This is a genomic window from Shinella sedimenti, assembly GCF_022601905.1.
Taxonomy (GTDB): Bacteria; Pseudomonadota; Alphaproteobacteria; order Rhizobiales; family Rhizobiaceae; genus Shinella; species Shinella sedimenti.
The window spans coordinates 448,001-503,656 of sequence record NZ_JAKVIN010000003.1 but is presented as its reverse complement, the minus strand read 5'-3'; the positions used below and the strand labels follow the sequence as shown (position 1 = coordinate 503,656).

The following is a 55,656-nucleotide window of genomic DNA, read 5'->3' as shown; positions in this document are numbered from 1 at the left end:
CTGCAGGGCTTGCGGGCGTCTCGAGCTTGCCTTCCGCGTCGAAGGTCATGGTCTGGGGCGTCGCGTCATCGACGCTGGCCACGATGGCGGGCGGCGTCGCACCGCTCATCATGTCGTAGATGTCACCCGTCTCGGGATCGGTGTAGGTGACCGTGACTTCCCATTCGCTGGTCGGGGGCGGGCCGGCGGTCGTGCTGACTTTCGTGTAGTTGAAGTCGAGCTTGCGCGTGTTGCCCAGGCTGTCATAGGCGACGAGCGACGTCGCCTTCTTGTAGCCGTCAGCCTCGTTCGACGGCAGATTGACATGCAGGTAGCCCTTTTCGGACGCCTTCACGTTCAATTCGCCGGATGCGAGGTTGATCTTTTCGAGACCTGCAAAGCCGTTGATGACAACGGTCGGGTCTTCCGTCGACGAGTAGGGATAGCCCATCAGCGTGAAGCCGGCCGAGTTCTTCAGCGTGCCGTCGCTCATCGGGGTAAAGGCGCCGGCGCGGGTCAGATATTCGACACCATCAGAACCCTGGACGATGAAGAAGCCCCGGCCGTTGATGGCCAGGTCCGTTGCCGAGGTAGTGTAGGTGAAGGTGCCCTGCGATGAAATGGAGTAACGGACATCGGTGGTCACACCACCGGAATTATAGGCGCCGCCGGTCGTGGGAAGAATCAGCGAAGAGAACTGCGTCGCGGCCTTCTTGTAGCCCGTCGTGTTCGCGTTCGCGATGTTGTCGGCAACCGTGCTCAGGCGGTTTGCCTGAGCGTTCATGCCGGAAACACCCGTTCTCATCGTGCCGTAAAGACTCATGTCAAATCCCCGTTCGTCTCGTCTTAGCGACCCTATGGGACGGGCCTTGCGTGAAGCTGGCTGCCGGGGTCCGCCTTCCCCGCCCGCCGGCGGTGATTTTTAGCTCTGCCAATCGATGCAGTAGCCAAGGAAGCGCTTGGAATCGATCGGGTCGAAACCGAGCTTCTTACGCAGTTTCTTACGCAGCTTGCTGATGTGGCTTTCGACGACGTTCTCTTCGACGTCCTCATCGAAGATGCCGTAGATCGCATTGAATATCTGGGACTTCGAGAGTCTGCGGCCGCGGTTGGCGACCAGATATTCGAGGATGCGGCGCTCACGGCGCGGCAGGACGAAGACGTCGCCGGAAATTTCCGGGTCGCGGCCATCCGAGAAGACGCGGATCGGGCCGATGTCGGTATGGTTGGCAAGTGCCTTGAGGCGACGCCGGATGGCCGCCGCACGGGCCAGGATTTCACGGGGGTGAACCGGCTTGCGCACGACATCGTCGACACCGCTGTCGAAGAAGGCGAGCGTCGTTTCCAGGGACGGCGTGTCGCTGACAGCGATCACCGGAGCCTGTGAGCGATCACGGATCGCCCGCGGCAACTCCATGGAGAGTTGGCACTGGCCGATCAGGAACGCTTCAACCGCGTCGATATCGGAATCGGCAGCGGTGTTCACCCACTCGCCGAATTCACGGGGATCGAACCCCGTCGAGGGCACGCCCTCGCGACCAAAAAGAGAAGTATAGCCGTCTTTAACGAGCTCGCGCTCATCAACCACTACGATCATTCGTCCGCCTCCGAATCAGTGTGGTGCTTCGTTAAGGCAGTGGTACGAATCGGGCGAATCAGCAGCAACTAGAGGAAGTGAGTGGGTGGAATTAACAGTTGATTAACCAATGCGTGCCGATTTGATCTAGATATAGTGGCTATGGGTACTGATCACCACAATTTTCTCGTGGAAAAGTTAACAAAGGTTAACGCGCACCCTTGGCCTGCCCAAAACATGGCACATTCCCGCCACATTGCGGCACACCTCATATCTGAGCAAAAATTCAACCTTTAGTCGAATTACTGGCAGAACTGTTTCGCGTTCTGCGTCCAGCTTCCGTAGCCGGTTGCAACCAGATTCGCGATCACTCGGCAGACATAACGCTTTTGCGCCGGGTCGTTGTTGGGACCGGCGTGATAGCGTGCCACGGCCATCGTCCAGGTCTCGTGACGAGCATGCAGCCTGGCGAGGAATGCGGCGGCATATTCGACATTCTTGCGCGGGTCGAACATCTCTGCCGGTGAGGTAAAGTGCTCACCGTGGAAATGATGGTTTATCTGCATGCAGCCAAGATCAATCAGCTTTGCACCGCGCCCCCGAGCCGCCTGAAAAACCTCGAGCGCCTCCTCACGGCTGCGGCCAAAATAGGCCTTGCCTTCGATGTTGAGCGCGAAAGGCTGAAGCGACCCCTTCCTGCCGGTTTCCGTCAACCCTACCGAGTAGAGGATACCGGCCGGAATGTCGTATTTGGCGGCTGCCGCAAGGATCTCCCGCTCGCAGCTTCCAACCGCAGCCTTCGCCTCAGAGATAGACGCCGCCAGACCGATAAGACTGGCTGCCAGAAAGGCCAGACGCGTTGTCCGTCGTATTGTCCTCACGGGAGCCTCCCTGCCCTGCAAACGTGCCTGAACCTTCCCCACCGCCCTGGCGGCCGTCTTCACGCGCCTGCGGCTGGTTGGAGAATTGCTGCTGCTGATCCGCACCGCCCTGCGCATTGGCGCTGCGGTCGACAGGCGAAAGCTGAACGCTCACCTGATCCACTGCAAAGCCCTGCGCGCGCAGCGCGCGCACAATGGCGTCTTGATCGTCGCTGAGCTGGCGATAGGCCTCGCCCGTCTCCACCTGCAGCGAAACGACCAGCGCGTCGCCATGCAGGCGTAGCGTCGCCGTCACGAGGCCAAGCTCGATCGGGTTCATCTGGATCTTCAGCGTATTGACCACCTTGCCCGTGGCGGCCTGTTCGTGACCGATACCGCTCGTCGCACTCAGAGAGGTCACCCATTCGGAATCCTGCGTGATCGCCGTCGTCACGGCAGCCGCATTGCTGGTCTGCGCCAGGCCGATATAGCGGCGCGCCTCGACAACGGTGACACCCTCGCCGCGCGGTCCCGTGGGATTGGCGTCGCGCAGCGTTGCGCGGTCACCCGAACCGGAAAGGCTCAAATCGAGGTCGCGTCCCTTGCCATCGGCGCGCGCGATCCGGAAAAGCTTGTCCGTCTCGGACTGCGGCAGCTCGCCACCATCTGTGTCGGCGAGTTCCGAAGCGTCGCCCTTTACGGTCGAGTCGGCAGCTACACCTGCCTTGCCTCCCGATTTCGCTGCTGGCTCGGCTCGTCCCTCATGTGCGGCGGCGGAAATGGATTTCCCGGCACCGGCCAAAACAGCCTGCGGCATGGTATTTTGCGCGCCGAGCATTTCGAGAAGGTTGCCGACATCGGTCTTGTCTGCGCCTTCTGCCTTGGCACCGGGATGGTCTTCGCCCTCGGCCGGCACGGTGTTTTCATCGCTTTCGCCAGTTCGGGCCTTGCGACCGGACGCGCCGGCCCCAAGAAGTGCCGCAACCTTCTCCTCGAAGGAAACGCCTGCTTCCGCCTCATCCTGCGGCTTGCCCAGTGCACTGGCGAGCGCCGTCATGTCGCGGCGGCCCACCTTCACGCGCGGATCGGCAGCCTCGTCCTCGCCCTGCTCGCCCTTGCCGGAGATCGATATCCGCCCGCCCTTCTGACCGCCCTGACCCTCGCGCCCATGGAGGCTGGCGATGGCATGCGAGAAGCCGTTCTCTTCCGAGCCGCCGGCGCCGTTTCCGTCGCCTGCCTTGCCCTTGCCGGGAACAGGCCCCGACGCGATGCCCAAAACACCGCCACCGATCGTGCTCATGTGCCTTCTCCCTCCAATAGCTTGTCGATCTCGTCCAGCTTCGACCGGCCACCCGACACGAAGCTGTCGAAGGCGGGGTCGACGCCCGCCTGCTCTTTCTCGACTTTCGCGTCTTTCTCCGGCTCTGCCACCGCCGCCGCGTCCGTCGACGTCTCGGTGGGCCGAGCGGCCGTTTCCGCCGCGTTCAGGCTGTCATAGGAAGCGCCCTCGCCCTCCGGCACCGTCGTGACGACAGGCTCGGTTTTCTGGGCCGAGGCGACCGGCTCGCGCAGGACCTCTTCCGCGACAGCTCGCGCGGCCTCTTTCAGGGCGCGGTCCTTCACGGAAAGCTTTTCGTCCGGAATGGAGACGATCGTCTCCATCGCCGAGGCGACATCGCCCGACGGCACCGACGCCAGACCCGAATAGAGATCCGCCAGAGCCTTCGGCACGCTTTCGCCATCTCCCGACAGGATCTGGGCGCGCTCTGCCGCCAGCGACGCGAGCTTGTTCTGGCCCGAGATGGCGGCAAGCCGCGCCATGCGCAGATAGACTTCCCGCTGGCGCGGCACGTCCATGAACGACAGGACCTCGAGAATATCCTTCTCGTTGAGCTTTTCGAAATTATCGACCGCCAGTGTCACGAAGAGATCGGCGAACTGGCTGGCATAGGGCGAGCGCAGATATCGACGGGCATAGCGATTGGCATAGCCCATGCTCCGGTCGATCCAGCCGGCCTGGCTGGCGATGTAGATGGAGCGGCGCAGCGCCGCCTCCTCCACAATGGTGCCGGGCGCAACGAGGCGCGCCCAGTCAAAATAACTCAGGGCCAGCGCGGGGTCCTTGCGCAGCACGGAATTGGCGGAAACGAGTGCCAGATAGGGGCCGACCCGCGAACGCTTGTACTCAGGGAAGATTTCGGCCAGCGACTTCACGCTCTGACTGCCGGTCCCGCTGAGATAGTCGCGCAACGCATCGGTGAGGCGGGAATCGAAATGGCCTTCGACGTCCTTCTTGATCAGGAATTCCAGCGTCTCGGGATTGCCGCCGCTCATGGCATAGACCAGCGCGGCATCCACATTGCGGGGATCGTCGAAAATCGCAGGCTCAGCGGTGCGCAGCCGCGCGTCGATGGTCGTCAGCAGGAAGCGCTGCATCTCCATGGCCGAGTGGTCACCGAGCACCACCGTATCCTGCACGAACTGCAACGACCGGATCATCTTGTAGGGCGCCAGATCGTCAGGGCTCTCGGCGCGCGCGAGCGCAGCGGCTGAAAACGCAGCCGCCAGAACCGTTCCCAACAGAAGGAAGCGCCCGAATGGCTTCATCGTCTCAGCCACCCTCGGCCTGAATGAGGATTTCGATACGGCGGTTGGCGGCAGCCATCGGGTCTTCAGCGACCTGCAACCGGCGATCGGCAAAGCCGGTGACCTGGCTGACGCGCTTTTCCTCCAGCCCGCCGCGCACCAGCATGTAATAGGCGCTCTGCGCACGATCCATCGACAGCCGCCAGTTGTCGTTCTTGCCGCCGGCAAAGGGACGCGCGTCGGTATGACCGCGGATGGCGATTGCGCCCGGCCGTCCTTCGAGGATCTTGCCGATCTTTTCCATGGCCAGCACCATCTCCTGCCGCGGCACGGCGGAACCGATATTGAACATCGGTGTATCGAGCTGGTCGGTCAGGCTGACGAGAAGGCCGCCTTCGGTGGGTGTGACGGTCAGGCCTTCAGCAAGCTTGCCGATCGCCCCGATCTCCTTGGCAATCTGCTGTTTCAGCTCGCTCGCCTGCTTTTCCTCCGTCGCTTTGACCTCGTCCGCCTTCGTGGCCTCTTCGGCCTTTGCCTGCGTTTCGGCATCCGCCTGTTTCAGCGCATCCTGCACGGTGCGGTCGGTATCGACGGCAGCCATCTGGGTGGCGGACTGGTCCTTGTTTGCGCTTGCTTCACTGCCGGCATCGGTCGCCTGCGAGATTTCCACCTGCTGCGTCCAGAAATCGGGATCGAACGGGTCGCGGTACGCCTCGCCGCCGTTCGCGCCGGTGGCCGGGCCGGAATTTGCGGCGCCGCCGTCGCCCTTGGCGCTCACATTCGCCTGCTGGCCGACTTCCTGCGCGATTTCGGACAGGACGGAATAGGGATTGTTGAAGAAGTCGGCCTCGGAATACTGCGTTTCCTCGCCAGCCGTCGTCTTCTTATCCTTGCCGCTTTCGGCGCCGTTGCCGCTTTCCTGCTTCTGGCCCTCTTCCTTGGACTTGTCCTGCGTGGCTTCGCCTTCGGCGGTGTTGGCGGGTTTCTTGACCGATTTCTCGGCCGGCTTGTCGTCGGTGAGCTTTATGGGATTGAAGTAGGAGGCGACAGAGGCCTTCGTTTCCTCGTTAGCCGCATTGACGAGCCACATGACGAGAAAGAATGCCATCATGGCCGTCATGAAGTCGGCATAAGCAATCTTCCAGGCGGCGGAATGGTGATCGCCGTCATGGTCGCCATGGCGTTTGACGATGATGATCTCGTTCTTGCCGTGGTGATGATTTTCGCCGTCGCTCATCCAAGCACCTTGCTGACGGTCTCGGCCCAGGCGGCCATCCGCGTTACCAGAACGGCGTCACCGAGTTCCACCGTCAAATCCACATCCTGCACTTCGACGTGCCGGAAGACCGGTGTCGGCTCGTTGAAATGCGATTTCAGCTGGTCAAAGAGGTCTGCCGGCCCCTTCACCGTGATCGTCACGCCCTCGCCGTCCTGCAGGCCTTCCGCAATGACGCGAGCGAGATCGGAAACCGCGCCCTGCGTCAGGACCTGGCTCATGACCGGTGCCAGCACTTGGGCGGCCTGGGCGGCAACGCCATCGGCAACCTCGGCGGTGAAGGCGGAGAAACGTTCGGCCAGCGCCTCCGCATATTCCTGTTCGTATCGCACCTTCAGCGATTCGAGTGCTGCCTGATGAGCGCTTTTCAAGGCGGCCAGTTCGGCCTCATGCCGGGCCAGGAGTTCCGCCTCGGCAGCCGATTTCCCCTGTTCGAACGCCTCAGCCCGCTCGGCCTCAACGTCCACGGCGGGCAAGGCAGGCGCGATGGCAAAGGATTCCGTCTCTGCGGTTCCATCCCGCTGCGCGAAGCTCGACGGCTTGAAAAGCGGCGCCGGCGGGCGGGCGGGTGCGCTGAAGTCCTTGAGATAGCGGGCGAGATGCACACTCATGCCGGCCCCCGCGAAACCGCATTGTGCCCGATGAACGCGCAAAAGGCCCGGCGGGGAAACCGCGGACCGCTTGAACGCTCGCTCTCGAAAACACTTGTACCTGACAACACCGGTGACCTGTCTCCTGGACATAGCGCCCTCCGGGAGGCGGAAAGCGCACAATCTTCCTGATCGTGCCATCGAGCCTAGGGGTTCAAACTTGTGCGAGGATGAAGGGTGCTGGGCCGCGCCAGGGCAAATAGCGCGACCCAGCCGCCCGTCCCGGCCGATGACCAGCGGCCGGGCGGATGGAAACCTCTTTGCTCTTACTGGCGGAAGAGCTGAAGGATGTTTTCGGCGCTCGAATTGGCGATGGAGAGCGACTGGATGCCGAGCTGCTGCTGGGTCTGCAACGCCTTGAGGCGGGTCGATTCCTCGTTCATGTCGGCGTCCACCAGACGGCCGATGCCCTTGTCGATCACGTCGCCGAGCGTGGCAACGAAGCTTTCCTGCATTTCGATGCGCTTGGTGATGGCGCCGAGCGTGGAAGCCGCATTGGTCAGGTCCTTGAGGATGAAGTCCGTGACGCTGATCATGGCGTCCAGTTCCTCATAGGTCGTGTCGTTAGTGATCTCGATCTCGGTGCCGGTGTCGGGCGTGGCCGAGTCGATCGTCTTGCTCATGTCGATCAGGTAGTAGTCGCCCGTGAGCGCCGTCGGATCGGATGCCAGCGTCGAGGCGTCGATCGCCTTTGTCAGATAGCCGTCGGCGGGGTTCTCGACATCGATCAGCACGGAATTGGCGGTATCGAAGTCCAGCGTGGCGACCTTGACGTTACCGTCGGCCGAGCGGACGAAGGACGCCACAACAGACTTGATGCCGAGCGCATCGGTGCCGGCATTGTAAAGCCAGTTCTCGCCGGAGAAGGACGCGGACTGCGCGGCCGAGACCAGCTGGTTCTTCAGTTCCTTGATTTCATCGTTGATCTTCGTCTTGTCGACGCCGGGCTCGCGGGCGGCGACAAGCTTCGCCTTGATCTCGCTGAGCACGTCGATGACGTTTTCCAGAGCCGTGTAAGCGGTATCGACCTTGGCGGCGCCGAGGCCGAGCGCGTCGGCGACGGTGGAGATGGCGCGGTTGTCTGACCGCATGGTCGTGGCGATCGACCAGTAGGCGGCATTGTCGGCGGCGGTTTCGACGCGCAGGCCGGAGGAGACGCGCGCCTGCGTCGTCTGCATGTTGGTGTCGATGGAACGAAGCGTCTGCAGCGCCGCCATGGCGGCGGAGTTGGTCAGAATACTGGTCATTGGCACTTGCCCTGAAATGAAGTGTCGGGGACATGCCGGAGTGAGGCGGGACCGGTAACGCGGAGGGGCTTCATGCATCCGACGCGCTTGTTTGCCCTGGCGTCGGTCCAACGTTCTTAAGCATTGGTTAACGAGGAATGGTTAACAAATGGTTAATGCCGTTAAGGAAAGCTTAAGGGAGATTACGGAAGCGTAAACTCGAACGTCATCAGGACGGTGTGCATCTCTTCGCGTGCGCAAAACAAAAGCGGCGCGACCGAGGTCGCGCCGCCGTATGTTTGAAGTCAGGCTTAGGTTTAGTTGCTGTTGTTTGCAGCGTATTCCTCGATGATCTTGAGCAGAACGTCGCTGGCCATTTTGGTTGCCTGCGTGCTCGTGAACTCGTTGAACTGCGTCGGGTCCAGTTCTGCCAGCTGCCCGATCTTCAGGCCCGAGATTGCCTTGTCGCTGATCAGCGCAAGGTCACCCGCGGTGAAGCCCGCCAGGGCCGTGGCCGTGAAGCCGCCCACCGCGTTGGCAGTCAGCTTGCCGACCTGCGTGGCCGTCAGAGCCTCGGCCTGTGTGTCATCGAAAGCACCGGTCTGCGAGCTGGTCAGTGCTGCAACCTGCTTGTCATCGAGTGCAGCGATCTGGGCCGTCGTGAGTGCCTTAGTCTGGTCTTCCGTCAGTGCACTGATCTGCGTCGCCGAAAGCTTCGTGATATCGATAACAGCGATCTGCGCATCGGCATCAAGCGCCTTGACCTGAGTGGCCGACAGCGCGCCCACCTGAGCCTTGGACATCTTTGCAACATCGAGAGCAGCGACCTGGTTATTTTCGTCGTTCTCGTCCGGACCGGTAAAGGCCTTGATCTGCGTCGCCGTTAGGCCGTCGACCTGATCCTGGCTCATCCCGGCAACCTGCTCCACGGTCAGGGCAGCGATCTGCGTGGTGTTCAGCGCAGCAATCTGTGCCTTGGAGAAAGCCTGGAACTTGGCCAGGTCTCCATCAACCAGGGCCTGAAGCTGCTCGCCGCTCAGGCCTTTCATGGCTTTGACACCGATCTTCTTGATCTCGTCGACGGTGAACGTCGCGAAGTCTTCCGCGGAGATGGCGCCCAGTGCGTCGGCGCTCAGCGCGCCGACCTGTGCTTCCGTCAGGTTCGTGGCCACCGTTCCGCTCAAGCCAGCGGCCTGCTCCTTCGTCAACGTCGCGATCTGCGTCTCTTTCAAGAGGCTGATACGCGTGTCGCCGATGGCCGTAATGTCTGCCGCTTCCAGCTTCGCCATGGACTTTGGCGCGATGGCCTTGAGTGCATCGTCGCTAAGATCCTTGAGGGTACCTGCTGTAGCGAGCGCCTTGATCGCGTCGGCGTTCAGCGTTGCGACCTGCTCCTTGGTCAGCTTTGCAACCTGGGTGTCGATGAGTTCACCCAGCTTGCCGCCGGCGGCGAGCGCTGCAATCTGCTTCGGCGTGAAGGTCTCAATCTGCGTGTCGTCGATGTCCTCGACATTCAGGGACTTGACCTGAAGGTCAGTTAGACCTTTGATTTGCGTCGCATCAAGTGCCTTGAGCTGCTCTGGCTTGAGTTCGCTGATCTGAGTCGGACTCAGTGCTGCGATCTGCTTGGCCGTCAGATCCTTGATGCTGCTGTCGCCAGCATTGGCGGGCGCTTCCAGCAGGTCCGCGATATTGACCTTCTGGATCTGGGCTGCTGTCAGAGCCTTCAACTGCGTCGTGGTCAGCGCCTGAAGCTGCGTGTCCTCAAGTTCACCGATCTGATCCGGGGTGAAGGAGGCGATCTGCTTGGTGGTCAGTTCCTTGATCTGGGTGTCACCGAAAGCCGAAACCGAGATCTTTTTCAGCTGATCGGCTTTCAGGCCGTTCAGCTGCTGGCCGCTGAGGGCATCGATCTCGGTGGCCGAAAGATTCTCGAGCGTTTCAGGCTTGAATGCGCCAATCTGGGAAGCAGTCAGGCGGGTGACCTCTGTACCGGCGGCGGCGCCACCAAGGACGATAAGCTTCTTGACGTCGTCCTCACCAAGCTCGGCAAGAACCTTGACACTGATGGCCTCGATTTCACCGGCCTGGAACGTGGCGTCTGCGGTATTCAGGACCTTTGAAATCGCGTCCTTGTCGAGTCCCTTGAGCTGTGTTGCGGTCAATGCCGTAACCTGCTCCTTGCTCAACTCTTCGGTGCCCTTATAGATCGCGTTGATCTGTGCTGCGGAGAATAGGTTTACCTTGTCGCCGATTGCTACGAGCTGGTCGGTATCAAGGCCACCCGCGGCAGCGGCCGATACGGCCTTCCACTGCGCGGCAGTGAATTCCTTGACGCCATCCTTATCGAGGGCAGCGAGCTTTTCGCCATCGAGCGTCTTGATCTGTGCTGCGGACAGCGACTTTACGTCGTCGGCCGTCAGACCTGAAAGGACGGTTGCGGAAAGCTGTTGGAACTGGGCGGGCTTCAGGGCGGAAATAAGCGACATCGTATATACCTCGGTGCTTGGCCAAATGTGATTCTTCGCAAGACACAGCCGCAGCATGAGGACAACGGTCTCTCATGCTTGCTCCAAGGATCGCTCCGGACGTGCGAACGCCAGGAATCCCGCAAGACGAAGAATGTTTAAGGAGGACATGGCTCGCACGAGCCTGCGCATCGGGGCGTCATGCTTCCGGGCGCTTCGAATGAGCCCGATCCCTATGCCAGCAGCCGCGAGTATCCGCGACTGGTGCCAGTGTTAGGATACAACCTTTAATTTCCCATTAACAGCGCATGCCATGGTCCCTGAATCGAACAGTGCCGGCCAGCCAGAAGCAAGTCTGGACGGCTATGACGGCAAAACTCTCCTACCGCCCAGATAGGGCCTGAAAGGCCGATACCGCACAGGACGCCATGACTGCCAACTCTCCCGTAAACGCCGCGCCAGGCAACCCGCTTCTCGAGCTCATGGCGCGCGCGCGCAACCAGCAGCTTCCGCTTGCCGACCTCTTCCAGTCTGCGGAGAACCTATCGGCTGCCGGGCATCGACCGGCGGCGGCGGAGATCTACAAGCTCTGGATCGCGTTCAACGACAAAAATCCCCTGCTGCATCTCGCCTATTTCAACTATGCCGTTACGTTGTCATCGCTTGGCGACACGGCCGGGGCCATGCATGCGCTGCGCGCTGCGATCCGCATCGAACCGCAGTTCGGCCAGGCCTATATCAATCTCGGCAGGACGCTTGAAGATTGCGGCCTGATCGGACCGGCCGTCGAGCAGTGGCAGACCTATGCGGATGCAACCGCCGACGTCACGCCGGATCGAATCAGCCATCGACTGCTCAGCCTGCAACATATCGGGCGCGTGCTTGAGGGAGCGGACAGGCTGGAGGAAGCCGAGGCCGCCCTCTGGCAGGCGATGGAACTCGCGCCGACGCGGCCTGAGGCGGCGCAACACTGGATTTCGCTGCGGATGCGCCAGTGCAAGTGGCCGGTCCTGCAGCCTTCGCTCTATGTAACGCCGAGGCAGTTCATGGAGGCGATGTCGGCGATGTCGATCGCCTGCTATGCCGACGATCCTCTGTTCCAGATGGCCAAGGCCTATCGCTATGCCCGCACCACCGTCGGCCGCCCGGCCGATCTGGCGGCGTTCAGTCCCAAGCCGGTGCGACAGAAAACCGGCACGCGAGAGCGGCTGCGCGTGGGGTACCTCTCCTCCGATCTGCGCCAGCATGCCGTCGGCTTCGCGCTCAGCGAAGTGCTGGAATTGCACGACAAGGAAAGCGTTGAAATCTACGCCTATTACTGCAGGGAGCCCGCGCCCCTCGATCCGACACAGGAACGCATCCAGCGGGCCGTCGATCACTGGCGTGACATCGCCAAATTGAGCGACATCGACGCTGCGCGACTGATTGCCGATGACGAGATCGATGTGCTGATCGATGTCAACGGCTATACGAAGCATGCGCGCACCGCGATCTTCGCCTACCGGCCGGCACCCGCGATCGTGAATTTCTGCGGCTATCCCGGCACCATGGCGAGCCCTTACCACCAGTACATGATTGCTGATGAGCGCATCGTGCCGCCGGAAAACGAGATTTATTATACCGAGAAGGTTCTTCGCATCCCCTGTAACCAGCCGGTGGACCGCGCGCGCTTCGTCAATCCTCGTCCCACACGGGCGGAAGCGGGGCTGCCGGAAGATGCGTTCGTCTTCGCGAGCTTCAACGGCATGCAGAAGATTACCGCCCCCTGCTTTGCGCGATGGATGACAATTCTGAATGCAACACCGGAAAGCGTGCTGTGGCTTCTCGCCGGCGACGACGTTGCCAACGAGCGCCTGCGCACGCGGGCAGTCGAGAGCGGCATCGAGCCGGAGCGCATCATCTTCGCCGGCAAGGTGCAGAACCCGGACCACCTCGCCCGCATCGGGCTTGCCGATCTTTTCCTCGACACCTTCCCGTATGGCGCGCACTCGACCGCTGCGGATGCCATCACGCAGGGTCTGCCTGTGCTGACGGCGGCAGGCAAGAGTTTCGCTGCACGCTTCTGCGCCAGCATCGTGGCGGCTGCCGGGATTCCCGAGCTGATCTGCGATGGGCCGGACGAATATGTGCGCACCGCCATCGCCCTAGCGCAGGATCCGGCACGACTTTCCGATATCCGCCGCTCGCTTGAGAAGCAGCGCGACACCTGCGCGCTACGCGACACGCCCGCGCTCGCTCATCGACTCGAGGCGATCTTCTGGCAGATCCAGGGCGAGGCGGAACGAGGCGAAATGCCGGTGCCGGATCTCCGTAATCTCGACATCTATTACGAGATCGGCACGCAGCTGGCCGCCGCGGAAATCGAGTTCGAGGACGATGCAAGCTATCGCGCGCGCTACCGGGCCGAGCTCGCCGCGCTCGATGCCTATGCACCACTTCAGCCGGATGCGCGCCTGTGGCCGGCTGAAGCCGCGACCTGAAACGGGGGACGGCATATGCGGGCGAAAGACAGGATACTCGTTGTCGGTGCCGGGCTTTCCGGTGCCGTCATCGCCCGGGAACTGGCACAGGAAGGCTTCCTCGTCGATGTCATCGATGCACGCGACCATGTCGGCGGCAACTGCCATACGCAGCGTGACCCTGAGACCGGCGTCATGGTGCATGTCTATGGGCCACACATCTTCCACACCGACGACACGGAGGTCTGGGACTATGTCAACGGCTTCCAGACCTTCCTGCCCTACAAGAACCGGGTAAAGACCGTGAGCGGCGGGCAGGTCTATTCGCTGCCCGTCAACCTGCACACGATCAACCAGTTCTTCGGGAAATGCTTTCGCCCGGAGGAGGCCCGCGCCTTTGTGGAAGCGCAGGCAGACACATCGATCACAGACCCCAGGACTTTCGAGGAGCAGGCGCTGCGCTTCGTCGGGCGTGATCTCTACGCGGCCTTCTTCGAGGGCTATACCCGCAAACAGTGGGGCTGCCCGCCGGCGGACCTTCCTGCCGCCATCCTCAAGCGCCTGCCAGTACGCTTCAACTATGAGGACGACTATTTCTCTCATATCCATCAGGGCATGCCGGAGAACGGCTATACGGCCATGGTCGAGAACATCCTCGATCATCCCCGAATCAAGGTGAAACTTGAAACCCGCTTCGACCGGACGCAGAGCGATGGCTTCGCCCATGTCTTCTATTCCGGTCCGCTCGACGGCTACTTCGCCTACGAACACGGTCTTCTCGGCTATCGAACGCTGGATTTCGAGCGCTTTACGCATCAGGGCGATTACCAGGGCTGTGCCGTGATGAACTACGCCGACCTCTCCGTGCCCTATACGCGCATCACCGAGCACAAGCATTTTTCGCCATGGGAGGCGCACGAAGGGTCGGTGTGCTACCGGGAGTTTTCGCGCGCCTGCGGTCCCGATGACATTCCCTACTACCCCATCCGCCTCGTCGAGGAGAAGGCGCTGCTCGCCGACTATACGGCCCTGGCCGAGCGCGAGACCGACGTTACTTTCGTCGGGCGGCTCGGCACCTATCGGTATCTCGACATGGATGTGACGATCCGTGAGGCGCTGGATACCGCACGGGTCTATCTCGACCGGAAGACGACAGGCGGTGCGATGCCGGCTTTCCTTCACGCGCCGCTCTGACGGATGCCCTAAACGGCAAAGGCCCCGGCAGAACCGGGGCCTTCGAAACTGTGTCAAACGGTCGACCCGTCTTCCGATTAACGGAAGAGCGAGAGGATGCCTTCCGACGAGGAGTTGGCGATCGAGAGTGCCTGGATGCCGAGCTGCTGCTGGGTCTGCAGGGCCTTGAGGCGGGTGGACTCTTCGTTCATGTCGGCATCGACCAGGCGACCAACGCCCTTGTCGATGGCGTCCGTCAGCTTGTTGGCGAAATCTTCCTGCAGGTTGATGCGCATGGAGATCGAGCCGAGCTGCGAAGCAGCCTTCGTCATCTGCTGAAGAGCAGCTTCCACGAGCGACAGAGCATCGGCCATGTCAGCGTCCGTGTAGTCGGTGATCGTCATGTTAACGACGGTCGTGGCAGCATCCCAGTCGGCCGAAGCAGCCGTTACACCGAGATCGTCAGAAACCGAGCCGAGGATACCACCGGCGCTGGCCGTGTGATCGTCCGTATCGACGGTCGAGAACAGAACGTTCGAATTGGTGCCGGCGCCAACGTCCGGGAGGTCCTGCAGCGTGTAGGTCGTGGTGCTGACCTTGACGGTGCCGTCGGCGCTGCGGATGAAGCCGGAGACGACGGTCTTGTCGGCAACGTTTGTCGGGGCGGTGTCGGTGTTGTCGTAGACCAGCCAGTTCTGGCCGTTGAACGCGGCGCCGCTGGCGATCGAAACCAGCTGCTGCTGCAGCTGCGTGATTTCTTCCTGAACCTTGGCCTTGTCGACGCCCTGTTCGGTGGCGGCGGTTACCTTGGCCTTGATTTCCTTGACGACATCGATGGCGGCTTCCATGCCGGCATAAGCGGTGTCGACCTTGGCGGCACCCAGGCCCAGGGCGTCCTGAACAGCAGAGAGGGCCATATTGTCCGAACGCATCGTGGTCGCGATGGACCAGTAGGCAGCGTTGTCGGAGGCTTCGCCGACGCGAGCGCCCGAGGAAACACGATCCTGCGTGGTCTCCATCGAGTTGCCGATCGAGCGCAGGGTCTGGAGAGCGGACATAGCCGCGACGTTGGTAAGAATGCTGGTCATGAGATGCGTGCCCCTTGAGTGGCTGACTGAGGAAGGGCATTCCGGATGTTAGCCGGGGAACGGTGGTCAGCATCATGCCTGCTAACCGGTTAAGTTTCTTGGTTAACCCACCGTTTCGATGGGCCAAGAAAACCGCAATAAAGTTAATGAAGTCTTGAGCGCGGAAAAAAAATGCAAAAAGCCGCCCCCGTCACCGGGAGCGGCCTTTTCGAAGGTGGGGCGCGGGTCAGCCTTCCGCGCCCTCCTCCATCCGTCTATTAACGGAAGAGCGAAAGAATGTTCTGCGAGTTCGAGTTCGCGATCGACAGCGACTGGATCGCCAGCTGCTGCTGGGTCTGCAGGGCCTTGAGGCGCGTGGACTCTTCGTTCATGTCGGCGTCGACGAGGCGGCCTACGCCCTTGTCGATGGCGTCGGAAAGCTTCGTGGCGAAGTCTTCCTGAAGCGTGATGCGCTTGGACAGCGAGCCGAGCGTCGAGCCGACGGTCTGCATGCTCTTGAGAGCCGATTCGACCGTGTCGAGATGGGTGGCCATGGCGGTATCATCTTCGGAGCCGTCGAGTTCGATGGCCATGACGTCGGCGAGAATGCCAGAAGAGTCATCGACCGTACCGTTCGTCGGGTCATACGCGCCGAACAGCGAGCCAGCCTGGGCATCGTAGGTTGCAGTCGTGACCTTAACGGTGCCGTCGCTGCCACGAACGAAGCCGGTAACGACCGTTGCATCGTCAGCGCCGCCGGCCAGCCAGTTTTCGCCGTTGAAAGCAGCGCCCGAGCCGATGCTCTTCAGCTGTTCCTGGAGCTGCTTGACTTCTTCCTGAACCTTGACCTTGTCGACGCCCTGTTCGGTTGCCGTTACCAGCTTGGCCTTGATTTCCTTGACGACATCGATCGCAGCTTCAACACCAGCGTAGGCTGTGTCGACCTTTGCGGCGCCGAGGCCGAGGGCGTCCTGAACGGCGGAGAGGGCAGCGTTGTCGGAACGCATGGTGGTCGCGATCGACCAGTAGGCAGCGTTGTCCGAAGCCGCGCCAACACGCTGGCCGGACGAAATGCGGCCCTGCGTGGTTTCCATGTCGTTGTTGATCGTGCGCAGCGTCTGGAGAGCCGACATTGCAGACGTGTTGGTGAGAATGCTCGACATTCTAGTTGTCCCTTTGAACGAAATACTGATGGGGACATACCGGACTGAAAAAACTTACCGGTTACGACGGTCGGCCTCATGCCAACTCGGTGCTTCAACGCATTGAAGGGAAACCAAACCCGTCGTGTTGAGGCAAAAGTCGCAGCCAATCCTTGCCAACTCCTTAAGTCGGGAGGAAGCATTCAACCCGTTGAAAAACAGGGTAAATAGCCGGTAAAGCGCTATGGTTAAGAGGGTCTAACTGAACGACCGAACGAGGCTGCCGACAAGCAGATTCCAGCCGTCGATAAGCACGAAGAACAGGATCTTGAAGGGCAGCGAGATCGATGTCGGCGGCAGCATCATCATGCCCATCGCCATGGTGATCGTGGCGACGATCAGGTCGATCACGAGGAAGGGCAGCACGACCAGAAAGCCGATCTCAAAGCCGCGGCGGATTTCCGAGATCATGAAAGCGGGGATGACGACGCGCAGGTCCGCCACATTGTCCTGGACAACCGTCTGGCCGCGTTCTTCCGCCAGCGAAATGAACAGTTCGATGTCCTTGTCGCGGGTATTGGCGACCATGAATTCGCGGAAAGGCTCGGCAATGCGCTTGGCCGCCTCGGTCTCGTCGATCTGGTTTGCGATCAGCGGTTCGACGCCGTTCTGCCAGGCGCGGTCGAAAGTCGGCGCCATGACGTAAAAGGTCATGAACAGCGCAAGCGAGACGAGAATCATGTTCGAGGGCGTGGTGGCAAGGCCCATGCCCGAACGCAGGATGGAAAAAGCGATGACGAAGCGCGGAAAGCTCGTCACCATGATCAGGATGCCGGGCGCGACCGACAGAACCGTAAGAAGGCCGAAGGTGCGGATGATCCAAGACGCCGCCGAACCGTCGATAGGCGCATTGAGGAGACCACCCGGCAGTTGCAGCTGCTGCTGGGCATAGGCCGCACCGGTCATCGCCATCATGGCGACAAAGGTCAGGAGGATGCGAATCATTCGATCACAAAGGTTCGGAACATAACGTTGGTTACGCGCCCTTCAGACCGCAGGTCAACCCGCTCCTGGAGGTCATCCCTGAGATATTGGAAACCGCGCGGTCCCTGCACCTGCTGGAGCGATACCGTTCGCATATAGGCCATGATGTCCTGGTGGATTTCCTCTGCCAGAGCGACGTCCGGCGCGTCTTTGAACATCAGTGCGACTTCAAGCCGAACGCGGTTGTCGGAGGGGTAAGCGAGATTGCTGGTAATGGGATCGAGAAGCACGATGCCGTTGGCGAGGGTGGAGATGTGCGGCACCTCCTTGCCCTCCGCACCCTTCTCGCCTCCACCGTGACCGCCTTCGGCGGCAGCGGCTGCCGGCTCGGCCTTGGCAACCTCTTCCGTTGGCGGCGGCGCAAGCATGTTGCCCACGAGCCAGCCGCCGCCGCCCGCCAGGAGCGACAGCACGGCAATGACCGCGATGGTGATGACCGGAGAGGACTTCTTCTTCTCTGTGCCCTGTTCTTCGTCCGCCATGTGTTTCTTTCCGTATTGGACCGTCAGATCGGCGAGAACAGGTCGAGCGCCTGCTGGCCCCATGGCGGCTGCTGCACTTCGGTCAGACGGCCGCGCCCACCATAGGAGATCCGCGCTTCGGCAATCCGCTCATAGGCGATCTGGTTGTTGGCATCGACATCCTGCGGCCGCACGATGCCGGCGACGTTGAGAATGCGCAACTCATGGTTGACGCGCACTTCCTGCGAGCCGCTGATGAGAAGGTTCCCATTCTCGATGACGCCGGTGACGACGGCGGCAACGAGCAGGTTCAGCTTTTCCGAACGCTCGGTCGAGCCGTCGCCCTTCGTGCTGGTCGAGGATCCGAATTTCAGATCGCCGTCCGCATCCACGCTGGTCGAGCTTGTCTTGCCGGTGATGCCGAAATTGATGCCGCTCTTGTTGGTGCGCGAGCGGTCGGTCTTGTTGTCGAAGCTCGCCTTGTCATTGACTCGGATATTCACCGTCAGGATGTCGCCGATCTTGAAGGCGCGCGAATCCTTGAAGAGCGCCGACTGCTGGTCGCTCCAGATGGAGTAGCCGGAAACCGCCGTGCGGGGCTGCTTGGGATACATCGCCATCTGCGGCGTGGCGGCATAGTTGAGGCCGCTGCCGATGGGGCTCATCGCCGGCGCCTTGCCGATTTCCTTGATTGCCTGGTTCGAGCAGCCGGACAGTGCCAGCGCCACGGAAAGTGCGAAGGCTGTCTTCTTCATGACGGATCCTTTGACGTGTTCGCATCGCTCGCAGACGCGATGATGCGGGTGAGCATGGCGGCCTTGTCGGCCGGCATTTCCCCCAGAATGGTGCTCGACTGGCGCGGCGGCAGCTTCATCACGATGGCTGAAGCGATCTCGGGATCGAGTTCGGCCAGCTGTAAAGCCGCTGCATCAGGCTTCATCTTGCGGTAGATCTCGACGAGGTTCGCCTCGGCCGACTTCAAAAAGTCGTTGCGGCGCTTCAGCCAGTCCTCATACTCGGCCCGGCGCGCCTCCAGCGTCTTGATGCGCTCGTCGACACCTTTCTGGAGATCTTCGAGCTCCTTCTTCTGGAGAAGGTAGCGCTGGTCGCGCGCGGCATCGGCGATGTTCGTGCAGAACTCGCGGATCTCGTCGGCGCTCGCCTTCGTCGTCATGATGACCGGGCGCTCCTCGGCATAGGCGCCGGGAATGGCCAGCATCACCACGGCGGCGAATGGCAAGGCCAGTCGCCGCAGAAGAGTGGACGTGGTCGTGCCTGTCGTCATTGCAGTACCAGTTCTGCCTGGAGGGCCCCTGCGGTCTTGATGCTCTGCAGGATGGAGATGATGCCATCGGGCTTGACGCCGATACTGTTGAGGCCGGAGACCAGCGAACGAAGGCTCGAGCCGTCGATCATGGCGACATTGCCGCCTTCCTGCTGGACGAGGATATCCGTGTTCGGCTGCACCGCCGTCACGCCCTTCGAGAACGGCTCCGGTTGCACGACCTGCGGCATCTCGTTGACCTGCACGGTGAGCGTGCCGTAGCTGACGGCGACGGGCGAGATGCGCACGTCCTGGCCGATGACGATGGTTCCGGTCCGCTCGTTGATGACGACGCGTGCCGGCACATCCGTCTCAACGACAAGGTTTTCGATATCGGCCATCAGGCGGGCGAGATCGGCCATCTTCGGTTTTGCGATGTAGACCGACTGGGAATCGCGCGATTCGGCAATCGGCCCACCGTATTGCGCTGCCGCGTAACGGTTTATGGCATCGGCCATACCGACGGCTGTCGAGAAATCGGGATTGCGCAGTTGCAGCACGAGATCGGCCGCATCCTTGAAACGCGAGGGCAATTCACGCTCGATGATGGCGCCGTTCGGCACGCGGCCGGCGGTGGTGACGCCCTGCTGCACCGACGCGGCGTCGCCGCTGGCGCTGACGCCGGTCACGACGATGGAGCCCTGCGCGACCGCATAGATCTGCCCGTCGGCACCGGAAAGCGAGGTCATGACAAGCGTGCCTCCGCGCAGCGACGCGGCATCGCCAAGCGAGCCGACCGTCACGTCGATCCGGCTGCCGGGGCTGGCAAACGGCGGCAGATTTGCGGTCACGAGCACGGCGGCGATGTTCTTGGCGCGCGTCTGCGTGCCCACCATCGAGATGCCGAGGTTCTGCAGCATCGCCCGCATGGACTGTTCGGTGAAGGGGGAGGAGCGCATGCTGTCGCCTGTGCCCTGGAGGCCGACGACGAGGCCATAGCCGATCAGCTGATTGTCACGGCCGGCCTGCAGCGAGGCCACGTCCTTGATGCGTGCGGCGGACAGAGCGGGTCCTGCCGCGAGCATGACGCAGGCGAGGACGGCGACGGCACGAAGAAACAGGACACGCATCATTTTACCACCACATGGACCGTCCCGTCATCCATGACGGTGCCGGAAACGATCACGCCGGAATCCTTGTTGCGGACACGCACCAGTTCGCCCACCGACCCGTCCTGAAGGGGCGTTCCGGCTGCGCGCAGAACGAGCGAACCGTTGTCGAAGATCAGGCTGACGGTCGTGCCGCGGGCGACGGCGAATGGTTCGCGTAGCGCCGAGGTGAGGATCACGCGGCCGGGAAGCAGAGTCCGCTTGCTGACCAGCCCGCTGATCGCGCCGATGCTTTCCGCATATCCCTTGACGATGTTCGGGTTGGTGACCTCGACTTCTTCGAGCTGGCCTGCGTCAAGCTCTTCGCCGGGATAGATGATGCGCTTGGGCACGACGGCCATGCGCGCATCGGCAAGGGCCACGTCGGCCACGAGGAGACCCGCCAGCACGGCTGATACGGTGAGAACCGTGTGGCGCAATGTTGGAAGGGTCTTTCCCGTACGAAGGGCTTCTGTCAGGCGAAACATCATGTTCCCCGGGGTTCCGGTTGCTATCTCAGGTTCTTGCTGACCACGGCGGCCATCTCGTCGGCGGCCTGGATGATCTTGGAATTCATCTCATAGGCGCGCTGGGCGGAGATGAGGTCGGTGATTTCCTTGACCGGGTCGACGTTGGAGCTTTCCAGATAGTTTTGCTGGATATAGGCGAAGCCTTCCTCGTTCGGCGTGCCGACATTGGCGGCGCCGGAGGCAGCGGTTTCGCGGAAGAGGTTCTCACCCATCGGCTCGAGACCGGCCTCGTTGACGAAGTTCGCCAGTGTGATCTGGCCGAGTTCCTGCTGCTGGCCCGCAACCGTCGCGAAGACCTGGCCCGACTTGTTGACGGTCACTTCCGTCGCATCGACAGGCACTGTCATGCCAGGAACGACCGTGTAGCCGTCGAGGGTGACGATCTGACCTTCCGCATTGGTGTTGAAAGCGCCGGCACGGGTGTAGAGCGTACTGCCATCGGGCGCCTCGATCTGGAACCAGCCGCGGCCGATGAGCGCCATGTCGAAGGAGTTGCCCGTGGAAACGAGGCCGCCCTGAAGATGCAGGTTGCGCACTGCAGCCGTCTTAACGCCGAGACCGACGATTACGCCTTCCGGCACCACGGCCTGGTTGGCCCGGTTCGGCACGCCGGCAGCGCGCTCCGTCTGGTAGAGCAGATCGGAGAACTCCGCGCGGGCACGCTTGTAGCCCGTCGTATTGATGTTCGCGATGTTGTTGGCGATGACTTCGAGGTTGGTCTGCTGCGCGTTCATGCCGGTAGCGGCAATGGCAAGGGCTTTCATGTCCGGTCCTCAGATCTGCATTCTAGCGATTTCGAGATAGGCGGTGACGACCTTGTCGCGGAAGGCGATGGCGGTCTGCAGCGTCTGCTCGGCGTTCATGACGGCATCGACGACCTCACGGGTCGATGCCTTGCCCTGGATGGCGTCGAAAGACTTTGTCTCGCTGAGCTTCAGCGCGTTGGTCATATCGGTCGCCATATCGCCCATGACCTGGGCGAAACTCATCTGGCCGGTACCCTGCGCGGCTGCGCCCGAAACGAGGCCGGAGGCCGTCTTGTCGATGCCCGACAGGGCATCATTCGGAAAAAGGGAGCTGACGCCCTTTACGCTGTCGATCATTGCGAGGCCCTCAGAAGGTCGATGGTCGCGCTGATCAGGTCGCGCGATTGCTTGATGCTTTGCAGGTTGGCTTCGTAGGAGCGGTTCGCCTCGCGCATATCGGCCATCTCGACCAGCACGTTGACGTTCGGCATCTTGACGTAGCCCTTTTCATCGGCAGCCGGATTGCCGGGATCGTATTCGGTGGTGAACTCGCCCTCGTCGAAACCGAGGCGCGAGACCTCAACCGTGGAGGAGCCGCTCAGGCGATCCAGCTCGGAGGTGAAGGTGACGGTCTTGCGGCGGAACGGATCGGCACCGGGCGTGTCGCCGGTGGAGCGCGCATTGGCCAGGTTTTCCGAAACGATGCGAATACGGGTCGACTGCGCCTCAAGTCCGGAGGCTGCTACTTTCAGGGAGGCTACAAGCGGATCCATTTCTTACCTTTTGACTGTCATCAGCATCATGCGATGAAAGGCCTTGACGAGGCCGGCATTCAATTCGAAGTCACGTTTGACCTGCCCCTCTTTCATGAGCTCATCGGCAAGCCCGACGGTATTGCCGGATTCCTGCACGCCGATCTCTTCGGTGGGCTTGGTCGTGATGACGCGGCTGGCCATTTCGGTTTCGGTGAAATGGCCGGGATGCGTTGCCGCCATGCGGGCGCTCGTGGTTTCGAGCACCGATTGAAAGGGGGTGACGTCCTTCGCCTTGAAACCGGGCGTGTTGACGTTGGCGATGTTGCCTGCAACGACACTCTGGCGGGTCGCGAGCCATTCGGCCTGTTTCGATGCCAGTTCAAACAGTTGTATCGGTTGCATGACAAGCTCCATCCTTGTTCACTGCGAACCTATGGAACCAATCTTGCGCGGGACTTGCACTTGCGGCACCCACCGTGCAAGTGCCTGATTTTCAGGGAAATAAAGTAGTCTGCCACCAAACGGCAAACGGCCGGCAGGCACACGGAGCGCCGCCGGCCGAATCGAAAACGCAGGTTTTCTGTCCGTCAGTTCCGCTTGATGACGTCGCCATTCGAGGTGACGATGACCCAGGCACCGTCGCGCTGCTCCAGCGTCGCCAGGCGGCTGTTATCCGGCAGGATGGAGCCGACGCGCACGATATACATGCCGCGTGCATCCTCGATCAGCGCACGGCCGTTTGCCACATGCATGAGCCGGAAACCCGAATTGGCCGGCAGCGGCTGGTTCAGACCCGTCTCGACGGGCGCGCCGAGCGTCTTTTCCTTTCCGAGCCCCGATGTGGTGGCGGTTGCAACCGGATCGGGACTGTCGAGGGCCCGCGTCTTGTCGTCGTCCACCATGGCAGCGGGTGAAACGCTCATCACTTCCTTTGCGGCCGTCTCGGGCAGATTGCGGGTCGATCCCTGCCAAAGCGTTGGCACGGAGAATTTCCCCGGATTGAGGAAGACATACCAGGGGAAAAAGGCCGCGCCGGCTGCAAGCAGGACACCCGTGCCGACGAGCATCTTGTCGCCGGCGCTGTAATGTCCCTTTTCCACCCGCTTCAGCGGTTGAACAGGTTGATCCGCATCGAAATCCGTCACTGTCATCCCCTTCGCACGGCCGGTGCGCCGCCCTGTTGAGCGGCCGCGTTCTTGAGCGCGGTCGCCAGGTCGGTGAATGCATCGCCGGCCGGCCGCTCGCCCGGCGTCTGTTTCAATACTTCATAGATGATCGGCACCTGCTTGATCGCCATGTCGAGATCGGGGTCGGCGCCGGGGCGATAGCCGCCGATAAGGCGCAGGTCGCGCGTTTCCTCGAAACGGTGGATCAGCGATTTCAACCGCCCCACGAGCTTCTCCTGGTCCGGCGTCCAGGCCTTGCGGGCAAGACGCGAGATTGAGGCGAGCGGGTTGATGGGCGGATAGCGCCCCTCTTCCGCGAGGCTGCGCTCCATGACGATGTGGCCGTCGAGAATGCCGCGCGTCGAATCGGCAATCGGATCGTTGTGATTGTCGCCGTCGACGAGGATCGAGATGATTGCGGTGATGCTGCCGGTGCCTTCCGCGCCCGGGCCGGCGCGCTCCAGCAGGCGCGGCAGTTCGGTAAACACCGAGGCCGGATAACCGCGCGCGATCGGCGGCTCGCCCGACGCTGTCGCCACTTCGCGGATGGCATGGGCAAAACGCGTCACGCTGTCGATGATCAAGAGCACATTGTCGCCCTGGTCGCGATAGTGCTCGGCGATCGTCACAGCCGTCAGCGGCGCCATCTTGCGCAACATCGGGCTTTCATCGCTGGTGGCGACGACCGCGACGGACTTTGCGAGATTGTCGCCAAGCGTATCTTCGATGAATTCGCGCACTTCGCGGCCACGTTCACCGACCAGCGCGATGACAACTTTGTCAAAGGCGTCAGCGCGCGCCAGCATGGACAGGAGTGTCGACTTGCCGACACCCGAGCCGGCGAAAATGCCGAGACGCTGGCCAAGGCAGAGCGGCGCGAAGATATCGATGGCACGAACGCCCGTGCTGAAGCCGGTTTCGACGCGCTTGCGCGTCATCGACGGCGGGGCTGAATTCGAAATCGACCGGCGGACATCACCCTGGACCAGCGGACCGAGACCATCGATGGGCTCGCCGAGCGCATTGATGGTGCGTCCGCACCAGGAAGCGGTCGGCGCGACGCGGAAGGCGCCCTTGCGGATGACCGTGTCGTGAATGCCGATCGGTTCGCCCGGCTCGATGGGGCAGACCACCACCGAATCCGTGTCGACGCGCACGACCTCCCCCAGATGCACGCCGGTCGCGCTCTTGTGCGCGACGAACTCGCCGAGCCGCACATGGCGCGACAGGCCGCTGACGGTGTAGTTGCCGGCGGCGATGGTCTGGACGTGACCGCCATGGGCCACCGAGAATTCCGGGGACGCGTAGCGCCGCACCAGCCCGGCCAGCGCATTGAGCTTGCGCGCGCCGTCGGCCGTACCGGGAACCTTCGCCGTGGAACCTTGGGATGCCATGGTTTACTTGCTGCCCCCGAGTGTGCGGACCGCCTCGTTCATCGAATCCTCGCTACCGCGCATCAGCGCCGCGATGTTTTCGAAGGCGCGCGTGACCTGGATCAGTTGCGTCATCTCGGCGATGGCATTGACGTTCGATTCCTCGACATAGCCCTGCACCACGCCGGCATCGACCCGATCGAGGATCGGCTGGGGCGCCCGCGCCGGGATGATGCCGCTGTTGCCGGCACGCACAAAACCGCCGGACAGGTCGGCCTCGAAAATGCCGAGGGCTGCGACCGGGCGGCCATTCTGGTTGAGCTGACCGTCGGCGCTGAGCGTGATCGGGCCGGCATTGCCGTCGATCTGGATCGGGCCGCCGCCGGCATCGAGCACGGGGTAACCATTCAGCGTGACGAGTTCGCCCGCCTCCGTCAGGGTGAAGCGTCCGTCGCGGGTGAGCGTCGCGCCGGCGGGCGTTTCCACCTGGAACCAGGCATCGCCCTTGATGGCGAAATCCAGCGTGCCGTTGGTTTGCGTCAGGCCGCCGTTGCGGGTCGAAAGGAATTCCTCACCCTGCGAAACGAAGGCAACATCCGCGCTCTTCTGGTCGCTGACGACCTGGTTGAACTTCACTTCGGTAGCCCGGAAACCGACGGTCGTGGAATTCGCGACGTTATCGGCGAGCGTTGCCATACGGCGGTCGAGTGCAATCTGGGACGAAAGCGAGACATAAAGCCCGGTCTGCATGCTCAGCGACCTCCGAGTTTCAGGTTGTTGATGGAAAGGAGAAGATCCGTCGAAATGCCGGTAAGGCTGGACGGCTGGAAGACGGTCAGCGGATCGTAGCTGCCGGTGGGGTTTTCGATCTCCCACATCGCGGTGAACCGCTCGAGGAGCTTGCCGACCTTTGTGGGATCCTTGAGATCGTCGAGATCAAGGATATCCTCGTAATAAGCGGCCTGGCGGTCGACATCGGTCGCGGCGAACTCGGCTGGAAGCTGGAATGCCGTGCGCACGACCTGCGCCAGCGCATCGTCGGCGATGATGGAATAGCCCGAGGCGATGGACGAGGCCATTCGCTCGAAATAGAGCGCGAGCCGCACACCGGTATTGTCCTCGCCGGCGCTGACCTCCAGCGTCTGGCGCATATATTTGTCGGCCATGCCCTTCTGGGCGCGCTCAAAGGTCGTCGCGAGTTCGCCATGGCGGGCGAAGTTCAGCGATTCGGCCAATGCCTTGTAGCGCGTGTCGGAAAGCTGATTGGCGAAGGCGCCCTTGTCGTCGACGCCCTCCGTCAGCACCTTGCGCATGAAGGCCTTGGCATAGGCCATGTCGTCGAGGCCGTGCGCCTTCATGACATAGTTGTAAAGACGGCTGTCGGCGAAAAAGTCGTCGACCGATTTAACGTCGCCGATCTTCGCCAGATAATATTCGGTCTCGCGCTTGACGTCCGGCTGCTCCGACACGCGCGTGAGCGATGTCTGAAGGTCGGAGGAAATCAGCTTGTAGCTCGTATAGGTGGTCGTCACGATGGCCCGCCGATCAAGGTTCACGAGGGCGCGAAGGCCCGTTCTGAACCATGATCCTGCGGGGTTTTGCTTGTGCGAACCTGATCCACGAACCCGCCGCCCGGTACAGCTTCACGCAAGGCTGGAACCGTATTCCCGGAAGGGTCAGAATTGTGTCGGGACACCTGCGCTTATGAACATTGTAATCGGCCTCATCGTCACCATCGGCTGTATCCTGGGCGGCTTCATGGCCATGGGCGGCCATGTCGAAGTGCTCAACCAGCCATTCGAGCTCCTGATCATCGGCGGCGCCGGGGTCGGCGGCTTCATCGTCGCCAACACGATGAAGGTGATCAAGGAAACCGGCAAGGCGCTCGGAGAAGCCTTCAAGCACAAGGTTCCGAAGGAACGCCACTATCTCGATACGCTGGGCGTGCTCTACAGCCTCATGCGGGATCTGCGCACCAAGTCGCGCAACGAGATCGAAGCCCATATCGACAACCCGGCGGAGTCGCCCATCTTCCAGTCCGCGCCGACGGTTCTCGCCAACAAGGAACTGACGGCCTTCATCTGCGATTATGTCCGCCTCATCATCATCGGCAATGCCCGCAGCCACGAGATCGAGGCGCTGATGGACGAGGAAATCCAAACGATCACGCGCGACAAGATGAAGCCCTACCAGGCGCTCTCCACCATGGGCGACGCCTTTCCGGCCATCGGCATCATCGCCGCCGTTCTCGGGGTTATCAAGGCGATGGGCAAGATCAACGAATCCCCCGAAGTGCTCGGCGGCCTCATCGGCTCGGCGCTCGTGGGCACCATGCTCGGCATCTTCCTGTCCTATTCCATCGTCACGCCCATCACCACCAACATCAAGGTGGTGCGCGAAAAGCAGAACCGTCTCTACGTGATCGTCAAGCAGACCCTTCTCGCCTACATGAACGGTTCGGTCCCGCAGGTTGCCCTGGAATATGGCCGCAAGACCATCTCCTCCTACGAGCGCCCGTCCATCGATGCCGTGGAGCAGGAAATGATGAATCCGGGTGGCGGCGGCGATACGAAGGCGGCCTGATCGATGAGCACAGCACCCGTAGCCGCAGCCCCGTCCATGGATCCGATCGTCCTTGCCCGCCTCACCGGCAAGCTCGGCGACCAGGAGACGATCTCCAAGCTTTGCGCCACGCTCGGCGATGTATTCTCCGAATTCCTGCCGGACATGCTGGAAAGCGAGCTCGGGTTCGAGGTGGCCGTGTCCTATGCCGGCTTCGCGACGGGCAAGTACGGCGAGCTGACCGAAGGTCTCGGCGGCGCCATGGCCTTCTGCGACGCATCACTGCGCGACTGGTGCGAGCATTTCACGCTGATATGCGACAGCCCGCTGGTCATCACTCTTGTCGAGAACATGCTCGGCGCTGTCAGCGATTCCATCGAGGACCCGCAGCCCCGGCCGCTTTCCAAGATCGAGCTCGACGTTGCAGCCATGATGTTCGACCGGATCTCCGGCGTCCTGAAAACAGCAGTGTCCAGCGCGACCAGCTTCGAGCCCCTGCTCGGCGCCGCGCACAATGCGGAACTTCGCAAGCCCGTCGAGGACGGCACGCAGAACGAGCATGTCGCCATGGTCAACATGGCGGTCGGCATCGGACCGGTACTCTCGACCTTCCATGTCGTCATTCCGCAGCGCACGCTGCTGAAATCCGTCATCACCGCACCAAAGCCGGCGAATGCCGCAAAGACCCGCGCCGAATGGAGCGAGCAGCTCAGCGAGCAGGTTCGCCGTTCGAAGGTGACGCTAGAGGCGCGCATTCACCTGGAACCCCAGACCCTCGACACAATCAGTCGCCTGCAGCCCGGCGACATCATCCCCTTCAACGAAGCGGGCGACGTGCGCGTCGATGTGAACGCCAACGGGCGCAACCTCTATGTCTGCGAATTCGGGCGATCGGGCGCCCGCTACACGGTTCGCGTCAAGGATACGTACGGCTCGGAGGACGACATCCTCCAGCACATCATCGGATAGTTCGCACCCGGCAATCGGCCGGCGGCTAGCCTCAGGCAAGTTTCGAATGGAATAGTGATCTTATGGCACCGAAGAATACACCCATCGCTGACGACATCACGCCTTCCATCAATGCGGGCGACCATGAGCTGGAACAGGCGATCGACGATCTGCGCGGCGTTCTCCAGCAGGACGCTACGTTCGACGGCGGCGTTCCTGCCACCATCGACGACGATCCGCTGGCGGCCTTTGGCGGTGATTTCGGCGGTGATGCGGCAAGCACCGATTTCGGCGGCACCAGTTTCGGTGGCTCGGATTTTGGCGCCGGCAGCGATTTCTCCGCCGAGGTGAAGGAAGCGCCGCGCCCGGGTAGCGCGATGCAGTCCAACCTCGACCTCATCATGGATATCCCGATCGATCTTCAGATCGTTCTCGGCTCCTCGCAGATGCAGGTCTCAGGCCTCATGAACCTCAGTGAGGGCGCGACGATCGCGCTCGACCGCAGGATCGGCGAGCCCGTCGAGGTGATGGTCAACGGCCGTGTCATCGGCCGCGGCGAAATCACGGTTCTGGAAAACGACGACACCCGTTTCGGGGTGAAGCTTATCGAAGTGAAGAGTACACGCAAAGTCTGATACCCGCTGAAGGGATCAGGGGGACAATCCATGATGGATTTCGAAAATTTCGGCACGTCAACGGCACTTGGTTCGCCGCTGTCGCCGGTGGAAAAAGCCGCAGCGGTGCTGCTTGCCATGGGCAAGGGCGTCGCCGGCAAGCTCCTGAAGTATTTCACCCAAAGTGAACTCCAGGCAATCATTGCCGCCGCACAGAACCTGCGCGCCATTCCCCCGCACGAACTGATCGATCTCGTCAACGAGTTCGAGGACCTGTTCACCGAAGGCGCGGGCCTTATGGACAACGCCAAGATGATGGAAGGCATTCTCGAGGAAGGCCTGACGCCGGACGAGGTGGATGGCCTGCTTGGCCGCCGCGCCGCCTTCCAGGCTTTCGAAACGACGATCTGGGATCGCCTTCAGGATGCCGACCCGATTTTCGTGGCACGTTTCCTGCTCAACGAGCACCCCCAGACCATCGCCTATATCCTGTCGATGATGCCGTCCTCGTTCGGCGCCAAGGTGCTGCTGGAGATCCCGGAAGACCATCGCGCCGACATCATCAACCGAACCGTCAATCTCAAGGACGCAAGCCCCAAGGCGACGGCGATCGTCGAAGCGCGCGTTATCGAGATGATTTCAGCACTGGATGCGGAGCGCAACTCGGTCGGCTCGAACAAGGTCGCCGACCTCATGAACGAACTGGAAAAATCCCAGGTCGACGAAATGCTCGCATCGCTCGAAACGGTCTCGACCGAATCGGTCAAGAAGGTTCGCCCGAAGATCTTCCTCTTCGAGGACGTGCTCTACATGCCGCAACGCAGCCGCGTGTCGCTGTTCAACGACGTATCCGGCGACATCATCACCGCTGCCCTGCGCGGCGCATCGATGGAGCTTCGCGAATCCGTCCTTTCCGCCATCGGCGCACGCCAGCGCCGCATGATCGAATCCGACCTTGCCGCGGGCGACCTGGGGAATCCGCGCGAAGTGGCCATCGCGCGCCGCTCGATCACCCAGGAAGCCATCCGCCTTGCCGCAGCCGGACAAATCCAGTTGAAGGAAAAGGAACAGGAAGCCCAGGCCGCCTGATCCGCCTTGACAGGCTGACCCCGCAAGCCGAGCGTATTTCCGGCCCGAATCTCCCATGGGGGTTCGGGCCGTCTGCTTTTCTGGCAGGCGGATCAAGCCGGAGCGCGCAACGTGGCTGACGACGACGACAAGGACAGCAAAACAGAGCTTCCGACCGAGAAGAAGATTCGCGATGCCATGGAGAAGGGCAATACGCCTTTCTCCCGCGAGGTCACGATCTTCGCTTCGACGCTCGCCATCTACGTCTATCTGGTCTTCTTCCTGCCGGGCGGCGTGGCGCGGATGAACGAGACGCTGCGGGACTTCTTCGAACAGCCGGAAGCCTGGAATCTCAAGTCCGGCACCGATGTCATCGCCATTTTCCGCCATCTCGGCTGGGAAGCGGCGGGCCTTCTGATGCCCATCCTCATCATGATGATGTTCTTCGGCGTTGCGTCCTCGGTCTTCCAGAACCTGCCGAGCCCCGTTCTCGAGCGAGTGCGGCCGCAGATGAACCGGCTGAGCCCGATCAAGGGGCTTACCCGCCTCTTCGGCAAGCAGGGACTTGTCGAATTCGCCAAGTCGCTGATCAAGATCCTGCTCGTGTCGCTGGTCGTCGGCATCATGATGCAGACCAACTACTTCTCTTCTCTCGACACGATGTTCTCCGAGCCGGCCACCCTGCTCTACATGATGGGCACGGACGTCAACAAGGTTCTCCTGATCATCCTCTTTGCGACCGCCATTATTGCCGGCATCGACTTTGCCTGGACGCGCCATCACTGGTTCACCGAGCTGATGATGACGAAACAGGAAGTGAAGGAGGAAATGAAGCAGGCGCAGGGCGACCCGATCGTCAAGGCCCGCATGCGATCCATCCAGCGCGACCGCATCCGCCGGCGCATGATCACCGCTGTCCCGCGCGCCACACTCGTCATCGCCAACCCGACTCACTTCGCCGTTGCGCTGCGATATGTGAGGGAAGAAGGCGAGGCGCCGGTCGTTGTGGCCAAGGGTCAGGACCTCATCGCCCTCAAGATCCGCGAGATTGCGGAGGAGAATGGCATACCCGTTTTCGAAGATCCGCCGCTCGCACGCTCAATGTTTGCGCAAGTCTCGGTGGATAGTGTCATTCCGCCGGTGTTCTACAAAGCAGTGGCGGAGCTGATTCACCGGGTTTATGCAGCTTCGCCCCAGACCAGACGGGTAAATTAAATCCGATGAGAAAATGCACCTATTCCGCAGAACGCGAGAAGATTGTTGCCGAAGCAATCTGCCCGGTCGCCACTGAGCTCAGACTGCTCGATGCTGCCGATCTCGTGTCATTGTTGCGTTTCGAGTGCTACGGGAACCTGGCCGATCTGGTCTCTTCGGCCGCCGAACTCTACTTCCTGCCCGGCACGATCAATTTCGGCGCGGGCGGCGACTATCGTCTTGACTGGGATACGGAGCCGGAAGTGACGCTGGACATGGAAATCCGCCCTCAGGGCGTGACGGTCTATGCGCGCCTGATGCTTCAGAAGGATGTCGCCGGCGTCGAGGTCACGCATGTTGCGTTCACCGATCCGGCCGCCGACCCTGATGACAACACGGCGTTCCTGCGCAGGAGCCTGCAGGAAGCGCGCTACGTGAAGGGCGAAGCGGCGTCTCATCACGCCCACTAAACACCACGGCACTGCCGAGACCATGCGGATGCATGGTCACCTTGGCATCATCAGGTGATGTAGCCGAGCCGAATGGCCTTCGCGATGGCCTGGATGCGGTTGACCGCGTCCAGCTTCGTCGTCGCCGTGCCGAGATAGGCGTTCACCGTGTGCACGGAAAGGCCCATCTTCTCGGCGATCACTTCGGAAATGCAGCCATCACCCGCCATCTGGAGGCAAGCGATCTCGCGTTCGCTCAAGGCTTCCGCGGGCGTGAGCTTCTTCTCGTCAGCCGCCAGCATGTCGATCAGGATCTGGCAGCTCTGCATGTGCAGGTCCACCGTTAGGTCACCGGACGGTGCGATGAAGTTGCCGATGAAGACGACATATCCATTCCCCTGCGCACCGAGCCTGACGGGAAAGGCGATGCCCGACCACGGCAGCACGCCGGCAGGCAGGCGCGTGGTGAAGAGCTCGGCCCCCGCCACAGCGAACTGGTTACCGCCGGCGCCTTCCCAGATGAGGGGCAGCATGGAGGCCTCGAGATGCGCCAGCATCGCCGCATCGTAGGCGCCCAGCAGCTGGTCTGCCTTGCGGTCCACGTCCTGGGCCCAGTTGTGCAGCGCCAGCGTGAACTTGCGTGCGGTGGGCAGGCCCTGGCCCGACAGGCGCAGCACGGCGAAATGCTCTGCGCCCAGCACCGTCTGCATCACCTGAAGGCGGGACACGAAATCGGCTGCTCGCACGGATTTCGGCGGCCGGGCCAGACGGATTTCGGCTTCGGAGATAAGCGGGGCGGAAAGCTGGATTTCCATGACGCTCCTCCTCACACCAGGCTGTGACGAACGGCCCAGGCAATTGCCTCTGACCGTGTCTTCGTCGCCGTCTTGCGCATGACGCTGGTGATGTAGTTGTTGATCGTGTTGCGCGAGATGCCGAGAATCACGGCGATCTCACCGCTCGTCTTGCCCTCCGCGATCCAGTAGAGGCACTCGATCTCCCGATCTGTCAGCTCCATCTCCCGATCCTGCCGGAGGATAGCGCCCTCGCAGCAGACACTCGCGAAATAGCCGGTCATGATACCGACGTCGCGCAACTTGCTCTGGGAAAGAATGAAATGCTCGGGAAAGAGGAGAAGGAGCGACATGCGCACCCGGCCGACATGAAATGCGATGACGCAGTATTCACGGCTGACGCCCATTGGCACCGCCACGTTGTCCGCCAGATGATGGAAGCATGGCTTGAGGAGGGAAAAACACTTCTCCAGCTCGCTCATCCGGGACTGGGAGGCACCCACCGTCCGGGCGATGCCGCGCACCATGTCGAAAGGCCAGTCGGACGCAACGACGACATCAAGGCCTGCTTCGGGCGAGGCGTCGTGCCGAACGAGAAGATAATGCGACGCGCTGACGTAATCGGTTAATGCCTTCAGCCCGGGCGAAAGGCCGGCGGAATCCGCACAGCGCCCAAGTTCCTGAAGAAGAATTTCACGCGCACTCTTACGCTCACCTGATTCGGCGGAGAATCCATAAGATTCCCAGGCCGCTGCATCCGACCGCATCGTTTCCATGATAGCCCCCTGTTCCGATTCAGATTGGAGGGCCCCGCCTCCGGATCGTCACAGGTTCGGAACCGTCCGAATCTGTTTTTCGACCAGGCCGCATCGACGGGAATCACCAAGCGAATCAGTAACTAAAGTGTACATCGACCTCCTTCAAAGACCATGGCCCTCTTCTCGGGATTTACTTTTGCCGCCTTCTGTGAATCGCCAGTGCGCAGGTGATTTGCTTTTATCGAATCCGCATCAAATGTAATGAGCTATCCGGTTAACCGTTTGTTAACCATTCACTATTTTCAGCGTGTCGTCGTCGTTAATATTTCATGGAACTCTAATTTAATGATCGACGGCAACGACGAGACGGCGACAGTCATAGCGTCAGCGGAAAACTTTTTTACGCATTCACGCGTCCGTGAATGATGTCGTCGCAAAAAGGGCGCATTCAGGTAGGAAATCCTGCCGAATAGACGCCAAAGATGTTGCCGTGAAGCAACAGTCAGACGTCAAAAATCACACAAATGCCGGTACGGAAACGCAGAACGCGACCCGCTTGGGGCCGCGCTCTCATTGGCGTTTTCAGGTTATGGGCGGTCAGGCGGCTTCTTTTTCTGCGGACCACTTGCGCAGGATTTTCGCGGCGCGCTCTTCGCTGATCTCGACCATGCGGCTGAGGCGACGTTCCGGGCCTTCCTTGACGCGGCGGTTGAAGGTGCCCTCGCTGTCGTCCCCCGCATTGAGCAGGTCGTCGGTGCTGTCGAAGCCGAAGTCTGCGCCGAAGCCATCCATGAGGGTGGCCCCGGGGCCACCGATACCGGAAGCGGGAGAGAAGTCCGGCAGTTCGAGACCGGCCGCGTCGCTTTCCAGCGCATTGGCTCCAGCACCGCCCCCCGTTACGGAGCGGACCGCCGGGCGCAGGCCGAACCATACGACCAGGAAGGCCACGCCGACGAAGGCAAGTGCATTGATGATGCCGCCGAGATTGCGCGTCAGAACTTCCATGACGCCCGGGCCCGGCACCGCATCGTTCAGCAACTGGTGATCGAGGAATTCCATCGCCGTGATGGTCACGACGTCGCCACGCTCGGTATTGAGGCCTGCCGCCGAGGAGACGATCTTCTGCATGTCTGCGAGATAGGCGTCGATCTTCGCCTGGTCTGCGGGCTCGCCGACCATCGCGGCGATGCGGGCGCGGTTGACGACCACGGCGACGGACAGCTTCTCGACCGCCACGCCATTGCGCACGGTAGCGACCGTCTTGCTGTTGATCTCGTAGTTGGTCTGCTCTTCCTTCTTGTCGGCCTCGTCGCTTGATTGCGGACCGTCGCCATTGCCCTGCGGGCCGCCCTGCGGAATGTTCTGCTCGACGGTCGCGGCCTTGTTGGTGGCCTGCTGGCTGGACTTCTGGCTTTCACGTGTCACGCGGATGGAGCGCTCGACGCGCGATTCCGGATCGTAGACCGTTTCCTGGATCTGCTGGGTATCTGTATTGAGTGCGGCGGTGACGCTGGCGCGGAAATTGTCCATGCCGAGGAAGGGCGCGAGCGCCTTCTCGATATTGCGCTCCATCTCGCTCTGTACCGTCTGGACGGCCGTCAGCGAGCGATTGAGCATGCCTTTTTCCGGGTCGTCGCCGGACGCGAGGAGTTGGCCGGCAGAATCGAGAATCGTCACACCGTCCACTTCGAGGCCCGGAACGGAGGCTGCAACAAGATGGCGGATCGCGGCCGCCGATTCACGGCCGGCCTGCGCGCTGGCGCGGATCATGACGGAAGCGGTGGGAACCTGGTCGGCTTTGCGGAAGTTGCCGCGCTCCGGCATAACGATATGGACGCGGGCTGCGGCGATGCCGCTGATCTGCTGGATGGTGCGGGCGATTTCGCCCTCAAGGGCACGAACGCGTGTCACCTCCTGCATGAAGGAGGTGAGGCCGAGAGAACCGACCTTGTCGAAGAGTTCGTAACCGGAATTGGCACTGCTCGGCAGGCCGCGTTCGGCGAGATAGAGCCGGGCCTTGCCGGTCTGGCCGACGGGAACCGCGATGCTGGCGCCGTCCGTTCCCGTGTTGAAATCAATGCTTGCCTCGGCGAGAGCCATGCTGATCTGGTTCACATCGGACTTTTCCAGACCGACATAAAGCGTCTCGTAAGCGGGCTTGTTCACAAGGATACCGGCGGCGAGCACAAGGCCGATCGAGACCACCGCGGCTCCTGCGAGCATCGCGAGTTTCGCCTGCCCCAGCGACGCCAGGTTCTTGTAGACTTTCGTCAACTGTTCCAACAGATTCATTCTGTTCCCGCACGGACTAGTCGCCTGCCTGCCGGACAACATTCCGGCGCGTTCAGACGCATTTTCAATCACGTGGAACGGGACCGGCATTTCCGCACGCCGGTCTGCCCCATGGAATACGCGGACCTGACTGATCCGAGGTGGAGACTAGACGGCGAAACTTGCGCGAACATGGCGGTGCTGCGCATGCGAAGTGTTTGGACAAATGAAAAACGGCGCCTTTCGGCGCCGTTGCTGTTCGAAATTTCCCGTGTCAGATCAATCAGAAGGCTTCGAAATCCCCGACAGCCTTGCCGAGCGGCTGAGAGTGTCCGTGCCGGTTTCCATTGCTCAGCGCCTTCTGCATATCGGCAAGCTTCACGAGATTGAGAGCCGTCGTGACGTCGACGATCCAGCCGCCGGGTATGCTGCCGGTGATCGTATCGATGAATTCCGCCAGCCCCCGCGTCTTCTGGACCGCAAGGTCGAGGCCCTGCAAAACCATCATACGCTCCGCATTGTCACCGGAGGCCTCGCCATGCACCGCGGCGAGCTGCGGCTCAATGCGCTCGATCAGGTAGGCGACATCGTGCAGCTCGGAAACGATGCGCATGAGGACATCAGGAAGGGCTTCCTCCATGGCGCTCGCTGTCGTCAAATACTCGGCATTCATGAGGGACCCTTCTCCCGTACGACGCCCGGCGGCGCTGTTGCCCCTGCCGGTACGCAATTCACGTAACACTTGCATTTCCTTGCGGCTTCCCTGCCGCTCAGAAGAATTCGATCGAGCTTTCCGCCGGCTTGGCCACGGGCACGGGCCGCTGTTCCAGCGCCACCGTCTTCTGCGTCTCCACGCCCGTCAGCGCATATTGCCGGGCACGGCCCGTCGAAGGCCAGTATTCCAACTTTCGGCCGTATTCGCCACCCGTACTTTCGCCAACGATCTTGATGCCTTCATCCGTCAGGAACTGCCGCGCGAAGAGGGCGTTCTGTTCCCCGACATTCGAGAAGCGCGCGATCGTCCTCGCCCCGCCGAATATCTTCGCTTCCAGCCGATCACGTCTTGCGCCCTGCTTGAGCAGGCCGTTGATCAGCAGCTCCATCAGGTGGACGCCGTAGCGTGTCGCATCGCCGCCCGAGGCGAGCGCCCCGGCGGAGCCCGGCAGCAGGAAGTGATTCATGCCGCCGACACCAATGACCGGGTCACGCATGCAGGCGGCCACGCACGAACCGAGGATGGTGGTCAACACCACATTCGGATCGTTGACGACCTTGTATTCGCCCTGGATAACGTGGACGCGGCGGGCCGCGGCATCTGATATCATTTCAATGCCCCGAACACGGCTTCGATCGCCGCCTTCATCTTTTCGATGGTGAACGGCTTGGCCAGAACGTTGTTCGCACCGAGCGCGGCCGCCTTCTGCACCAGCGCGCGGTCGCCCTGCGCGGTGAGGATGATGAAAGCCGCCTTCTTGGTGGTGGGGTTGGACCGCACTGCCTGAAGGAACTCGATCCCGTCCATCTTCGGCATGTTGAAGTCGGAGATGACGAGATGGTGTGGCTGCTGGGTCATGATTGCCATGCCCTGCGCACCGTCGCCGGCCGCCGTGATCTGCTTGAAGCCGAGCTGCTGCAGGGCATCGCCCAGAAGCAGACGGCTGGTCACCTGATCATCGACGATCAGTACTTTTATTTTTTCAGCGAGAGACATTGTTCGCTTCCTTCTCTATGGCGGCAGTGATCTTCAGGATTTCCTCGCCGATGGAGGAGAGTGGAAATTGGTGTTCCACGGCGCCCAGCTCGAAAGCGACCCTGGGCATTCCATAAACCACGCAGGTTTTCTCATTCTGGCCGATGGTCCGCGCCCCGGCGTGGCGCATCTTCAAAAGTCCCGCCGCGCCGTCCCGGCCCATGCCGGTGAGAATGGCGCCGACAGCGTTGCGGCCGGCGAGTTCCGCAACGGAATCGAACAGCACATCCACCGACGGACGGTGGCCATTGACGGGATCGCGGTCCACCAGGCGGCAACAGGGTGCATGCGGATTGACGACCTGCAGGTGACGCTCGCCACCGGGCGCGAGGTAGATCTTCCCGATTTCCAGCCGCGCACCATCCGTCGCTTCCTGCACGACGGGCGCGCAGAGCCTGTTCAGGCGGTCCGCGAAACTCTTGGTGAAGGTCGATGGCATGTGCTGGGTGATCACGGTCGGCGGGCAGTTCACCGGAAACTTCTGCAAAACCGTGATCAGCGCCTCGACGCCGCCCGTCGACGCACCGATGGCGATGATCTTGCGCCCGGGCCGATAGGTGCTCAGGGCCGCATTCGCCGCGACCGGCGCCACCGGCGGCGGATCGGTACGCAGACGGCGCTGAGAACGGGCCGCGGCCTTCACCTTCTCGGCGAGGTCACCGAAGGGACGAACCTCGCCCGGCTGCGGCTTGCCGACACAATCGAACGCGCCGATCTCCAGCGCCATCAACGAGGCTTCGGCGCCGCGATGGGTCAGGGTAGAGACCATGATCACCGGCATGGGGCGAAGCTTCATGATCTTGTCGAGAAACTCCAGCCCGTTCATGTTCGGCATCTCGATGTCGAGTGTCACGACATCGGGATCGAGCTGCTTGATCGCGTTGCGGGCTTCCATCGCATCGCTGGCCTGGCCGATGACGGTGACGTCGGGATCGGCATTGAGCACGGCCGTGATCAGGCCGCGCATGGTCGGTGAATCGTCGACGACAAGTACGCGTGCGGGTGCCGTCATGCGCCCCTCCCCCTGTTCTTGCCCGTGTATCGGTAGGTCGTGATGCCGATATTGTCGAACTGGCCCTTCGCGTCGCCCGAAACGCGCTCGGAATGACCGATGTAGAGGTGGCCGTTGTCGGCGAGCATATCGGCGAAACGGGACCAGATCCGCACCTGCGTCGGCTCGTCGAAATATATGACGACGTTGCGGCAGAAGATCACGTCGAATGGCCCCTTGAACGGCCACTGGGCCATCAGGTTCAGTTCGTTGAACGTGATGAGGCGCTTCACACGGTCGTCGATCTGCCATTTCTGGCGGCCGGCGACCTCGGTCTCGCGGAAAAACTGCTTGCGCATCGCGGGCTCGATGGTTTCAAGAGCCGTCGCGTCATAGGCGCCGGCGCGGGCGATCGCCAGGATCTTCGGGTCGATATCGGTTGCCAGGATGCGGAAATCGTAATCCGCCGCATTCGGCATCAGCGAAAGAACCGTGAGTGCGATCGAATAGGGCTCCTGCCCGTCCGAGCAGGCCGCCGACCAGATGCGCACGCGGCCACCGTTACGGGCACGGGCAAGAAGCTCCGGCAGCACATCGCTGCGAAGATGCTCGAAATGATGGTTCTCGCGGAAGAAACGGGTGAAGTTCGTCGTCAGATGCGACAGCATCTCCTTGCGCGGCCCGGCGCCCTCCGGAGAGGACACAAGCGCGCAATACTCCCTGAATCCCTTGAGGCCGAGCTGGCGGATATGCTTCGACAGGCGCGAATAGACGAGCGAGGCCTTCGTCTCGTTGAGATAGATGCCGGCATCCGCATAGATCATCGCGGCGATCTCTGAGAGGTCGCGACGCGTCAGCGGGTACTCGCCGCTTGCGAGACATTCGTCCGGAGATTGTCTTGTATCGATGGCCGGAGAATAGGTCATGCGGCTTCACTTTCGATATGCGGGAATAGGACGCCTAGATCGATGAGGCAGATCATGCGGCCTTCGATCGCGAGAATGCCGCGCGCGTAGGCCTTCTCCGTCTCGTTCGCAATGTCGGGCGTGGGCTGGATGTTTTCGTCCGTAATGGTCAGGATGTCCGAGACCGCATCGACGAGCAGCCCCACCGTCGCCGGACCGACCTGCGCGACGATGATGACATGGCGAACGGTCGGCTCTGTGCGCTTCATGCCGAGACGCTGCGACATGTCGATGATGGGCAGCACCGCGCCACGAAGGTTGATTACGCCAAGCACATGCGGCGGCGCGTGCGGCATCCGCGTCGCCGGGGTCCATCCACGGATTTCCCGCACCGACATGATGTTCACGCAGAATTCCTGGTCGCCGATCCTAAAGGCGATCAGTTCATGCCCGTCGATGAGATTCTTGACCGCGTACGTCATGGCTTCTTAACCGGTGGCAGCAAGCGAGATGTCTTGGCGCAGGGGCTGGCCGCGCGAAGCGGCGACAACGGCGTCGACATCCAGGATGAGCGCCACGCGCCCGTCGCCCAGGATGGTCGCTGCGGCGATGCCCGGAACGTGGGTGTAGTTGGCCTCCAGGCTCTTGATGACGACCTGACGCTGCCCCTGGATCGCATCGACCATGAGGGCGCGCTGGCCGCCGCCTTCCGATTCCACGAGCAGGGCGACACCCTCGATCGGGTTGGCCTGCGTGGCGCGGAAGTTGAGGATCCGCCCGACATCCACCAGCGGGCAGAACGAATTGCGGATCGAGATGAGCCGCTGCGAGGCGCCGAACGAATGAATGGCGGAGGCTTCCGGCTGCAGCGTCTCGACGATGGCCGTCAGTGGAACGACCAGCGTCTGGCCGGCCACCGTAACCACCATGCCATCAAGCACGGCGAGCGTCAGCGGCAGGCTCATGGTGAAGACCGAACCCTGGCCGGGCTTGGACGAGATGGAAATGCGGCCGCCGAGCGCTTGGATCGAGCGCTTGACCACGTCCATGCCGACGCCGCGGCCCGAGAGGTCCGACACCTTGTCGGCGGTGGAAAAGCCGGCGTGGAAGATCAGGTTGTCGATTTCCTCGTCGGACAGGTTCGCATCGGCCGCGATCAGGTCGTTGTCGATCGCCTTCTGGCGCACCTTCTCGCGGTTGATGCCAGCGCCGTCGTCGGCAAGTTCAATGACGATGCGGCCCGAGCGGTGCTTTGCGGTCAGGCGGACCGTGCCTTCGGGGTTCTTGCCGAGCGCCTCGCGCTTCTCCGGCATTTCCAGGCCATGGTCGACCGCGTTGCGGATCATGTGCGTCAGCGGCTCGGCGAGCTTGTCGATGACGGTCTTGTCGACTTCGGTGTTCTCGCCCTCGGTGATGAGGCGGACGGACTTGCCGGTGATATCGGCGATTTCGCGCACGGTGCGGGCCATGCGCTGGAAGACCGGCTTTACCGGCTGCGCACGGATCGCCATCACCGAATCCTGGATCTCGCGGGTGAGCTGCTGCAGCTCCTCGAGGCCCATATTGATGGATGTGACGCCGTTGTTGTCATTCTCGACGACGCTCTGCGAAAGCATGGCCTGGTTGATCACCAGCTCGCCGACGAGGTTGATCAGGCGATCGACGCGATCGAGGTCAACGCGGATGGTCTGACCGGCAGCGGATGCCTGGCTTGCCTGCGCGGCCGTAGCAGCTGCGGCTGCCTTGGCGTTCTCTGCGGCGCGGCTGGCGACCTGCGCGACCTTGCTGGCGGTGTCGGCAGCGGCGATGGCAGCCGTCGCGTCGCTTTCGCTTACAACCGGTTCTTCGTCGCCGCTCACGGCCGGGCCGTCCTCAAGCAACGAGAGATCGAAAGGAACGGCCTGCATGGGCGGCTCGTCATCGTCAGCCGCCTCACCCGTGACTTCTTCCTCGATGGTGCGGACGTCGAGCTCGCAATCCCATTCGGCAAATTCGAAGACGGAGCGCACGCCGTCCTCGCCCTTGTCGGTGGTGACGGACATTTTCCAGGAGAAATAGGCTTCCTCCGGGTTCATCTTGTCCAGCGGCGGCAACCTGTCCATGTCGCAATAGACGCTCATCTCGCCGAGGCGGGAGAGATCGCGCAGCAAAAGGACAGCTTCGTTGCCCTTGGCATACAGTTCCCGATTGGGCCTGAAAACGATCTGGCAGGTCGGGACGTATTTCGCAGCCGGCTCCTCGTCGAAATCGCCGAAGGAGAACGGGATTGGCTGGAAGCCCTCGTCATTGACTTCGGGCTTTGCAACGACGGGTGCCGGTTCGGCCGGCTTGGGCGCGGCAGCGACCGGCTTCGGTGCCGCAGGTTCTGCGGCATGCGTCTCGCCATGGGCGAGCGCCTCCAGTTCACGGATGAGCGTGCGGCTGCGCGCTTCATCGACACTGCCGCCGTCACGGGCGGCATTTGTCAGGTCCGCCAGCACGTCGGCGGATTTCAGCATGACCTTCAGGACATCCTGGGTCGGTTCCAGCTTATTGGATCGAACGCAATCCAGTGTCGTCTCGAACACATGGGCAAACGAGACGAGATCGTCGAGGCCGAAGGCGCCCGCGCCGCCCTTGATCGAATGGACCGCGCGGAAAACGGCGTTGACCGTTTCGGGATCGCGGTCACCGTCATTCAGCTTCAAAAGCCCGGATTCCAATTCCGCGAGTTGCTCTTCGCACTCCTGGAAGAAGATCTCTTTGATTTCGTTCATATCCATCGGCAGGAATCCCGGACTTCGTGAATTAGGCGGTTACGCGCTCGATTGCATCGATCAGCTTGGTCGGGTCGAACGGCTTGACGATCCAGCCCGTAGCGCCGGCCTGGCGTGCGCGGTTCTTCTTCTCCGCATCGCTTTCCGTCGTCAGGACGAGGATCGGGATCGCGCGGAACTTCTCGTTGCGGCGAACGCCCTCGATGAAGCCGAAGCCATCGAGGCGCGGCATGTTGATGTCGGTCACGATGACATCGGGATTGGAGGTCTCCAGAACCTCAAGGCCCTCGACACCGTCTTCGGCCTGGATGGTCTCGAAGCCCGCATTGTTGAGCGTAACGAGAAGCATGTTCCGGATTGTCCGGGAATCATCCACGGTCAGCACTTTCTTCTTCATTGCCTAGCCTCCTGTGCCAGCAAGTGATCAATATTCACGCCGATAAGCTGCATGGTTTTCATGAACGGCTCGGACACCTTGGCGAAGGTGAACGGCTGCTTGTCTTCTTCCCAGCTCTTCGCGCCGGCCATGAGGACCTGCGCGCAGAGCGCACCGACGCGCTCGACCGCCGAAGCGTCGATAACGAGGGGGCCGCCCTTGAGGCCCATGAGCTGCGCATGCAGCGCCGTCGCCTCGTTGAGATCGAGGACCGGGGCAAGGCTTAGACTTTTCTGAGCGGCTTTCTTGCTCGCCATTAGGGTGTTCCTTGTCTGCGTCTGAGCGAAACCGAGATTGTGTTGCGCGGTGCGGGCGGCTGATTTTCCTCCGAGGACCGGCTGCGCGCCGTGGAGAACCAGTGACGGGGACGCCTGCTCGTCATCTCAACCTCCATGGCCGACAGCCCGCGCCGTCAGCAGGTCGAGCGGTGCGGCTGGTGCCTGGATATCCCTCGCAACGGGGCGCGATGCCATGGTCGCCGAACGTTCAGCGCGCTCCTCGCGGGGCGCTGCGACACGGAAAGCGCGGATCGTGCGACCGAGTTCGAGGATGACCGTGTTGAGGTCGCCGCCCATGGCGCCGACGCGGCCAGCGTCACCGGCGTCGGTTTCGAGCGCACGGCCTGCACGATCAATGCCGGCGGCCACACCTTCCAGCCCCTCGGCGTCGACCGCGCTTTCGCGCACGATCCCGGTAATCGCCGCATTGATGCCCTCGACCTGGCGAACGATGCTGCCGATGGCATCCTGGGTGCGGTGGACGTGCTCCACGCCCGCCTCGACCTGCGCCTTCGTGCCCGTCACCAGGTGCTTGATCTCGCGCGCGGCGTCGGCGGAGCGCTGGGCGAGCGCGCGCACTTCCTGCGCCACCACGGCAAAGCCGCGGCCGCTGTCTCCGGCACGCGCGGCCTCGATGCCGGCATTGAGGGCGAGAAGGTTAGTCTGGAAGGCGATCTCATCGATCACGCCGATGATCTGGCCGATCTTCTCGGCAGACGCCTCGATATCGGCCATGGCAGACATGGCCTCGCCGACGATGCTGCCGCTCTGGGTGACCGAATCCTGCGTCGCCAGCGCCGCGGACTGCGCCTTGCGGGTTTCGGCAAGCGTCTGGCGGACGCGTTCGACGATGCTGCCAAGCGCGTTTGCCGTCTCCAGCAAAGTGGCCGACTGCTCGCCCGAGCGGATGGAAAGCGCATGTGCGCCGCTGGCAAGCGTGCCGACAAGACGATCACCCTCAGCGGCGCGATCGGCGGCCGAGGAAAGATGTGCTTGGATTTCGCCGAGGGCTCCGTTCAGCGTCTCCGCCATGTCGCGCCAGGCGTCGGGCATCTCACCCGTAACACGGCCCGAAAAATCCAGTTCCGACAGGCCACGGATCGTATCACCGAAGACCCGGTCGAGTTCGGCGCGGTCTTCGCGGCGCTGCTCGGCGAGTGCCTTGTGGTGGGAATGGCGCAATTCGTTGAAGCGCAGTGAGACACCGATTTCGGCATCGATCATCGCGGTGCGCAGGAAGGCCGAAACGAGCTCGGAGAGTTCCTTGCGGCGGGCCTTACCGGCGCCGGGCAGGATGGACTTCGGCCAGTATTGCTCGATCAGGCCGTTGACGACCGTCTCCATGACGACCGCATGACCGGCGATGCGCCAGCGCGGGTCGAGGCCCATCTGGCTTTCGGTGTCGGAGAGAACCTTGACCCGCTCGGCATAGAGCCCATCGAAGCGCGCGTCGGTCAGCACGTTCCAGTGCGCGCTCTGCAGGTCGTGAAGGCGATCGATCTGGCGCTCGCTCTGGAAATGCCTGGCGGCATCGGGGAATGTCTGGAAACGCTGGAAGAGGTCGCGGAGCGCGGTTTCGACGTGGCGCTCGAGCGTCTGGCGGTGGCGACGCAGCGTGTCGCCATGGTCGGTTTCCATCCCGGCAAAGCGCAAACGGTCGCGCAGGCTGGCTGCCTGTCCCGTTCGAGCCTGTTCTGCCGGCATTTCCTGCACCAATCCGCTCCAAACCAACAATGCCCGGCTGCCGTTTCGGGCGGCCGTCTGAACTTTCACATGGGGAGAAGGCCGGCCCGCGGGCCTTGGCCACACGGCGGCGTGCTACCGGAATCCGGCGCACGAGCATGCCGCTCGTCGATCCATGATCAAATTCGGTGAAACTCGAATACCGGCTCAGACCCGGTACGACGGTTCGGCATCATGCCTGGGTGAGAAAAGGCGATTTTTCCCATTCCGACGTGTAGAGCCATGTTTATGGTTAATTCCTTGCCTGAAGGTTAATAGTTCATTGGCATCTTCTGGCTTTGCTAAAATTAACATGGCTTTATGCGACGCCAGCCCCGCACAAGCCCGCGCGCATACAGAAAGTCCTCAACTGGCAATGATGTCAGAAGGAACGGGCAATGATTGTTCTGGGGCTGGGCGCCACTCTGATCGCAGCAACCACGCTTGCGGCAGTCTATCTTCTGATCGATATCGACGCGACCCGCGCGCCTGGGAAAGTACGGGTTTTCTGAGCGTCGATATTCTGCTGCGAGCCCTTGCTTTCCTTGTGGAGGCTGCCAGATTCAGTCCCGACAGACTTCAACTGTCATAGGGAGCACATCATGGGCATCGAAAGCATTCTCGTTTTTCTCATCGTCGGCGCCATCGCCGGCTGGCTCGCAGGCCTTATCGTGTCGGGCTTCGGCTTTGGCCTAGTCGGTAATATCGTCGTCGGCATCGTCGGCGCCTTCATCGCCGGCTTCCTCTTTCCTGCCATCGGCGTCAGCCTCGGCAGCGGCATTCTCGCCGCCATCCTCCACGCAACGATCGGTGCGGTAGTGCTGCTCGTGCTGATCAAGGTGATCAAGCGGGCCTGATTCCGCCATCCGAGACAGGAAGGCCGTGGCGGGAGACCGCCACGGCCTTTTGCATCAGTTGACGCTCACCGGTTTGGAGCGCATGCGCGATACGGTTTCGCGCTCGGCACGCTTGCAGCGCATCGGCGGCAGGCCGCGATCCATCAGCGCCATGTCCTCCAGCACCATGTCGCCCATCTTCTTGAAGGCAACGTCGAGCGCGCCGGCCCGGTGGGCGGAGCGCACGAAACCCTTGAGACGGCGTACCGGATGGTCGAGCGGCAAGGGCTCCTCGGGATAAACATCGCTTGCCGCCACGATATGCCCGGAACCGACGGCATTCATCAGCGCCGGGAAGTCCACCACATCCGCCCGGCTGAGCAGGATGAAGGCTGCGCCCCTGCGCATCGAGGCAAAAGCATCCGCGCCCAGAAAACCCTTGTTGTCGCTGGTCACCGACGCGACGACGAAGACAAAGTCGCTCATGGTGAGGACGTCCGAAAGCGATGCCGGCTCGGTGCCCGCTTCCCTGAGCAAGGACGGCGGTAGCCAGGGATCGAACACGCGGATCCTGGCGCGGAAGCCGGAAAGCACGCGGTTCAGCGCACGCCCGAGATCGCCGAAACCGACGATGCCGATCTCCGAGCCCGACAGAAGACGGGCCGAAGCGTTGCCCTCCCCGCCCCACAGTTCACGGCCCTCACGGAAATCCAGATCGGCATCGATTACGCCGCGCCCAAGGTTCAGCGCCATGGCAAGACCGAGCTCGGCGACCGGCTCGGCAAAGACCTGCCCCGTCGTCACGACATGGATACCGCGCGCGAACAGAACCTCGTAGGGCATGTTGTTGATGAGATTGCTCTCGACATTGAGGATCGCGCGCAGTGCCGGCATGCGTGCCAGCGTCTCGGCCGACAGCGGCGGCTGGCCGACGATATAGCGTGCCTGTGCGAGCACATCGTCGCCGAGCCCGGCAATATGATCGGGATCGGCCTCCACGACACGGTAGGTTCGATGCAGTTCGGCGCGCGCTGCAGGTGTGAAGATAAGGTCAAGCGTGCGCGGCTCGGGCGCGCTGATCACCAATGGCAGGCTGTTGTCGGTCATGATTCCTCCGGATCGTTCCAACCGAGTGGTAGCACGAGAACCGGAGAGCGGCGACTAGTAGCCGAGGCCGCGCAGCGCACGGATGCTGGATGGCGGCAGCGCCGTGCTGGTCGACGAAATGCCGTTCTTTTCACAGACATAAACGTCCCGCGGCAGCCAGCGATTGCTACCGCTGGACGGCACATCGACCTGCTGCTCGCAGACCACCGGAGACTTTCCGCTATAGGCTTGCGTCGCGTCGCTCGCGACGACCCCGGGGAGGTCCTTGAAAACCTGCGCCTGAACTGCCGGCACGGGTGCCAGGATGGAAACAAGAAGGAGAGCGGCACGTATCTTCATCGTCTTCCCGGCAAAGCCGGCCTTTCGCAATCCATAAAGTAATACCGCCGGCCGGCAACTTGCGCTATAGGCCTGCGGATTATCCGACAGCTAAGACATAGATGGGATTTTTCATGGCAAGTACAATCCGGTATCATGAAGGCGACATTTCGGCGGCAGACGCCGCGCGCTATACCGGCGCCATCGCCATCGATACGGAGACGCTCGGCCTCATCCCGCGCCGTGACCGTCTTTGCGTCGTGCAGCTTTCTCCCGGCGACGGTACGGCCGATGTCATCCGCATCGCCGCCGGCCAGAAGGATGCGCCCAACCTCGTCGCCATGCTGGCCGATCCGTCCCGCCAGAAGATCTTCCACTATGGCCGCTTCGACATCGCGGTGCTGTTCCACACGTTCGGCGTAACCACCACACCTGTCTTCTGCACCAAGATCGCCTCGCGCCTGACGCGGACCTATACGGACCGTCACGGCCTGAAGGACAATCTCAAGGAAATGCTCGATGTCGACATTTCCAAGCAGCAGCAGTCTTCAGACTGGGCTGCGGAGACGCTCTCGCCCGCGCAGCTCGAATATGCCGCCTCGGATGTGCTGCATCTCCATGCGTTGCGTGACAAGCTGAATGCCCGTCTCGTGCGTGACGGGCGGCTTGCCCATGCCGAGGCCTGCTTCACCTTCCTGCCCACCCGCGCCAAGCTGGATCTGCTCGGCTGGGAAGAGACCGACATTTTCGCGCATAGCTGAGCCCTTTCGGCGGGCAAAAGCCTGCGGAATCAGGCGCTGCAGGCTTAACGGCTGGTTAACGAGGCCGGTCTATCCTCCAGGAGACTGGAGGCTGACATGTTGACACCGTTGCAGAGCGCGCATGCAGGCGCCGCCGTATCGGCCATGCAATCGATCGCCGATACGCTCGAGGAGCGTCGGCGCGAGGAAGCCGAGAAGGCGAGCGGGCGCAAGGATGACGACGTCCTGAAACGCCAGCAGGCGCAAGTCGGCTCCGACGATACGGCGCGACAGGCCAATACGCGCATCAACGAGCACTTCTTCGGCAGCAATGCCCGTGGCCAGGATACGCTCGCCAAGCTCGTCTCCCGCTTCAGCGCCATGCTGGGCATCAGCCAGGGCGACAGCGAGACGGGCCGGCAATTCGCCCAGCGCCTCAGCGACCAGCTGGCCCTGATCGGAAACATTTCTCTTCCGGCCAAGGGCAGCAACCAGAATGTAACGCTCACCGCCCTCGGCACGAGCCTGTCGGCCGTGCAACTGGCGATGAAGGGAAATGCGGACGATACTGCCGCAAACCTCGTCGCCCGCCTCGCGGCTGCAGCGGGTGTTTCGCAGGGCGACGATGAGCCGGATGCAGATTTCGAGCAGCGCCTCTCCAACCTCCTGACGCGCCAGCGCGGCGAGCTGCCGGAGACCGTTTCGTCGCTCGAGCAGAAGAGCGGCCTCGATGACCTCGGCCTCAAGGCCACCGATCTCATCGCCGCCATCCGTAACCCCTACGGCACCGAAGCCCAGCGCGTGAAGGATGCACTTGCGCAAAAGGCGCAGGATGAGAAGTCCCTTACGCCCGAGATGCGCAAAGTTCTCGCGCGTCTGGAGGACACCGCCGACCCAAAGTCCATCGAGGAGCTGAAATTCGAACGGGTGCGGCCCGACACGACCCGTGTCGAGGATGCGGAGGTCCGCAAGGAGCGGGAAGAGACCATCCGCTCGCTGGAAGCCGGCGAAAAGCTCGACGATGTCAGAGACCTTCAGGACGCCATCGGTCGCGCCCAAGCGGATGCGACGAAACCGACCTCCGAGACGAAGAAGCCGGGCAGCGCGGCGGCAGACGCCCTCGACACGATCCAGCTTCTGGCCGCCGGTGCGCAGGCGAACGACGGAGCTGAAAAGGCGGCGGCGCCCTCGAACGCCTCCTCTTCGGAGCGCACAGGCGACCAGGTCGATACGACGGAAGACGCGGTACGAAACCTTGATGCCGCCGGCAACGTTGAGAAAGCCGAACGGGAAGACGCCAAAAAGGAAATCTTCGCACTGCGCGTCGACGACAACGGCATTTACGACCTGATCACGCGCCAGTTGGTTGCCTGAGGCTCAAGCCTTCTTCCGCACGATTCCCAGCCGGGCGATGACCTCCGGTGGGATACCGTAGCGACGGATCGCATCCTTCTGGCTGCGCAGGCCGCACATTTCCCGCTGAATGAAGAACGCCCAGACCTTGTCGGCGGCATCGTCGAGCAGAACCTCACGCTCTTCCGCCGGGCATCCGGCGGCGAGACGCCCGGAAAGCAGCGCCAGCGCCTTCTCGACTTTCAGCCCGTGCCGGCCAAGCGAATCCGCCCGTTCCGACATCATCTCGTATTCAAGGATATTGAGGCCCGTTTCCTTGGTGAAGGAAGGGGCAAGTGCCTGCGGCGGACGAACCGTCATCTTGTATCTCCCGTCATGGGGAAAAGATGGAGCGGCTGTCGCCTGGATGCAAGGGATCAGACGGCGCGGGCGCGAACCTCATCAAAGGTCCAGTCCCGCAGGAGTTCGCCGTCACGCCACACCGGCTGAAGCATGTTGGGACGGCCGGCGAGCTGATCGACGCGCGCGGCTTCCAGCCCGATATAGCTTTCCACCACCGCTTGCCGGCCCGCCTTCGAGGCCTTGAGGTTCATGGTTGCCGGGCGCTTGTAGACATCGTGCCAGACGCCGGCGGTATCCTGCCGGGCATTGGCCTTCATGGCGAAGGAATAGGTGTCGCGGTTCACGCGCTGGAGCAGCCCCGCCCCCATGCCGAACGCGATGTTCTCGGCCGAGAAGCCGAAGGCCTCCAGCCGACCGAGGATGAGCGCGATATCGGGCGACGAAATGCCGTCGCCCTGGATGACGCGCACGCTGTTGTCGAGGACCTTGTAGCCCTTGCCGTTCAGATGCGTGCCGAAGGCATAGGCAAGCTGGCGCACCACCTGCACGGGCGTTTCCACTGGATCGCCGCTGTCGGGACGCACGACGAGCGTGCCGCCGGCGGTCTGCACCCGCTCCTTCAACTGCTTGCCCCAGATCTCCGCAACGGCATTGTTGATGTCGTAGCTGTCGGAGACCACGGCATAGAGGCCCTTGGCGCCGAACTTGTCGATCATGTTGGCGTAGGCATCCGCCTCGCGGTCCTGGCCCCAGGAGGTCATGGTGGAATGTTCCGAGGCGGGAATGGAAAAACCCGCCATCTGGGCACCATAATAACGGCGCGCATAGAGAACGCCGGTCACCGTATCCGTGCCCATGAAGTTCACGAGATGCGCGGCACCGCCAATGCCGGCCTGCTCAAGGCTCGTCGTGCCACGCGCACCGAAATCGTGCAGGCGGAAAGGCAGGACGGAATCGGGATCGTCGCAGGTCTTTTCCAAGATTGGCCGGATGATCTGCTTCACCTTGCGGGAGTTCGAGGCGACCGTGCTAGGATACCAGATGGCGCGCAGCAGCGCGGTCTCGATATAGGATGTCAGCCAGTGGCAGACGGGATCGGTGTTCACCACCTGCACGACGGGCACGCCGCGGCGAACCATGGTGCCCTCCGGCAGCGCCTCGATCAGTAGCGGCAGGTAGCCGCCATGGCGGTTGACGATATGGGTCCAGCCCTCGCGATTGAACGGCAGGCCGTGCGCGAGGACGATTTCCTCGGCCTCGTTCACATCCTGCATCGTCACCGGTTTGGCGAGATACTCCTTCAGGAACATCTGCAGGCCGAAGAACACCACTTCCGCATTGTCCGAATGACCGCGGGCCTCGACATAGGAGGAGATCGCGCGCGTTTCCGGCGGATATTGCAGGTAATGGCTAAGCTTGTAGCTGTCGGTATTGAGGATGAGGTTGGTGAGGTTCATCGAAAGGTCTCCGCCGCATCCGCAGCTCCAGCCTGCAAGTGCCGCGAAGATTTACGCGAGCCGAGCATAAGGGGCAAGACCCGTTTCGGACTGCACGGGAGGAAGCGTTTTGACGTTCGTTAGCGTTTCATTAACCACGAACTGTCAAATGTAAGAATCACAGGTTGTTCGGAGTACCGGGGTTTCCCGTCCGGCCCAGTCAGCGGTTCAGTGCATTGCCGGTCTACCCGTCGCCTCCCGCATGAATACCCGGTTCGCCGGGTCGAAGCTCATCACCTTGCAGCGTCGCGCATGATGCGCCATCCGACGAACGATGGAACATTCACGACAAGATGCTGCGATGCGCAGAGCATCGGCGAAAGGAGACAGGCATGCTACCGCGCGTGGCACCGATGACCGGCACGGCCCAGTCCTCTCCCGCCCTTCAGGCGGGCGTGTCGTCCGATGCCGTCGCCCGCCCGCAGCCAAGCGCTGCCACTCTTGCCAATCTTCGCGCTGACGTGCTGCTGCGCCTCATCGAGACCATGCTGAAGCACATGCCGCCCGCCGCGGATCCGAATGCCGGGCGCGACCTGCTCGAGACGCTGCTCGCCGCATTGAAGACGGCGCCGGGGCGCGAAGGTGAGAACGGCCGAAAGCTCGCCGATCTCCTCGCCAAGCTGCCACGGGAACTGCGGCCTGCCGTCGAGAAGCTGATCAACACCGTGCTGTCCTCCATGCCGACACGCACTCTGATGGAGATCGTGCGCAATCCGAACGGCCCCGATGCCCAGAAGCTCGCCACGATCATCGCCGCAAACGTGAATACGGCAGCCCTTTCCACGCCGGCCAACGACAGGCAGCCGCGCCCGATGGGCCTTACCGCCCAGCAGCTGGCGGCCGTTGCGCGGCAGGGCACGCCGCAGCTCGCAGATCCTACGGCCGGCGATGTGCGCGCCCTCCAGGCGGCGCTGAAGCGCGTGTTCGACCTCGACACCGGCAAGCCCCGCGCCGTCTCCAGCCAGACAGGCGATGCCGACACGGGCCGCCAGCCGACGACGGCAGCGACCCGCCTGCCTGCCGATCCCGGCAGCGTGCCGAAAGCCGAAAACCGCCCGCCCGTCTCCGCCGGTCGCGCCGCGACCGGACAGCCTGTCGACGCCATCGAGGCAGCCCCTCGCCATATGGGCGATGCCGAGGAAGTCGAGACGACGGCACCCGCCACCCGACGGGGAGATCCGGCCGGACGGGCACAGCTCGCCGTCGGGCAGGTTCTTGCTCGCAGCGTGCTGCAAGCCGTTGCACGCGACATACCATCAGCGCTTCTGATGCAGGCGGTGACGCAGCTCATGGAAACCCTTTCCCCGGAGGAGGCGAACTTCCTGCGGGCATTGCTCGATCGGCCGCTCGATACGGCCGCGGAACAGCGCGCGGCGCTTGCCACCGCAGATTTGCCGGAAGAAGCGGCCGAGGGCGCGGTAAAGACCGGCAAGCCGGGGACCGAGACGGCACAGCAACCGGCTTCCCTACCGCAGTCGGCCGACGATGACGGCAAGCCGCTTCCGCTGCCGCAAAGCCGGGAGGCCGCGCAGGCGGCAATTGCCGAGGCGACACCTGAGAGACTGCTGACCGCATTGCCGCTGCGCGAGGGCGTGCCCGTCGCCTTCGTTCCCTATCTTCCCGCCGAGGACGAGACCGAATGGCGTGACGAGCGCGAGCCCGAACAGGAAGAGGAAGAGGCAGCAGAAGAGAACGGCACGGAGGGCGAAGACCATTCCGGACAGGAGCCGATGGCTGACGCGGAAGGCGAAACCGGCGACGATGAACCGGAAAGCCCCGACATGGCGCGGCGCCGCGAAAAGACCGCGGACATGGTGGGCGTCATCGAACCCGGCCTCGTGTTCTACCAGAAGCTGGGTGAATACTGGACCTGACCGGAGGCCTAAGAAAAAGCCCGCGGAGATTGCTCTCCGCGGGCTCTTCATTTCAAAAGCAAGCGAGGCTTACTCGGCGTTGTTGCGGTTCTTCAGAGCCGCGCCGAGAATGTCGCCGAGCGAAGCGCCCGAGTCGGACGAGCCGAACTGTGCAACGGCTTCCTTCTCTTCAGCGATTTCCAGAGCCTTGATCGAAAGCTGGACCTTGCGATCCTTCTTCGAGAAGCTCAGGACGCGGGCGTCGACGGTCTGGCCGACCGAGAAACGCTCAGGACGCTGTTCGTCACGGTCACGCGAAAGGTCAGCGCGGCGGATGAACGACGTGAGGTCTTCGTGGTTGACGAGCTTCACTTCGATGCCACCGTCGTTGATCGCGATGACTTCAGCCGAGACGACGGCATTCTTGCGCAGGTCGCCGGAAGCAGCGGCGTCGCCGACCGAGTCCTTGCCGAGCTGCTTGATGCCGAGCGAGATACGCTCCTTGTCGACGTCAACATCCAGAACGACTGCCTTGACGACGTCGCCCTTGTTGTACTCCTCGATGACCTGCTCGCCCGGACGGTTCCAGTCGAGGTCGGAGAGGTGCACCATGCCGTCCACGTCGCCTTCGAGGCCGATGAACAGACCGAATTCGGTCTTGTTCTTGACTTCGCCTTCGACTTCCGTGCCAGCCGGATGGCTGTGCGCGAAGGCCTGCCACGGGTTCTCGAGGGTCTGCTTGAGACCGAGCGAGATGCGGCGCTTCGTCGGGTCGACTTCGAGAACGACCACATCGACTTCCTGGCTCGTGGACAGGATCTTGCCGGGGTGAACGTTCTTCTTCGTCCAGGACATTTCGGAGATGTGGATCAGGCCTTCGATGCCCGGCTCCAGCTCGACGAACGCACCGTAGTCGGTGATGTTCGTGACCGTACCGGAAATCTTCTTGCCGGTCGGGTACTTCGTGCCGATGCCATCCCACGGATCCGACTCGAGCTGCTTCATGCCGAGCGAGATGCGGTGGGTTTCCTGGTTGATGCGGATGATCTGAACCTTGACCTGCTGGCCGATGGACAGGATTTCCGACGGATGGTTGACGCGGCGCCAGGCCATGTCTGTGACGTGCAGCAGGCCGTCGATGCCGCCGAGGTCAACGAACGCACCGTAATCGGTGATGTTCTTGACGACGCCGTCAACAACCTGGCCTTCTTCGAGGTTCTGAACGATTTCAGAACGCTGCTCGGCGCGGGACTCTTCGAGAACCGTGCGGCGCGAAACGACGATGTTGCCGCGACGCTTGTCCATCTTGAGGATTTCGAAGGGCTGCGGGTTGTGCATGAGCGGCGTGACGTCGCGGATCGGACGGATGTCGACCTGCGAACGCGGCAGGAAGGCAACGGCGCCATCGAGATCGACGGTAAAGCCACCCTTGACCTGGTTGAAGATGACGCCTTCGACGCGCTCGCCGGCTTCGAACTTGACTTCGAGCTTGGCCCAGCTCTCTTCGCGGCGAGCCTTTTCGCGCGACAGAACAGCTTCACCAAGCGCGTTTTCGATGCGCTCGACATAGACTTCGACTTCGTCGCCGACCTTCAGCGTGCCGTCCTTGGACTTGGCACCGAATTCCTTCAGCGGAACGCGACCTTCAACCTTGAGGCCGACGTCGATGATGGCAACGTCCTTCTCGATCGCGGTAACGATACCCTTGGCAACATAGCCTTCGGCGAGATCGTTGGACGCAAAGGATTCCTGCAGAAGGGCTGCGAAATCTTCGCGCGTGGGGTTTGCTTGAGACATTGAAACTCCTGATGTGCCTGCGAGGCACGGGCGCCGGGGGTTGGTGTTGGTGATGAACGAGGCGCTATCCGCTACCCTTCGGCAGCAAATCCGGCGCGGGGACAGGCTTCGTTCTAGTCTTTAAGGGCAGCGTCGATGATCAACTTTGCCGCAGAAAACGCCGCCTCTATACTCATTTCCGAGGTATCGAGCAAGTGCGCATCGTCAGCGGGCTTGAGCGGGCTGTCCGCGCGGCCCATGTCGCGCTCGTCGCGACGGCGGATATCTTCGAGGATCGTCCCGTAATCGGCCGCCCCGCCGCCCGCCACGATCTCGTCGTAACGGCGCCTGGCGCGCACCTCGGCGGATGCCGTCACATAGAGCTTCACCGGCGCATCAGGGCAGACGACCGTACCGATGTCACGGCCATCGAGCACCGTGCCGGGCTCGCGCGCCGCAAAACCTCGCTGCGCCTCCACCAGCGCCCGGCGCACCGAGGGCATGACCGCAATCTTCGAGGCCGCCTCGCCGATGGCGTGGGCGGAGAGGACCGAGCGGTCGAGCCCCGCGAGATCGAGGCTGCGGGCGACATCCGCCGCGACCGCCTCGTCATCGAGCGGCAGGCCGCGATCGAGCAGCGCCTTCGCCGTCGCGCGATAGGTCAGGCCCGTGTCGAGATGATGAAAGCCATAGACCTCCGCGATACGCCGCGAGAGCGTTCCCTTGCCCGCGGCGGCAGGACCGTCGATGGCGATGGTGAATGTCATCAGGCAGCCTTGATGTCGGAAAGCTCGATCTTCGCGCCAAGCCCGGCCATGAGATCCATGAACTCGGGGAAGCTGGTCGCGATCATCGTCGCGTCGTCGACCGTAACGGGGTGCTCGGAGACCAGGCCCATGACAAGGAAGCTCATGGCGATGCGGTGATCGAGATGCGTTGCGACGGCGGCACCCGCAGCATTGCCAAGACCCTTGCCATCCGGCCGGCCGCGCACGACGAGCGAGGCTTCGCCTTCGTCGCAATCCACGCCATTCAGCTTCAGGCCCTCGGCAACGGCCGACAGGCGGTCGCTTTCCTTGACGCGCAACTCGTCAAGACCGTTCATGACCGTCGTGCCTTCCGCGAAGGATGCCGCAACGGCCAGCACCGGGTACTCGTCGATCATCGAAGGCGCGCGGTCTTCCGGCACCGTGACGCCCTTGAGGCGGGATGCGCGGACGCGCAGGTCCGCCACATCCTCACCGCCGGCAAGGCGCGGGTTCAGGACCTCGATATCGGCGCCCATTTCCTGAAGGGTCAGGATGAGGCCGGTGCGGGTGGGGTTCATCAGCACATTAAGAATGGTGATGTCGGAGCCCGGAACGAGCAGCGCCGCCACCAGCGGGAAGGC

57 protein-coding genes (2 of these 57 only partly in view) are annotated in these 55,656 nt (G+C 62.2%); 12 read left to right on the top strand and 45 right to left on the bottom strand.

Annotated features, from left to right (window positions below; translation table 11 throughout):
- The 9 genes from MKI86_RS09850 to MKI86_RS09810 all read right to left on the bottom strand — a co-directional run.
- A protein-coding gene (locus MKI86_RS09850) for a flagellar hook protein FlgE (RefSeq protein WP_241600474.1) crosses the window boundary here: on the bottom strand, positions 1–802 show its 5' portion. It extends 494 nt beyond the left edge of the window; the window shows 802 of its 1,296 coding nt (coding positions 1–802); its start codon is at positions 800–802; its stop codon lies off the left edge, out of view.
- A gap of 99 nt (positions 803–901) precedes the next feature.
- A complete protein-coding gene (gene rem / locus MKI86_RS09845; protein WP_241600472.1) occupies positions 902–1,576 on the bottom strand; it encodes a transcriptional activator Rem in 675 nt (224 codons plus the stop codon).
- 281 nt (positions 1,577–1,857) lie between these two features.
- Positions 1,858–2,427 (bottom strand): transglycosylase SLT domain-containing protein, encoded by a 570-nt coding sequence (locus tag MKI86_RS09840; RefSeq protein WP_370879941.1) that lies wholly within the window; start codon positions 2,425–2,427, stop codon positions 1,858–1,860.
- Positions 2,360–3,715 (bottom strand): flagellar hook-length control protein FliK, encoded by a 1,356-nt coding sequence (gene fliK, locus MKI86_RS09835; RefSeq protein ID WP_241600471.1) that lies wholly within the window; start codon positions 3,713–3,715, stop codon positions 2,360–2,362. Before fliK ends, MKI86_RS09840 begins: the two co-directional genes overlap by 68 nt.
- A complete protein-coding gene (gene motC, locus MKI86_RS09830) occupies positions 3,712–5,022 on the bottom strand; it encodes a chemotaxis protein MotC (RefSeq protein WP_241600469.1) in 1,311 nt (436 codons plus the stop codon). The genes fliK and motC overlap by 4 nt, the downstream gene beginning before the upstream one ends.
- Before the next feature lie 4 nt (positions 5,023–5,026).
- A complete protein-coding gene (locus MKI86_RS09825; protein ID WP_241600467.1) occupies positions 5,027–6,238 on the bottom strand; it encodes a MotB family protein in 1,212 nt (403 codons plus the stop codon).
- Positions 6,235–6,888, bottom strand: coding sequence for a hypothetical protein (locus MKI86_RS09820; RefSeq protein WP_241600458.1), 654 nt, complete (start codon positions 6,886–6,888; stop codon positions 6,235–6,237). The genes MKI86_RS09825 and MKI86_RS09820 overlap by 4 nt, the downstream gene beginning before the upstream one ends.
- Before the next feature lie 305 nt (positions 6,889–7,193).
- The gene (locus MKI86_RS09815; protein WP_241600455.1) at positions 7,194–8,174 is read right to left on the bottom strand and encodes a flagellin N-terminal helical domain-containing protein; all 981 of its coding nucleotides are present in this window, start codon (positions 8,172–8,174) and stop codon (positions 7,194–7,196) included.
- A gap of 296 nt (positions 8,175–8,470) precedes the next feature.
- Complete coding sequence (locus MKI86_RS09810) at positions 8,471–10,642, bottom strand: hypothetical protein (RefSeq protein ID WP_241600453.1); 2,172 nt, start codon at positions 10,640–10,642, stop codon at positions 8,471–8,473.
- A 407-nt stretch (positions 10,643–11,049) separates the two neighbouring features.
- On the opposite strand from MKI86_RS09810, the gene MKI86_RS09805 reads away from it, so the two are divergent.
- Positions 11,050–13,101: an O-linked N-acetylglucosamine transferase, SPINDLY family protein gene (locus MKI86_RS09805; protein WP_241600451.1), complete on the top strand. Its 2,052-nt coding sequence runs from the start codon at positions 11,050–11,052 to the stop codon at positions 13,099–13,101.
- A 15-nt stretch (positions 13,102–13,116) separates the two neighbouring features.
- Positions 13,117–14,274: a UDP-galactopyranose mutase gene (glf, locus tag MKI86_RS09800; protein WP_241600449.1), complete on the top strand. Its 1,158-nt coding sequence runs from the start codon at positions 13,117–13,119 to the stop codon at positions 14,272–14,274.
- A 77-nt stretch (positions 14,275–14,351) separates the two neighbouring features.
- On the opposite strand, the gene MKI86_RS09795 is transcribed toward glf, so the two are convergent.
- The 16 genes from MKI86_RS09795 to MKI86_RS09720 all read right to left on the bottom strand — a co-directional run bounded on the left by MKI86_RS09795 (position 14,352) and on the right by MKI86_RS09720 (position 26,481).
- Positions 14,352–15,341: a flagellin N-terminal helical domain-containing protein gene (locus MKI86_RS09795; RefSeq protein ID WP_241600420.1), complete on the bottom strand. Its 990-nt coding sequence runs from the start codon at positions 15,339–15,341 to the stop codon at positions 14,352–14,354.
- A 257-nt stretch (positions 15,342–15,598) separates the two neighbouring features.
- On the bottom strand, positions 15,599–16,483 hold the full coding sequence (locus MKI86_RS09790) for a flagellin N-terminal helical domain-containing protein (RefSeq protein ID WP_241600418.1): 885 nt from the start codon (positions 16,481–16,483) through the stop codon (positions 15,599–15,601).
- Positions 16,484–16,720: 237 nt separating this feature from the next.
- Positions 16,721–17,467, bottom strand: coding sequence for a flagellar type III secretion system pore protein FliP (gene fliP, locus MKI86_RS09785; protein ID WP_241600416.1), 747 nt, complete (start codon positions 17,465–17,467; stop codon positions 16,721–16,723).
- Complete coding sequence (locus MKI86_RS09780; RefSeq protein WP_241600413.1) at positions 17,464–17,988, bottom strand: flagellar basal body-associated FliL family protein; 525 nt, start codon at positions 17,986–17,988, stop codon at positions 17,464–17,466. The genes fliP and MKI86_RS09780 overlap by 4 nt, the downstream gene beginning before the upstream one ends.
- Before the next feature lie 23 nt (positions 17,989–18,011).
- A complete protein-coding gene (flgH, locus tag MKI86_RS09775) occupies positions 18,012–18,722 on the bottom strand; it encodes a flagellar basal body L-ring protein FlgH (protein ID WP_241600411.1) in 711 nt (236 codons plus the stop codon).
- The gene (locus MKI86_RS09770; protein WP_241600409.1) at positions 18,719–19,252 is read right to left on the bottom strand and encodes a MotE family protein; all 534 of its coding nucleotides are present in this window, start codon (positions 19,250–19,252) and stop codon (positions 18,719–18,721) included. The genes flgH and MKI86_RS09770 overlap by 4 nt, the downstream gene beginning before the upstream one ends.
- Complete coding sequence (locus MKI86_RS09765) at positions 19,249–20,361, bottom strand: flagellar basal body P-ring protein FlgI (RefSeq protein WP_241600726.1); 1,113 nt, start codon at positions 20,359–20,361, stop codon at positions 19,249–19,251. The genes MKI86_RS09770 and MKI86_RS09765 overlap by 4 nt, the downstream gene beginning before the upstream one ends.
- The gene (flgA, locus tag MKI86_RS09760) at positions 20,361–20,867 is read right to left on the bottom strand and encodes a flagellar basal body P-ring formation chaperone FlgA (RefSeq protein WP_241600407.1); all 507 of its coding nucleotides are present in this window, start codon (positions 20,865–20,867) and stop codon (positions 20,361–20,363) included. Before flgA ends, MKI86_RS09765 begins: the two co-directional genes overlap by 1 nt.
- A 23-nt stretch (positions 20,868–20,890) precedes the next feature.
- Positions 20,891–21,673: a flagellar basal-body rod protein FlgG gene (gene flgG, locus MKI86_RS09755; protein ID WP_241600405.1), complete on the bottom strand. Its 783-nt coding sequence runs from the start codon at positions 21,671–21,673 to the stop codon at positions 20,891–20,893.
- 9 nt (positions 21,674–21,682) lie between these two features.
- The gene (gene fliE, locus MKI86_RS09750) at positions 21,683–22,012 is read right to left on the bottom strand and encodes a flagellar hook-basal body complex protein FliE (protein ID WP_241600404.1); all 330 of its coding nucleotides are present in this window, start codon (positions 22,010–22,012) and stop codon (positions 21,683–21,685) included.
- Complete coding sequence (flgC, locus tag MKI86_RS09745) at positions 22,009–22,428, bottom strand: flagellar basal body rod protein FlgC (RefSeq protein ID WP_134649678.1); 420 nt, start codon at positions 22,426–22,428, stop codon at positions 22,009–22,011. The genes fliE and flgC overlap by 4 nt, the downstream gene beginning before the upstream one ends.
- A 3-nt stretch (positions 22,429–22,431) precedes the next feature.
- Entirely contained in the window at positions 22,432–22,812 is a 381-nt protein-coding gene (gene flgB / locus MKI86_RS09740; protein WP_241600402.1) for a flagellar basal body rod protein FlgB, read from the bottom strand.
- A gap of 185 nt (positions 22,813–22,997) precedes the next feature.
- Complete coding sequence (locus MKI86_RS09735) at positions 22,998–23,561, bottom strand: flagellar protein (protein WP_241600400.1); 564 nt, start codon at positions 23,559–23,561, stop codon at positions 22,998–23,000.
- Positions 23,558–24,970 carry a flagellar protein export ATPase FliI gene (gene fliI, locus MKI86_RS09730; protein ID WP_241600398.1) on the bottom strand — a complete coding sequence of 471 codons (1,413 nt, stop codon included), beginning with the start codon at positions 24,968–24,970 and terminating at the stop codon, positions 23,558–23,560. Before fliI ends, MKI86_RS09735 begins: the two co-directional genes overlap by 4 nt.
- A 3-nt stretch (positions 24,971–24,973) precedes the next feature.
- Positions 24,974–25,699, bottom strand: a complete 726-nt coding sequence (gene flgF, locus MKI86_RS09725) for a flagellar basal-body rod protein FlgF (protein ID WP_241600395.1) — start codon at positions 25,697–25,699, stop codon at positions 24,974–24,976.
- Between the two features lie 2 nt (positions 25,700–25,701).
- Positions 25,702–26,481 carry a DUF1217 domain-containing protein gene (locus MKI86_RS09720; protein ID WP_241600385.1) on the bottom strand — a complete coding sequence of 260 codons (780 nt, stop codon included), beginning with the start codon at positions 26,479–26,481 and terminating at the stop codon, positions 25,702–25,704.
- A gap of 172 nt (positions 26,482–26,653) precedes the next feature.
- Here MKI86_RS09720 and motA point away from each other — a divergent pair, with 172 nt between their 5' ends.
- The 6 genes from motA to MKI86_RS09690 all read left to right on the top strand — a co-directional run bounded on the left by motA (position 26,654) and on the right by MKI86_RS09690 (position 31,805).
- A complete protein-coding gene (gene motA / locus MKI86_RS09715; protein ID WP_134649673.1) occupies positions 26,654–27,532 on the top strand; it encodes a flagellar motor stator protein MotA in 879 nt (292 codons plus the stop codon).
- Positions 27,533–27,535: 3 nt separating this feature from the next.
- Positions 27,536–28,480, top strand: a complete 945-nt coding sequence (locus MKI86_RS09710; RefSeq protein WP_241600383.1) for a FliM/FliN family flagellar motor switch protein — start codon at positions 27,536–27,538, stop codon at positions 28,478–28,480.
- A 62-nt stretch (positions 28,481–28,542) separates the two neighbouring features.
- Positions 28,543–29,094, top strand: coding sequence for a flagellar motor switch protein FliN (fliN, locus tag MKI86_RS09705; RefSeq protein ID WP_241600381.1), 552 nt, complete (start codon positions 28,543–28,545; stop codon positions 29,092–29,094).
- Between the two features lie 30 nt (positions 29,095–29,124).
- Complete coding sequence (fliG, locus tag MKI86_RS09700; RefSeq protein ID WP_241600379.1) at positions 29,125–30,162, top strand: flagellar motor switch protein FliG; 1,038 nt, start codon at positions 29,125–29,127, stop codon at positions 30,160–30,162.
- Between the two features lie 111 nt (positions 30,163–30,273).
- The gene (gene flhB / locus MKI86_RS09695; protein ID WP_241600377.1) at positions 30,274–31,356 is read left to right on the top strand and encodes a flagellar biosynthesis protein FlhB; all 1,083 of its coding nucleotides are present in this window, start codon (positions 30,274–30,276) and stop codon (positions 31,354–31,356) included.
- Between the two features lie 5 nt (positions 31,357–31,361).
- Positions 31,362–31,805, top strand: coding sequence for a BspJ family T4SS effector nucleomodulin (locus MKI86_RS09690; RefSeq protein WP_241600366.1), 444 nt, complete (start codon positions 31,362–31,364; stop codon positions 31,803–31,805).
- Between the two features lie 50 nt (positions 31,806–31,855).
- Here MKI86_RS09690 and visR read toward each other — a convergent pair whose 3' ends face one another.
- From visR to MKI86_RS09625, 13 genes are all read right to left on the bottom strand, one after another.
- Positions 31,856–32,599, bottom strand: coding sequence for a transcriptional regulator VisR (visR, locus tag MKI86_RS09685; protein WP_241600364.1), 744 nt, complete (start codon positions 32,597–32,599; stop codon positions 31,856–31,858).
- 11 nt (positions 32,600–32,610) lie between these two features.
- Positions 32,611–33,354 (bottom strand): transcriptional regulator VisN, encoded by a 744-nt coding sequence (gene visN, locus MKI86_RS09680; protein WP_241600361.1) that lies wholly within the window; start codon positions 33,352–33,354, stop codon positions 32,611–32,613.
- Between the two features lie 579 nt (positions 33,355–33,933).
- On the bottom strand, positions 33,934–35,628 hold the full coding sequence (fliF, locus tag MKI86_RS09675) for a flagellar basal-body MS-ring/collar protein FliF (RefSeq protein ID WP_241600359.1): 1,695 nt from the start codon (positions 35,626–35,628) through the stop codon (positions 33,934–33,936).
- Between the two features lie 262 nt (positions 35,629–35,890).
- Positions 35,891–36,280 (bottom strand): chemotaxis protein CheT, encoded by a 390-nt coding sequence (gene cheT, locus MKI86_RS09670; protein ID WP_241600351.1) that lies wholly within the window; start codon positions 36,278–36,280, stop codon positions 35,891–35,893.
- Positions 36,281–36,377: 97 nt separating this feature from the next.
- Positions 36,378–36,932, bottom strand: coding sequence for a chemoreceptor glutamine deamidase CheD (cheD, locus tag MKI86_RS09665; RefSeq protein WP_241600350.1), 555 nt, complete (start codon positions 36,930–36,932; stop codon positions 36,378–36,380).
- Entirely contained in the window at positions 36,929–37,318 is a 390-nt protein-coding gene (locus MKI86_RS09660; protein ID WP_134649663.1) for a response regulator, read from the bottom strand. Before MKI86_RS09660 ends, cheD begins: the two co-directional genes overlap by 4 nt.
- The gene (gene cheB, locus MKI86_RS09655) at positions 37,305–38,369 is read right to left on the bottom strand and encodes a protein-glutamate O-methylesterase CheB (protein WP_241600347.1); all 1,065 of its coding nucleotides are present in this window, start codon (positions 38,367–38,369) and stop codon (positions 37,305–37,307) included. Before cheB ends, MKI86_RS09660 begins: the two co-directional genes overlap by 14 nt.
- The gene (gene cheR / locus MKI86_RS09650; protein WP_241600345.1) at positions 38,366–39,274 is read right to left on the bottom strand and encodes a protein-glutamate O-methyltransferase; all 909 of its coding nucleotides are present in this window, start codon (positions 39,272–39,274) and stop codon (positions 38,366–38,368) included. Before cheR ends, cheB begins: the two co-directional genes overlap by 4 nt.
- Positions 39,271–39,735 (bottom strand): chemotaxis protein CheW, encoded by a 465-nt coding sequence (locus MKI86_RS09645; protein ID WP_241600343.1) that lies wholly within the window; start codon positions 39,733–39,735, stop codon positions 39,271–39,273. Before MKI86_RS09645 ends, cheR begins: the two co-directional genes overlap by 4 nt.
- A 6-nt stretch (positions 39,736–39,741) precedes the next feature.
- Complete coding sequence (locus MKI86_RS09640) at positions 39,742–42,015, bottom strand: chemotaxis protein CheA (protein WP_241600341.1); 2,274 nt, start codon at positions 42,013–42,015, stop codon at positions 39,742–39,744.
- Between the two features lie 25 nt (positions 42,016–42,040).
- Positions 42,041–42,406, bottom strand: coding sequence for a chemotaxis response regulator CheY1 (gene cheY1 / locus MKI86_RS09635; RefSeq protein ID WP_134649658.1), 366 nt, complete (start codon positions 42,404–42,406; stop codon positions 42,041–42,043).
- Positions 42,403–42,702, bottom strand: a complete 300-nt coding sequence (locus MKI86_RS09630) for an STAS domain-containing protein (protein ID WP_134649657.1) — start codon at positions 42,700–42,702, stop codon at positions 42,403–42,405. The genes cheY1 and MKI86_RS09630 overlap by 4 nt, the downstream gene beginning before the upstream one ends.
- Positions 42,703–42,828: 126 nt before the next feature.
- Entirely contained in the window at positions 42,829–44,427 is a 1,599-nt protein-coding gene (locus tag MKI86_RS09625) for a globin-coupled sensor protein (RefSeq protein WP_241600724.1), read from the bottom strand.
- A 620-nt stretch (positions 44,428–45,047) separates the two neighbouring features.
- Between MKI86_RS09625 and MKI86_RS09620 the strand changes: the two genes are divergently transcribed.
- Positions 45,048–45,302, top strand: coding sequence for a GlsB/YeaQ/YmgE family stress response membrane protein (locus MKI86_RS09620; protein ID WP_241600338.1), 255 nt, complete (start codon positions 45,048–45,050; stop codon positions 45,300–45,302).
- 54 nt (positions 45,303–45,356) lie between these two features.
- Here MKI86_RS09620 and MKI86_RS09615 read toward each other — a convergent pair whose 3' ends face one another.
- Both MKI86_RS09615 and MKI86_RS09610 read right to left on the bottom strand, forming a co-directional pair.
- Positions 45,357–46,388 (bottom strand): hydroxyacid dehydrogenase, encoded by a 1,032-nt coding sequence (locus MKI86_RS09615; protein WP_241600336.1) that lies wholly within the window; start codon positions 46,386–46,388, stop codon positions 45,357–45,359.
- 54 nt (positions 46,389–46,442) lie between these two features.
- Positions 46,443–46,727, bottom strand: coding sequence for a hypothetical protein (locus MKI86_RS09610; RefSeq protein WP_241600334.1), 285 nt, complete (start codon positions 46,725–46,727; stop codon positions 46,443–46,445).
- A gap of 113 nt (positions 46,728–46,840) precedes the next feature.
- Here MKI86_RS09610 and MKI86_RS09605 point away from each other — a divergent pair, with 113 nt between their 5' ends.
- On the top strand, positions 46,841–47,467 hold the full coding sequence (locus MKI86_RS09605) for a ribonuclease D (RefSeq protein ID WP_241600332.1): 627 nt from the start codon (positions 46,841–46,843) through the stop codon (positions 47,465–47,467).
- A 96-nt stretch (positions 47,468–47,563) separates the two neighbouring features.
- Positions 47,564–48,820, top strand: a complete 1,257-nt coding sequence (locus MKI86_RS09600) for a hypothetical protein (RefSeq protein WP_241600330.1) — start codon at positions 47,564–47,566, stop codon at positions 48,818–48,820.
- A 3-nt stretch (positions 48,821–48,823) separates the two neighbouring features.
- On the opposite strand, the gene MKI86_RS09595 is transcribed toward MKI86_RS09600, so the two are convergent.
- Both MKI86_RS09595 and MKI86_RS09590 read right to left on the bottom strand, forming a co-directional pair.
- Positions 48,824–49,159 carry a DUF6665 family protein gene (locus tag MKI86_RS09595; RefSeq protein WP_241600328.1) on the bottom strand — a complete coding sequence of 112 codons (336 nt, stop codon included), beginning with the start codon at positions 49,157–49,159 and terminating at the stop codon, positions 48,824–48,826.
- A 56-nt stretch (positions 49,160–49,215) separates the two neighbouring features.
- Positions 49,216–50,598: a nicotinate phosphoribosyltransferase gene (locus tag MKI86_RS09590; RefSeq protein WP_241600326.1), complete on the bottom strand. Its 1,383-nt coding sequence runs from the start codon at positions 50,596–50,598 to the stop codon at positions 49,216–49,218.
- A 371-nt stretch (positions 50,599–50,969) separates the two neighbouring features.
- On the opposite strand from MKI86_RS09590, the gene MKI86_RS09585 reads away from it, so the two are divergent.
- Entirely contained in the window at positions 50,970–52,511 is a 1,542-nt protein-coding gene (locus tag MKI86_RS09585; protein WP_241600324.1) for a hypothetical protein, read from the top strand.
- A gap of 69 nt (positions 52,512–52,580) precedes the next feature.
- Here MKI86_RS09585 and rpsA read toward each other — a convergent pair whose 3' ends face one another.
- The 3 genes from rpsA to aroA all read right to left on the bottom strand — a co-directional run.
- Positions 52,581–54,287: a 30S ribosomal protein S1 gene (gene rpsA / locus MKI86_RS09580; protein WP_241600322.1), complete on the bottom strand. Its 1,707-nt coding sequence runs from the start codon at positions 54,285–54,287 to the stop codon at positions 52,581–52,583.
- Positions 54,288–54,400: 113 nt separating this feature from the next.
- Positions 54,401–55,033, bottom strand: coding sequence for a (d)CMP kinase (gene cmk / locus MKI86_RS09575; protein ID WP_241600319.1), 633 nt, complete (start codon positions 55,031–55,033; stop codon positions 54,401–54,403).
- On the bottom strand, positions 55,033–55,656 hold the final stretch of the coding sequence (aroA, locus tag MKI86_RS09570) for a 3-phosphoshikimate 1-carboxyvinyltransferase (RefSeq protein ID WP_241600318.1). Its footprint extends 744 nt past the window's final position; the window shows 624 of its 1,368 coding nt (coding positions 745–1,368); the start codon falls outside the window, past its right edge; its stop codon occupies positions 55,033–55,035. The genes cmk and aroA overlap by 1 nt, the downstream gene beginning before the upstream one ends.

Bases quoted from the DNA above. Each gene is read 5' to 3' on its own strand.
- MKI86_RS09810 (WP_241600453.1), bottom strand. From the start codon at position 10,642: ATGTCGCTTATTTCCGCCCTGAAGCCCGCCCAGTTCCAACAGCTTTCC.
- MKI86_RS09595 (WP_241600328.1), bottom strand. From the start codon at position 49,159: ATGACGGTTCGTCCGCCGCAGGCACTTGCCCCTTCCTTCACCAAGGAA.
- cmk (WP_241600319.1), bottom strand. From the start codon at position 55,033: ATGACATTCACCATCGCCATCGACGGTCCTGCCGCCGCGGGCAAGGGA.
- visR (WP_241600364.1), bottom strand. From the start codon at position 32,599: ATGGAAATCCAGCTTTCCGCCCCGCTTATCTCCGAAGCCGAAATCCGT.
- fliP (WP_241600416.1), bottom strand. From the start codon at position 17,467: ATGATTCGCATCCTCCTGACCTTTGTCGCCATGATGGCGATGACCGGT.
- motC (WP_241600469.1), bottom strand. From the start codon at position 5,022: ATGAAGCCATTCGGGCGCTTCCTTCTGTTGGGAACGGTTCTGGCGGCT.
- flgG (WP_241600405.1), bottom strand. From the start codon at position 21,673: ATGAAAGCCCTTGCCATTGCCGCTACCGGCATGAACGCGCAGCAGACC.
- cheB (WP_241600347.1), bottom strand. From the start codon at position 38,369: ATGACGGCACCCGCACGCGTACTTGTCGTCGACGATTCACCGACCATG.
- fliE (WP_241600404.1), bottom strand. From the start codon at position 22,012: ATGATCGACAGCGTAAAGGGCGTCAGCTCCCTTTTTCCGAATGATGCC.
- MKI86_RS09630 (WP_134649657.1), bottom strand. From the start codon at position 42,702: ATGGCGAGCAAGAAAGCCGCTCAGAAAAGTCTAAGCCTTGCCCCGGTC.
- MKI86_RS09660 (WP_134649663.1), bottom strand. From the start codon at position 37,318: ATGTCTCTCGCTGAAAAAATAAAAGTACTGATCGTCGATGATCAGGTG.
- flgH (WP_241600411.1), bottom strand. From the start codon at position 18,722: ATGAAGAAGACAGCCTTCGCACTTTCCGTGGCGCTGGCACTGTCCGGC.
- flgB (WP_241600402.1), bottom strand. From the start codon at position 22,812: ATGCAACCGATACAACTGTTTGAACTGGCATCGAAACAGGCCGAATGG.
- rpsA (WP_241600322.1), bottom strand. From the start codon at position 54,287: ATGTCTCAAGCAAACCCCACGCGCGAAGATTTCGCAGCCCTTCTGCAG.
- motA (WP_134649673.1), top strand. From the start codon at position 26,654: ATGAACATTGTAATCGGCCTCATCGTCACCATCGGCTGTATCCTGGGC.
- MKI86_RS09615 (WP_241600336.1), bottom strand. From the start codon at position 46,388: ATGACCGACAACAGCCTGCCATTGGTGATCAGCGCGCCCGAGCCGCGC.
- MKI86_RS09735 (WP_241600400.1), bottom strand. From the start codon at position 23,561: ATGACAGTGACGGATTTCGATGCGGATCAACCTGTTCAACCGCTGAAG.
- MKI86_RS09820 (WP_241600458.1), bottom strand. From the start codon at position 6,888: ATGAGTGTGCATCTCGCCCGCTATCTCAAGGACTTCAGCGCACCCGCC.
- MKI86_RS09770 (WP_241600409.1), bottom strand. From the start codon at position 19,252: ATGACGACAGGCACGACCACGTCCACTCTTCTGCGGCGACTGGCCTTG.
- fliG (WP_241600379.1), top strand. From the start codon at position 29,125: ATGATGGATTTCGAAAATTTCGGCACGTCAACGGCACTTGGTTCGCCG.
- flgF (WP_241600395.1), bottom strand. From the start codon at position 25,699: ATGCAGACCGGGCTTTATGTCTCGCTTTCGTCCCAGATTGCACTCGAC.
- MKI86_RS09690 (WP_241600366.1), top strand. From the start codon at position 31,362: ATGAGAAAATGCACCTATTCCGCAGAACGCGAGAAGATTGTTGCCGAA.
- flgA (WP_241600407.1), bottom strand. From the start codon at position 20,867: ATGTTTCGCCTGACAGAAGCCCTTCGTACGGGAAAGACCCTTCCAACA.
- MKI86_RS09590 (WP_241600326.1), bottom strand. From the start codon at position 50,598: ATGAACCTCACCAACCTCATCCTCAATACCGACAGCTACAAGCTTAGC.
- MKI86_RS09645 (WP_241600343.1), bottom strand. From the start codon at position 39,735: ATGACGTACGCGGTCAAGAATCTCATCGACGGGCATGAACTGATCGCC.
- rem (WP_241600472.1), bottom strand. From the start codon at position 1,576: ATGATCGTAGTGGTTGATGAGCGCGAGCTCGTTAAAGACGGCTATACT.
- fliN (WP_241600381.1), top strand. From the start codon at position 28,543: ATGGCACCGAAGAATACACCCATCGCTGACGACATCACGCCTTCCATC.
- glf (WP_241600449.1), top strand. From the start codon at position 13,117: ATGCGGGCGAAAGACAGGATACTCGTTGTCGGTGCCGGGCTTTCCGGT.
- cheY1 (WP_134649658.1), bottom strand. From the start codon at position 42,406: ATGAAGAAGAAAGTGCTGACCGTGGATGATTCCCGGACAATCCGGAAC.
- MKI86_RS09585 (WP_241600324.1), top strand. From the start codon at position 50,970: ATGCTACCGCGCGTGGCACCGATGACCGGCACGGCCCAGTCCTCTCCC.
- MKI86_RS09600 (WP_241600330.1), top strand. From the start codon at position 47,564: ATGTTGACACCGTTGCAGAGCGCGCATGCAGGCGCCGCCGTATCGGCC.
- MKI86_RS09605 (WP_241600332.1), top strand. From the start codon at position 46,841: ATGGCAAGTACAATCCGGTATCATGAAGGCGACATTTCGGCGGCAGAC.
- MKI86_RS09620 (WP_241600338.1), top strand. From the start codon at position 45,048: ATGGGCATCGAAAGCATTCTCGTTTTTCTCATCGTCGGCGCCATCGCC.
- MKI86_RS09805 (WP_241600451.1), top strand. From the start codon at position 11,050: ATGACTGCCAACTCTCCCGTAAACGCCGCGCCAGGCAACCCGCTTCTC.
- visN (WP_241600361.1), bottom strand. From the start codon at position 33,354: ATGGAAACGATGCGGTCGGATGCAGCGGCCTGGGAATCTTATGGATTC.
- MKI86_RS09825 (WP_241600467.1), bottom strand. From the start codon at position 6,238: ATGAGCGACGGCGAAAATCATCACCACGGCAAGAACGAGATCATCATC.
- cheT (WP_241600351.1), bottom strand. From the start codon at position 36,280: ATGAATGCCGAGTATTTGACGACAGCGAGCGCCATGGAGGAAGCCCTT.
- MKI86_RS09815 (WP_241600455.1), bottom strand. From the start codon at position 8,174: ATGACCAGTATTCTGACCAACTCCGCCGCCATGGCGGCGCTGCAGACG.
- MKI86_RS09710 (WP_241600383.1), top strand. From the start codon at position 27,536: ATGAGCACAGCACCCGTAGCCGCAGCCCCGTCCATGGATCCGATCGTC.
- cheR (WP_241600345.1), bottom strand. From the start codon at position 39,274: ATGACCTATTCTCCGGCCATCGATACAAGACAATCTCCGGACGAATGT.
- flgC (WP_134649678.1), bottom strand. From the start codon at position 22,428: ATGGATCCGCTTGTAGCCTCCCTGAAAGTAGCAGCCTCCGGACTTGAG.
- MKI86_RS09795 (WP_241600420.1), bottom strand. From the start codon at position 15,341: ATGACCAGCATTCTTACCAACGTCGCGGCTATGTCCGCTCTCCAGACC.
- MKI86_RS09610 (WP_241600334.1), bottom strand. From the start codon at position 46,727: ATGAAGATACGTGCCGCTCTCCTTCTTGTTTCCATCCTGGCACCCGTG.
- MKI86_RS09765 (WP_241600726.1), bottom strand. From the start codon at position 20,361: ATGCGTGTCCTGTTTCTTCGTGCCGTCGCCGTCCTCGCCTGCGTCATG.
- fliI (WP_241600398.1), bottom strand. From the start codon at position 24,970: ATGGCATCCCAAGGTTCCACGGCGAAGGTTCCCGGTACGGCCGACGGC.
- cheD (WP_241600350.1), bottom strand. From the start codon at position 36,932: ATGATATCAGATGCCGCGGCCCGCCGCGTCCACGTTATCCAGGGCGAA.
- MKI86_RS09790 (WP_241600418.1), bottom strand. From the start codon at position 16,483: ATGTCGAGCATTCTCACCAACACGTCTGCAATGTCGGCTCTCCAGACG.
- MKI86_RS09625 (WP_241600724.1), bottom strand. From the start codon at position 44,427: ATGCCGGCAGAACAGGCTCGAACGGGACAGGCAGCCAGCCTGCGCGAC.
- MKI86_RS09640 (WP_241600341.1), bottom strand. From the start codon at position 42,015: ATGGATATGAACGAAATCAAAGAGATCTTCTTCCAGGAGTGCGAAGAG.
- fliF (WP_241600359.1), bottom strand. From the start codon at position 35,628: ATGAATCTGTTGGAACAGTTGACGAAAGTCTACAAGAACCTGGCGTCG.
- fliK (WP_241600471.1), bottom strand. From the start codon at position 3,715: ATGAGCACGATCGGTGGCGGTGTTTTGGGCATCGCGTCGGGGCCTGTT.
- MKI86_RS09780 (WP_241600413.1), bottom strand. From the start codon at position 17,988: ATGGCGGACGAAGAACAGGGCACAGAGAAGAAGAAGTCCTCTCCGGTC.